We start from the raw sequence: 48,541 nt of genomic DNA, 5'->3' as shown, positions 1-48,541 counted from the left end.
AACGAAGGCAACGTAAGCTTGACCGGTGTTGTGGTCACCGATCCATTCACAGACGGGGTGACTCCGCTGGTATTGGATAGCGGAGACACGGACAACGACGGCGAGTTGGATCTGGATGAGACCTGGGTTTACTATGCGAGCTATGAAGCGGACCAGGATGACGTGGATGCGGGAGATGACATTGTGAACACCGCGTATGTGAACAGCAACGAGACGGAAGAGGAAGAGGCGAGTGCGACCACGACGATCACGCAAATTGGTAAAATTGCCATCACCAAATCTGCTTCAGTAGATTCAGAAGATGATTGCTACGATACCGGTGATGTAGTGACTTATGCATTCACTGTGTACAATACAGGAAATGTAACCTTGACTGATGTAGTGGTATCAGAATATCACTTCACAGGAACTGGAGAGCTATCTGATATTGATTTTGTAGAGAGCAGCGAAGCCAGTCTAGAGGGTACTTTACTACCAGGTGAGAATGCTACTTACACAGCTACTTATACCATAACTTTGGAAGATACTGATGCTAGGTTTATCAATAATCAGGCTCAGGCAACAGCTATCTTCGGTGAAAATGAAGTAGATGATCTATCTGGTGATACAGTAGATTCAGACAATGAAACTCAAGTAGACCTTTGTCAGCAACCGGATTTGGACATCATTAAGACGGTAGTTTCCAATGAGGATATATTGAATGGTAAATTGACCTTCGAGATAAAAGTTACCAACACGGGTAATACAACTCTTTACAATGTATATGTAGAGGATGAAATGACTGAAGATCAATGGACCATTGATGAATTGGCGCCTGAAGAATTTAAGACATTTACAGTTGAGGTGAATATCTCTCAGGAAATGATCGATGGCGAATGTTATGAAAATACAGCCATTGCAGAATCAAGAGAATTCCTAGAAGATGAGCAGTCACCGGGTCAAGGAGAGGGATCTCAAGAATTGCTCTATAGAGTAGTAGCATTTGATGAAGATGATATAAGCGCTTGCTTTACTCAGACTCCTGGCCTGACTATCGTGAAAGAGATCACAGATGGTGACCCATATAGCTTAGTCGGTGATGCAATTGACTATAAGTACACAGTGACTAACTCTGGAAATGTAACTCTTGATGGACCGTTTACAGTGAATGACGATAAAATAGGGGTAATAGCAGATGCTACCCAAACGTCTACCTTGGCTCCTGGAGAGATGATAGAGTTTACGGCTACTTACATTGTGAAGGAAGCAGACCTTAGTGACGGAAAAGTTACCAATATAGCCACTGGCTTGGGCTACTTTGAAGAGGAAGAAGTCGTGTCTGATCCGGATGATGCTACTGCAGAAGCGAGCTTTAATGACATCCTTGCAGTAGATGATTTTGCTGGAACGTTCGACTATGAGACAAATCTGCAAACATCTTCTGTCAATGCTTTGGCCAATGATGAATTGAATGGAGGACAAGCTACTACTGCCAATGTAAGCTTGACTACAGTCATTGCAGATCCTGAAGGTATATTGTCGGTGGATGCGAATGGTGTGATTACTATTGCAGCAAATGCGCCTGCAGGTGATTATCAATTGACCTATAGAATTACTGAAATCGGCAATCCTTCGAATTATGATGAAGCTGTGATTACTGCTACGGTCAATCCGGTCTTGCTGATAGATGAAATCGAATCTTATTGTGAGCTGGACGCACCATATTTAAGATGGTTGCTAGAGCCTGCAAACTTCAACTTGCAAGATTTGGCTCCTGGCGATCCGAATCCATTGACCATGATCTGGTATGATAAAGATGATAATGAAATCATCCGATTTGACAATATTCCGATGGAAGGTTATATGCTGTTCCCTGGAGCAGATACTTTACCAGGAGGATATGGAAGCCAATGGCCAGGCTGGAGATTTGTGAATGAGCAATGGGAATCTGGAGACTTCAATTATGCAGCAGTAAGAGAAGCAGGGTCATACGTCCTCTTCCAACTGAATCCAGAAGTAAGTTCAGAGATTGCCTATCCAGGCGCATCTTCCGAATGTAATCCAAATCCAAATCCTCCAATTGCAATAGATGATGATATGACTTCTATCCCTGTGGTTTCAGAGGATGGATATGCAAACATTGTCAATGTATTGGACAATGATCAATTAGGAGCAATTGTAGGGTTGAATACTACTCTGGTCGACATTAGTATAGTCGCAGAGAGCACACCTGGAGCAATTACGATTGACTTGAATACTGGACTAGCTTCAGTAGCACCTGGTACACCGAGCGGAATTTATACCATAGAATATAGAATCTGTACTAATCCGAATCCTACAAACTGTGATACAGCAATTGTGACTGTACTGGTGGTGACTCCTAGTATTGAATTATTGAAAGACGGTGTCTTCAATGATGAGAACCAAGATGGATTTGGTAATGTAGGAGAGACTGTCAGCTATACCTTTACAGTCATCAATACTGGAGATGTAGAGTTGAATAACATCACAATTGATGATGATAAAGTGACTGTTATGGGAGGTCCATTGAATGGATTGGCAGCTGGAGCTTCCGATTCCAATACTTTCACAGCGACTTATATTTTGACGCAGGATGATATTGACAATGGATTAGTATTGAACAGTGCACTAGCTAAAGGCGAAGGTCCAAGAGGGTATCCAGTAGAAGATGAGTCTTCTGACCCTACGCCGGTAGAAGAACCAAGTACAGAGTGTGAAACTTGTACAGAGACTGAGATTCCTCAGAACCCAGCTATCGAGTTGCTGAAAGACGGCGAGTTCAACGACGAGAACCAAGACGGCTTCGGTAATGTAGGAGAGACTATTTCTTACACCTTCACGGTAAGCAACACTGGCAATGTGACCTTGAGTAACATCATGGTAACCGATCCAATGGTAACTGTGAACGGAGGACCGATCAGCCTGGCGCCTGGAGCAAGTGACAACACGACCTTCACTGCTACCTATGTATTGACTCAGGATGATATCGATGCAGGCTATGTTGTGAATACAGCTTTAGCACAAGGAACTTCACCAAAAGATGAGGTTGTAGAAGATGAGTCTTCCGATCCTACGCCGGTAGAAGAACCAAGTACAGAGTGTGAAACTTGTACAGAGACTGAGATTCCTCAGAACCCAGCTATCGAGTTGCTGAAAGACGGCGAGTTCAACGACGAGAACCAAGACGGCTTCGGTAATGTAGGAGAGACTATTTCTTACACCTTCACGGTGATCAACACTGGAAATGTAACCTTGAGCAACATCATGGTAACTGATCCAATGGTGACCGTAAGCGGAGGGCCGATCAGCTTGGCACCAGGAGCAAGTGACAATACTACGTTCACGGCCACTTATGTCTTGAGTCAGGATGATATCGATGCGGGCTATGTTGTGAATACAGCTTTGGCACAAGGAACTTCACCAAAAGATGAGGTTGTAGAAGATGAGTCTTCTGATCCTACGCCGGTAGAAGAACCAAATACAGAGTGTGAAACTTGTACAGAGACTGAGATTCCTCAGAATCCAGCTATCGAGTTGCTCAAAGACGGCGAGTTCAACGACGAGAACCAAGACGGCTTCGGTAATGTAGGAGAGACTATTTCTTACACCTTCACGGTGACCAACACTGGAAATGTAACCTTGAGCAACATCAACGTAACTGATCCAATGGTGACCGTAAGCGGAGGGCCGATCAGCTTGTCACCGGGAGCAAGTGACAATACTACGTTCACAGCTACCTATATATTGACTCAGGATGATATCGATGCGGGCTATGTTGTGAATACAGCTTTGGCACAAGGAACTTCACCAAAAGATGAGGTTGTAGAAGATGAGTCTTCTGATCCTACGCCGGTAGAAGAACCAAATACAGAGTGTGAAACTTGTACAGAGACTGAGATTCCTCAGAATCCAGCTATCAATGTGGTTAAAACTGACAATGGAGCAGTTGTAGATGCTGCTGGTGATGTGATCACCTATACTTTGACAGTGAGCAATACAGGTAACGTGACATTGAGTAATGTTATGATCAATGATCCATTGACGGGATTGGATGTGAATGTCGGGACTCTAACTCCTGGTCAATCCATCGCTCAGAACACTGATTACGTGGTGACTCAGCAGGATATGGACAATGGAACGGTGCTGAACACTGTAATCACATCTGGTGAAAGTCCTGATGGAGAAGATCCTACTGATGAGGATGAGATAGAGACTCCGGTAGAGAGACTTCCAAATATCTCATTGACTAAAGAAGTAGATCTCGAGTCAGTGAGTAAGGCTGGAATTGTATTGAACTACACTTTGGTTGTGAAAAATACTGGTAATGTGACTTTGTCCAGTGGTGACTTGAAGGATCCAAAAACTGGATTGTCAGTACCGGGAATTACCTTGGCTCCAAATGAGGAGAAGACATTCACTACTACTTACACTGTGACCTTGGAGGATATATTGAGTGGTCAGCCTATTCTGAATATCGCCAATGTTATTGCAGTAGATCCTCAGTCTGAAGAAACTGTGGAAGCAGAAGCTCAGGCTATTGTGAACATTGACCTGCAGCCTGCAGTATCGATCGAAAAGGTTGCTGATAAAGAGGTGGTCACTGAAGCAGGTGAAGTCATTACATACACCATATCAGTTACAAATACAGGTACGGCTCCTTTGCTAGACGTGGCTGTCGTGGATCCGATGACCGGTTTGGACGAAACAATAGAATTGCTATTGCCAGAAGCAACTCAAGTCTTCACTACTACTTACACAGTGACGGTAGAAGATATTGCTCAGCAAGAACCTATCGTGAATGTGGCTATGGTCACTGCTCCAAACCCAGTCGATCCTGAAAGCCCTCTAGAAGAAGAGGATGATGCAACGGTAATTATTGGCTGTGAGGATAGTACTCTGATCACTGGTATTGCATATAATTCAGAGACGGGTGCTCCATTGAGTGGTGTGCCGGTAACCTTGATTCCGCAGGAGTCTACTCCAGGAGAGATCTTGATCGTAGTCACAGGAGAAGATGGAAGATATACATTCCAAGACTTTGTGCCTGGACAGTACCTAGTGCAGGTGCAGGATGCAAACTTGAATGCTGCAAGAGGTCTTTATCCTACAGAAAGCTCCTTGTTCTTCACCTTTATCGAGGCTTGTCAGTATCAGACTCATGACTTTGGATATGAAACCTATGATGGTATCGTCCTCGGAGATTTTGTGTGGTACGATTTGAATGAAGATGGTATTCAAAACGAATGGTTTGATGCCAATGATGACGGTCAGGTAACTCTGAATGATCCAAATGCGGGTCCTATCGATATCAGAGATTGGGAATGGTTTGACTTGAATGGTGACGGCAGATATGACGGCCCAGAAAATGAAGGAGAATTGAACAAAGCTGGATTCGGTAATGCTCAAAGCTCCAACATCAAAGTGACCGGACCGAATGGATACGAATCTGAGGTAATCGTCGGAATCATCGGGTACTGGAGAGACAGACTGGATAATGGAGCCTTTGGTGAGTACACCGCCACGATGATAGAAGATGAGTTCATTTCTGCACAGGCTTCCTTCATGAGAAGTACAGGCAAAGTAAAAGTGCTTCCTGATGCCAGTGCAAGAATGACAGATATCAATGCAAGCCGAATAGAAGAGCAATGCGGTCTGACCACGGTGAGTGAAATCACTCGCGAGATCACAGCTTCTAATAAGGTTGCCTTGGATATGGACTTTGGCTGGAGTTGTAGAGAAGTAGAAATCGACATCATTGCCAATGACGATGACTTCGGTACTCATTTCTTAAGTTTCGGTGGTAGACTGGGTAATATCCTCGACAATGACATTTTCGAAGGTCAAAGACCAGATCCAGCTGATGTAGACTTCGAGTTTGTAGAGTTGGATGGAGTCATAGGTTTACTAATCGATGAAGATGGAGAATTGAACTTGATCCCTGGTGTCAATGAGGCCAGAGAATACAGGTTGAGATACATCTTGAGAGAAGCAGGATATCCTGAAAATAATGACGACGCATATGTGGTCTTCAGATTGGAAAATGACAATGTGAACTTGAGCATTACCAAAGAAGCCTTGTCTGAGGAAGTTTACGAAGGCGATGAGTTTGAATACGAAATTGTCTTGAGCAACATCGGAGGATTTGATGCTAGAAATGTGGTAGTCACAGACAATCTACCTGGAGGTGTCAACTATCTGAGCAATACTGTCACCAATAATTCTGCTAATGTAGAGGTGTCAGCTTCAATAGATGGCAGCAACCTAGTCTGGACGATTCCATTCTTCCCGGCTGATGCGACCATCACCTTCACGGTGAAAGTGAAAGCTGGAGAAGCAGGTACGGTGACCAATACGGTGATTGTAGGTGCGGATGAAGATGATTCGGATGAATCCGATAATCAGGATAGCGCTGTGACCGAGATCTTGCCATTCCATATTCCGAATGTGATCACGCCGAACAATGATGGTGACAATGATACATTTGAAATCAAAGGTTTAGGTAAGTTTGTTAACAGTGAAATTGTTATCTTGAACCGATTTGGCGATCATGTTCTTGAGAAGACTGGATATCAAAATGATTGGGATGCGCCGGGACAAGTAGCAGGTACTTACTTCTACATCCTCAAGTTGACTGATCAGAGTGGTAGAGTACATGAGTTCCAAGGTTGGATTCAGGTTATTAAGGAAGATTAATCAAGAAGCGATATGAAAAGTACTTTTAAAATCATTGGAATGACCCTCATGGTGGCCTTATTGGCCACCGGAGGGACTTTTGGGCAGCAGCTTCCCCAGTTTAGCCAGTATATATTCAATGGATTGCATATTAATCCCGGGTATGCTGGTTACAAAGGTGAGCCATATATTCAATCCACATACAGGACCCAATGGATCCGGTTCCCAGGCTCCCCTGAGACCTTTACTGTCACTGCAGACTTGAGTGCCAATGAAGGGACAATGGGGTTTGGGGTATCCATTTTGAGTGATAACATCGGTCCTGCCAGAACTAACTCCGGGCTTTTGACCTATGCATATAGGATACAGACTGGAGCCAGAGGCTTTTTGGGATTGGGAGTCAGTGCCGGAGTATCAGAGTATATGATCGATGGGAGTCTTCTTGATCCCAATGATTACCCAGACTCTGAAATCCCTATGGGTAGAATTAATCTCTTTACCCCCAATTTGAATTCCGGTTTGTTTTACCATACAGACAAGTTTTACGCAGGATTTAGTGTCTACAATATGATAGGAAAGAAGTCTCTCGAACGAGAAGATGTAGCTCTGGCTTATCATGATTTTCACTATTATCTGACTGCGGGAGCTTTGTTTGACCTAGGAAACATGGTCAAATTTAAGCCCAGTTTCTTGATCAAAGAGGTAAAAGGTGCACCAACCAATTATGATTTGAACGCTATGTTTTTATTTGGCGAGCGGATTTGGTTAGGTGGTTCTTACAGATCCAATATGAAGATCTGGAATGACAATTTGGAAGACAATCTATCCAATCGAAATGCCTTTGCGGCAATTGTAGAGATTTTTGCCACGGATAGATTGCGAATTGGCTACGCATACGACCATAACCTAAACATCCTTCAGGATTATCGGTCCAATTCCCACGAACTTTCGATCGGGTTCTATATGATTCCGAGAAGAGCAGTAATGAAAAACCAAAGATGGTTCTGATTATGAAAAAGACATTGACGATACTAAGCGTTGCGGCAGGCTTATTTTTTGGTACAGCGGAGGGAGTGTTGGCTCAAAAGTCAAAAGTGAGGTATGCTGATGACCAAATGACCCTGATGAACTATCAGCATGCGATAGATGTATACCAGGAAGCTTACGCCAAGAAGCCTAATTACGAAACTGCGAAAAAAACAGCTCAGGCTTACGATACAGTCAGGGACTATGACAAAAGCTACGAGTGGTGGAAAAATACCGTCAGCTACGATGACGCTACTGAAAGTGATTTTCTAAACTATCTTTCTGCTGCCAGAGTTGCAGATCAATTAGATGAAGTGAAAAGTGAATTGGCTGCTAAAGGCGTCAATGTGGATTCGCTTCAGAATAGTTTGGAACAGTACATCGGGGTGAGCTCAAAGAAGAAGGTTAAGCTGGAAAATCAGGAAGACCTGAACTCTGATGGATCAGATTTCGTGATTGCGCAGGATGCCAATGGAAATAAATATTTTGTTTCGGATCGAGGAGGATCATTTCCTTCTACGATGCCATCCATCAGGATAGATGGCCGTAATAAGATTTTCAGCGAGGAGAAAAACGATTACACCGATCGTAATTATTTCTCAATCTATAAGATGTCTGAGGATGGTGAAGTTTCTCAGGTGATTTCAAATGTACCTCAGACTTACAATTTCTCAGATCCCAGCTACGCCAAAGAAGCAGGCGTGTTGTTTTACTCCGTGACGAGAGGAATCAAAAAGGTCAAAAAGACCCGTGACATCACGGTACAAAATGAGATCTATTATAGTGCTGTAGGACCTGATGGAAGCTTAGAAGGATTTATGCCTTTTCCTTTCAATGACTCGATCGGCTATTCTGTGATGAATCCTTTTGTGGATGAAAGTACCAACAGACTATATTTTGCCTCAGATATGCCAGGAGGTATGGGGGGATACGATGTGTATTACTCTGAGTATGATGCTGACATGAACTTCTCTACTCCGGTCAATTTGGGAGCTCCTCTCAATACTGATGGAAACGAAACCCATCCTTATATCAAAGGCAGTCAGATTTACTTTTCCTCAACAGGTCACCCAAGAGTAGGTGGTATGGACGTCTATGTTGCGGATCTAGCAGGGAATGCAGTCAGTAATGTACAGAACATGGGCATCCCGATCAACTCGATTTCTGATGACTTTGGCTATAGAGAATTGGAAAGTGGAGAGATCTATCTTGCCTCCAATAGAAAAGGAGGAATGGGACTCGATGATTTATACTTAATAGAGGAGGTTTACAAGCAGTTTTTGGCCCGAGTGATTGATTGTGAGGGCTTGGTCATCACTGATAGCTATATGGCTACGTTGCGGGACAATACTCAGAATGGAAATGTCCAAACTCAGAGAAATGGTACCGGGGTATTGCTCGCGGAACTGGAGCCGGAGAGTGATTTTTCACTGACCATTTCCAAGCCTGGTTATTTCTCCATTACAGATGAGAGTATTACGACCAAAGGTTTCGAAGGAGATACCGTTAAGCGAGAATATACGCTTTCCCCAATTCCTTATCAGTTGCCTGTATTTGTGGATATTGTGTATTATGATCTGGATAAGTTTGTGATTCGTGAAGATGCCAAACCAGCATTGGACAAGATTGCAGAGATCATGAAGAAGTACACATTCCTTGATTTGCTAGTGGCTTCGCACACAGATTCCAGAGCTTCGGATGAGTATAACATTACCCTATCCAACAATAGGGCTACGGCGGTGACAGAATATCTTGCCCAGTATAGCATTGCTGCTGATAGAGTTAGATTGGAATGGTTTGGAGAGCAAAATTTGGTGAATGATTGCGGAAATGGGGTACCTTGCTCTGAAGCAGATCACCAGTTAAATAGACGCTCGGAATTGGTATTGGAAGCATTCCCAGACCCTACTCAGCAATATGATATTCCTGAAGAATTGAAGGACATGGATTTCTGTAACCCTGAAGATATTTTTGAAATGCTTCAAGATGAGATCAATGATATTCCTACCATTTACTTTGACTTTGACAAGTCAATGCTGAGATCCGTACACAAGCAAGAGTTGGAAAGAACAGCCATCATGCTTCAGCGGATGCCAAACTTGATGCTATTTATAGAGGGCCATACAGATCAGCGAGGAAGTGATGACTATAATCAGTCCTTATCTGAGCGCAGAGCTGAGGTGGTGAAGGATTATCTTTTGAAAAGAGGAGTGACAGGTGACAGAATGGAACATCAATGGTTTGGTGAAAGCCGTCCTATCAATAACTGTAATGATGTCACCTGTACAGAGGCGATGCATCAGCTGAATAGAAGAACTGAACTGAGAGTAGGAAAATCATCCTATTCCTACACGGGTAGACAAAAGAAAGTAAATACTATGTAATGTAGTATGTTGTTTGATTGAAAGTGAAACAGAAAAGGAGACTCCAGTTGGGGTCTCCTTTTTTGCTAGGCCGTTTTGGAGCTGTCTGCGATCAATCTGTTGATTTCCTGGAGTTCTTTGTCCGTTAGATCCCTCCATTTGCCAGTTGGCAAGTCCAAATGGACATTCATGATTCTTACACGGATCAATTGGGTCACAGAATAGCCTAGGTATTCGCACATTCTTCGGATCTGTCTATTGAGTCCTTGAGTCAAAATAATTCTGAATTTCCGTTTGCTTACTCTCGTGACGATGCATTTTTTGGTGACTGTACCCAAAATAGGAATACCGGATGCCATTCTCTGAATAAATCTATCATCAATAGGTTTGTCTACGGTGACGATGTATTCTTTTTCGTGATTGTTGCTGGCACGCAAGATCTTGTTGACAATATCGCCTTCACTAGTCAGGAAAATCAATCCTTCACTGTCCTTGTCCAGTCTTCCGATCGGAAAAATCCTATTGGGGTGCTTGATATAATCTATGATGTTGTGCTTTTCACCCTTGGTATCTGTGGTTGAAACGATACCGACGGGTTTGTTAAAAGCAATGTAAGTGTGGTCTTGAATAGGTTTGCCGACGGGTTTTCCATCCACCTCTACTTGATCCTGTGGGCCTACTTTGGTGCCTAGCTCAGGAGTCTTGCCATTGATGGTAATTCTGCCTTTTTCCAAAAGCTTATCGGCCTCTCTTCTGGAGCAAAACCCGACTTCACTGAGGTATTTATTGATTCGTATGTACTGATCCTGACTCATAAAAAAAGTGGATTAGAGCGGCAAGTTAAACCTTCTAATCCACCTGTGGAAATGATCTGTCAAACAAAGTCTATTCTCCAGATACCCCAGAGCTGCTCGCTGTCTTGGCAAGCAGTTTGGCTTTGTCTACTGTCTGAATAGAGGCCAATGTCTGCAACACGGCTGCTTTTTGAGACTCAAATGCGATTCTGTTTTCTTGGGAAATCGGCTCTGATGGTGGAAGTTTTTCTTTCAACCAATCTTCCTGCTTGCCGTGTTTCCAAAATCTAAAGCATAAATGGGGTCCCGTAGCCAGACCAGTACTGCCTACATAGCCAATGACTTGTCCTTGCTTGACTCTGGTGCCGGCTTTGACTCCTTTGCCAATTTTAGACATGTGTAGATATTGAGTGGTATAGGTGCCGTTGTGCTTGATTTTGACATAATTGCCATTGGCGGAGGTGTATTTGGCATCTGTGACAGTACCGTCACCCACAGCTCTGATTTCTGTCCCAGTAGGAGCGGCATAGTCTGTCCCAAGGTGGGCTTTGTATCTTTTTTGTACAGGGTGAAATCTTCTCAAGCTATACCTTGAACTGATTCTGGAGTACTTCAGCGGATCTCTCAGAAATGCCTTTTTAAGACTGTTTCCTTCTTGATCAAAGAAGTTGACTTCACCGTTTTGTTCAAATGGAATCGCGTGATATTCCTCTCCTTTATGCTGGAAATAAGCAGATTTGATATCCGTGATTCCGACTACCTTTCCATCGATCAATTTCTCTTCAAATTGAACTTTGAATTCATCTCCTTTTTGAAGGCTCTGGAAATCCACCGACCAACCATATAGATCAGCAAACATGTCGATTAAGTCCGGACCGATTCCTTTTTTGGTCATATCGACATAGAGATTGGATTCGATAGTACCTCCTGCTTCTGTGAGTCTATATTCAGCTGGCTTTTCAGCTTTGTAGATATCCATACTGTCGAGGTCAAAGACGACATATTCAGATGGATTGGGTTCGTAGATGAAAAATCTCGCCTGCACACTATCAGCCGGCGTGATGACTGTAAATTTTCGATTAGTAGCAATGCCCCTGACATCAAAGACCTCCTTCGACTTCTTGGCTATTTCATCAATGATCTGGTAAGGGACATTGAATGGACTGAGTATAGTCGCCAGAGTTTGGTTTCTAGAGACTGTTCCTTCTACAATATTTAGTCCAGTGACATTGATACCATAGAGGTACACATCATTGGAAATATCGATAGAGGTGCTGTCAGATTGGATATCATCTTCTGCAATAGTAGCAGGAGAGGTGGATGAAAACTGGAACCAGGCAGCTGTGGCAAGGGTGGCGCAAAGAGCAGCTAAGCCTATCCTTTTTGTTGTCATAATGGGGCAATAAGTGTTACAGGATTCGAATTAACCTTCAAGCAAGCTAAAAAGGCCCTTAATTGCAAATTTCAGAAGGATTTCGACCCTTGTCTCGCTGCAATAACTGTTCCCTTTCTCTTTCTATACGGCCTGTTTTATTTCAAAAGATTTTTGAATATACATACTTAACGCAACAAAGAGGATTTACTTGCCCGATTTCCAGGTTTTTATTCCAATCAAACAAAAGAATGATGGCTAACTCTCGGGCATTTATTTATCTTTGACGCTCTAAAAAATTATTACTCAATTATGCTCAGATCGCATTCCTGTGGTGAATTACGCCTAGAAAACGTCAATCAAGAAGTCAAATTAGCTGGATGGGTTCAGCGTGTCCGCAATAAAGGTGGTTTGATTTGGGTTGATTTGAGAGATAGGTACGGTGTCACCCAATTAATTTTTGAGGAAGGGAGTACTGACAAAGCTCTTTTGGAAAAAGCTGCTCAGCTTGGGCGCGAATTTGTAGTACAGGCTGCTGGCACGGTCATCGAGCGTACTTCCAAAAATGATAAGATTCCGACAGGTAGTATTGAGGTGAAAGTAACCGAACTCACGGTACTCAATGCAGCGAAAGTTCCTCCGTTTATCATCGAAGATGAGACGGATGGAGGAGATGACCTTCGGATGAAATACCGCTACCTTGATTTGAGAAGAGGGGTCGTTCGTGAAAAGCTCCAGCTCAGACATCGGATGATGCAAGAGACGCGCAAGTATATGGATGCGGAGAATTTCATCGAGGTGGAAACACCCGTTTTGATCAAGTCCACTCCAGAAGGGGCGCGGGATTTTGTGGTGCCTAGCCGAACTAATCCTGGTGAATTCTATGCGCTCCCTCAGTCGCCTCAGACATTTAAGCAGCTATTGATGGTTTCCGGCTTTGATAGATATTTTCAGATTGTCAAGTGTTTTAGAGACGAAGATCTGAGAGCCGATCGTCAGCCTGAGTTTACGCAGATAGACTGTGAAATGTCTTTTGTAGATCAGGAGGATATTTTGAGCACTTTCGAAGGCCTTACAAAGCATCTCTTCAGAGAAGTCAAAGGTGTGGAGCTGGAAGAAGTCAAGCGTATGACTTTTGCAGATGCCATGAAATATTATGGAAATGACAAGCCCGATCTTCGTTTTGACATGAAATTCGTCGAATTGAATGAGGTGGCTCAAGGTAAAGGGTTTGGGATTTTTGACAGCGCTGAACTGGTCGTGGGTATCTGTGCCAAAGGTGCTGCTGAATATACCAGAAAACAGCTGGATGCGCTGACTGAATGGGTCAAAAGACCTCAAATCGGTGCTAAGGGGATGGTCTATGCCAAATACAATGCAGATGGATCTATCAAATCTACAGTGGATAAGTTTTATACTGCGGAGGATCTACAGGCCTGGGCTACTGCATTTGATGCTGAGCCGGGTGATTTGATGCTTATTCTGAGTGGCGATGCCAAAACGGTCAGAAAGCAACTTTCTGAGCTACGTTTGAAAATGGGAGAGGATTTGGGACTTCGGGACCGAACTGTTTTCAAACCACTTTGGGTGGTGGATTTTCCACTATTTGAGTGGGATGATGAGACCCAGAGATATCATGCGATGCACCATCCATTTACATCTCCCAAAAAGGAGGATATTGACTTGCTAGAGACAGATCCAGGTTCAGTGAGAGCCAATGCTTATGATTTGGTGATCAATGGAGTGGAGATAGGTGGTGGATCTATCCGAATCCATGACAAGGCTACTCAAAAATTAATGTTCAAGCATCTAGGGTTCAGCGATGAAGAAGCTCAGAAGCAATTTGGATTCTTGATGGAAGCATTTGAATATGGAGCTCCTCCACACGGAGGGATTGCATTTGGGTTTGATCGTTTGTGTGCGATTTTTGGAGGTTCGGACTCGATTCGAGATTATATTGCTTTCCCTAAAAACAATTCGGGAAGAGATGTGATGATAGATTCTCCTAGCTCCATCGCAGCAGATCAGCTCGAAGAACTGTCTATCCAGCTAGCATTGAAAAAATAACCAAAAGCCGCTCTAAAGCGGCTTTTTTATGGATTGATCAGATGTGACCGGATGCCCATGACGATCAATAGCTGGGCGATACAGTAGGTGCCCATGACGATCACGCCTGCTTCTTCGAAATGCTGGTAGAATTTGTTCACAGCAAGGACGCTGTCTGAGATCAGGAAAAAGACTGCCCCGATGAATACTTGCCAAAAAGACGCAGGATTGCACTTTCCATATCGCTCTGTAGCTGTAGTGGCCATACTCGCGATGACGATGATATAGATGATGACAGGGATTTTGAGAGGGCCGAGGCTGGGATTGATCAGATAAAACGTAAGTGCAGCCAGGATGTAGATGGGGAGATTTCTGAAGAAAGTCTTGATAAAGTTGACGTCTGAGATCTTTCCTGGATTTCTTTGGCCGATCTTGAAGGCGATGATGTAGCAGATGTGCGCCATCATAAATGCCCCTAATCCAAAAACAAAAAACCGATCCCATAGCAGGAGTATATCTCCAATCCAGGAGAAAATCAGCGCCCCTAGAGTTGCTTTGGAAAGTAATGTCCAAGCGATGGGCTTGCTAATCTGATAGAAGTAAATGATCAGACTGAGCAGGATGATAGGCTTACTGTAGAAGAGGTAGCTATGCAGTCCTTCCATCAAAAAGGAAAGATGCAGGATGGAAGCCATTAAAAAGACATAGAGCCAAATGATATTTTTATTCTTCAATGCAAACGGGAATGTAGGGTTTGCCCAAATATAAGTCGAAACATCAGTTTATGCTGGAAATCCTGTGCTTTGGCAAAAAGTCAGGGGGTCGATTGCTTATTTCGCTTGTGTTAAATAAACTTATTTTTTATTAGTCAAAACAGCACAATTTCAAAATGGATCTCATTTTATTTTTGGATTTATTGAAATAATGCCCGTAAAAATCGGCTTTCAATATTAATTTTCTGTTAAAAAATGTGAAATTAGGGGATCGAAACTTAACGAAAAGTACCCCAATAACCTGCCGATCAAATTTACCTTTGCATCGAAATTATTTTCAAAACCAACTCTTACAAAAACAAAAAATTATGAGGCAAATTTTACCAAGCATTATTCTAGGTATGTTGTTCCTATTCGTAGGGATTGGCATAGCTGAAGCTCAGGTTACTACCAGTTCCTTGCAAGGGCAGGTAGTGGACGCTCAAGGAGAGGCTTTGCCAGGGGCAAATGTAGTCGCTACTCACGAACCTTCAGGTACCAGATATGGTGCGGTTTCCAATTTGGAGGGACGTTTTAATCTTCCTAATCTTCGTATCGGTGGTCCTTATACCGTACAGGTTAGTTTTATTGGGTTCCAAACTCAATCTTATTCAGGAATCGTCCTTAGACTAGGCGAGCCTTATGGTCTTTCTGTGACACTTTCTGATGACAGCACTGAGCTTTCTGAAGTAGTGATCACTGGATCCAAATCTTCTGAATTTGACTCAAACAGAACAGGTACTTCTACCAACGTCAGCAATGAGCAGTTGGCAAACCTTCCTCAGGTCAATAGAAGTGTGACGGAATTTACCCGTCTTACACCGCAGGCAAGTGGAAACTCTTTTGCCGGTAGAGATGCTCGATATAATAACTTCCAAGTGGATGGTGCTAACTTCAACAATGGATTTGGCTTGAGTAGCAATCCTCTTCCAGGTGGAAATTCCCAGCCGATCTCCTTGGATGCGATTGAAGAAATCTCCGTCAACATCGCTCCTTTTGATGTGACTCAGTCAGGCTTCACCGGTGCTGGTATCAATGCTGTGACTAGATCAGGTACCAATACTTTCCAAGGATCTGCTTACTACTTCATGAAAAATCAAGGTCTCCAAGGAAAGAAAATCGGAGACAATGAGCTGGAAGCTGTAGATGCTGCCACCAATAACTTTGGATTCAGATTGGGCGGACCGATCATTAAAAACAAATTGTTCTTCTTCGCCAACTTCGAAAGAGAAGAAAATACAGGCGGAAATGCTTCTGGAGTGAACCTTTGGAGACCTTCTACTGACGGTGTCGCTGATCCAGAAAACAACATCGCCAGAACTACTGTGTCTGACCTTGAGGCCGTGAGAAATCACTTGATCAACGTATGGGGATATGATCCTGGTAGATACGAAGGGTATGCTAGCGAAGCAAAAGATTACAGCAACAAGATTTTGGCTAGAATTGACTGGAACATCAGCAACAAGCACAAACTAGCTGTGAGATACAATCAAGTGGTGGGTACTTCCAACCAAGTGGCAAATGGAAGCTCTGGCCCTAGACCTAGATCAGGAACAAACCGTGTGTCTCAAAACTCCATTACTTTTGAAAATGGTAACTACGGATTTGAAAACTCTGTAAGATCTATCACTGCTGAATTGAACAGTTACTTTTCGAGCTCTGTTTCCAACCAGTTTTTGGCAACCTACTCCAAAATCCAAGATAGAAGAACTACTCCTAGCAGTCAGCTTTTCCCATTTGTGGATATTTGGGATGGAGATCCTAACGGAAACAACTACATGAGTTTTGGTACTGAATTGTTCTCTTATAACAATGACGTAGTCAATGACAACTTCTCCTTCATCAACAACTTGACCTATGTGCAAGGGAAACACACCTTCACTGCTGGTGCAGCATTCGAAGTGCAGAAGTTTGGTAACTCTTATGTGAGAATGGGTACCTCCTACTACAGATATCTGACTGTAGAAGACTTCTTGACCACAGGTACTCCTGAAGAAGTAGCACCGATTATGTTCGGCTTGACTTATCCTTACGAAGGTCAGGAAACTTATGCGAGAGTGAACTTTGGTTTGGCTTCTTTGTATTTCCAAGATAGATATCAGGCATCTGATAAATTGGCTTTGACCCTAGGTGTGAGAGCTGAGCTGCCAATCTACATGAATGATTTGACTCCAAATCCTTCTATCAATGCGTTGACGTTCCAAGATGTGGATGGAAATCCGAAAAACTATGACTCTGGAGCTTGGCCAAAATCAAGATTGATGGTTTCTCCGAGATTCGGATTCAACTATGACGTAAACGGTGACAGAAGCTTCGTCCTTAGAGGTGGTACCGGTGTGTTCTCAGGTCGTGTTCCATTTGTTTGGTTGACCAACATGCCAACTGGAGCTGGTGTTCTTCAAAACAACGTAGAGCCAGGAAATTACGAGCAAATTGCTGATTGGATCGGAAATGTAACGTTCCAGCCAGAGCAATATTACTATGTAGAAAATCCTCCTGCTGGTGCAGAAGATGTGTTTATCAAAAACCCTGAAGAAGGAGCTCCTGGTTCTTTTGCCTTGGTAGATGATGAGTTCAAAATGCCAATGGTATGGAGAAGTAGTTTGGGCGCTGAATTGGCAATTCCAAATACTCCATTGTTGTTGACTACTGATCTCCTTTATACAAAAGATATCAACGGAGTATTCCAGTTTGGAGCAAACAGAGCGACATCACCAAATACTATGAACGCTGCAGGTGATGATAGAGAAGTGGTTTTGGATTCTGATGACATCACTTACAACCCAGCTTTGGGCGCAAACAATGCTACAGTTTTGACCAATACTAGCTTGAAAGGTAACGCTTTCAGTGCGACCGTAGGACTTTCTGTTTTGGACGTCAAAGGCTTGACAGGTTCAGTTTATTATACTTATTCCACTGCGAAAGAAGTATCTGCCAATGCAGGGTCTAATGCAAGTTCAGCGTGGGGAGCTTCTCCAAATATCAATAATCCAAATGATCAGAGATTGTGGCTTTCCAATTATGCAATCCCTCACAGAGTGATGGCGAACTTGAGCTACAAAATCGAATATGGTAAATTGGCCACAACAGTAGGTGTATATTACAATGGATCTCATCAGGGTAGATTCTCCTATACTTTCAGCAATGATTACAATGGAGATGGTGTCAATGCTGACTTGATCTACTTGCCGGAAAATTCTGCGGAATTGAATTTTGTAGATATCGTATCTGATGGCAATGTCGTATTCACTGCTGAAGAGCAAAGACAAGCGTTTGATACTTTTGTTTCTGAAAATGGACTGGACGAATACAGAGGTGACTACTTGCCTAGAAATGGATTCTTGGAACCATGGTTGAACAGATTCGATGTCAGAGTTCTTCAAGATGTCTTTACTAACATCGGTGAAAACAAAAACACGCTTCAGCTTTCCTTGGATATTGTCAACTTTGGCAACTTGTTGAACAGTGATTGGGGTATCCAAAACAGCATGAACAATGCTCAGAATCTATTGACAAGATCTGGTTCTGTGACTACAGCTCCAAATGTGATCATGAACAGAGTGTCTAATCAATTGCCAACTACTCCATTCCAAAATGCCTCTGGCTTTGGAACTACCTGGAGCATGCAATTTGGTATTCGATACATTTTCAATTGATAATCGATAAAAAACATAGAAAAGCACCTCTTTTAGGGGTGCTTTTTTTATTTTAGCCATATTCCTTTTAAACCGATTTGTTTTATGAAAAAACTCTTACTCTTTTTTATTCTGATAGTGGGGATGGTCACTTTGGCAAAAGCACAGACTGATTCTTTGATTTTTAAAAATAAAGATATCATCGTCGGTGAGATCAAAAGCATGGACAAAGGAGTGATCACTATCGAGACAGACTATTCGGATAGTGATTTCAAAGCCAAGTGGGATGAGCTGGTCTCCATCAAATCCAAAACAAATTATCTGATTACACTCGCCAATAGTCACCGCTATAATGGGAAGATCAAAAGTGTGTCAGATAGCACCATTCAGATCACTTACTATGACCCTGAATCCTTGATTCGACTAAAGAAAAAGGAAATTTCAGAAGATACAGAAGGCTCAGAATCTATCATCGTTCCTTTGAACGAGGTAGTTTATCTCAATGCTTTGGATGAAGGGTTTTGGAGCCGCTTATCAGCCAGTATAGATCTGGGTTGGAGTCTTACCAAGGCGAATAACCTGACTACATTTAATGTGCGAAGTAGCCTAGGATATCTGGCAGACCGCTGGAAATTGAGTTCTTCTTTCAATAGCTTGAGATCGACTCAGGATGAAGTAGAGCCCACCAAAAGAACAGATGCCAACTTGTCCTTTACGTATTTCCTCCCAAGGGACTTTTTCTTGATGTATAACCTCACTTACCTATCTAATACCGAGCAGCTGATCAAAGCGAGGGTTGGTAATCAGGTCGGTGTTGGTAAATACGTCGTCCATACCAATAAGTCTTATTTTGGATTTCAGGTCGGAGCCAACTTAAACAGCGAACAATATTTTGATGATACTCCTTCCAGTCAATCCGGGGAAGCATTTGTCGGGACGGAACTGAGTTTATATGATATTGGAGATCTGACACTTTTGACAAATGTGATGGCTTATCCCAGCTTGACTGACAATGGACGATTCAGAACAGATTTTAAGCTGGACGTGAAGTATGAATTTTTGGATGATTTCTATGTCAACTTGGGTACTACGTTGAACTATGACAATCAGCCAGTAGCAGGGGCGACTACACTCGATTATATCTTCCAGACTACAGTAGGGTGGAGTCTTTAATTGCGTTGCGAGGTGAGTTTGTTTTCCAAAGCGATCTTCCTCACTGCCTTTCTACTTTTGGATGCAGGCCATAGACTAGTTGCTCAATCATCTCCCGATTCCTTGGTATTGGAAGATGGAACAATCTTAGTCGGGAAAATCAACTCTCTGGAAAGAGGAGAGTTGACGATGGATGTATCTTTTTCAAAATCTTCCATTCAGGTGGATTGGAATATGCTGAAATACCTGTCTTCACAGGGTTTGTTTTTGGTGACACTGGAAGATGGGGAGCATTATGAGGCTAGGATCCTGGGTTTTTCAGAAAGTGGCATTGACTTTTTGATTCAAAATCCCAGCAACCGAATAAGCAGAAAAACCCAACTCCAAGCGGGTGATACCCTGAAAGCACAAAAGAGCGATGTTTTATTGTTTTATGATGTCAATCAGACTTTTGTCAGTCGTCTCAGTGGAGGCTTGAGTATGGGGTTTAATTTGGCAAAGTCGAATAGACTTCGTCAGTTTTCGATCAAAGGGAATGCGACTTACAATGCCAATACTTGGTTATTGAATAGTTCATTTAATATGATCCGGTCTGAGCAGAGTGGCACGAGTTTAATTCGGAGATACGATGCTGGTGTCACTGGGCTGGTTTACCTGCCCAAGGAATGGTTTCTATTGGGATGGATCAATTTTTTGAGCAATACGCAGCAGTTGATTCGGCTTCGGGTGGACTCCAAAATTGGGTTTGGGAAATATTTGGTTTTAAAGCCCAAGACGACTTGGATGGTCCATACGGGTCTCAATTTCAATCATGAGGATTTCTCCAATGAGCTGGAGGCCAATCGCTCGGAAGAGTTTGTATTAAGTACCAATTTTTCACTGTATCGTCTCAATGGGTTTGAAGTGGTGGCCTTGATGGTATTGTATCAAAGTCTGTCGCAGTCTGAGCGAACCCGCTCTGATGTCAAAGTGGATGTCAAGTATGATATTTTCAAGGATTTCTTCATTCAAGTGGGGACTGCGATGAACTATGACAGTCAGCCTACAGCGGGCGCTACTAATTTTGACTATGTCATTCAAAGTACCTTAGGTTGGAAGTTTTGATAGATATCATTGTATTTTTCCATTGGTTGAATCCATTTGCCTTCAGTATCTTTTCCTTATATTTTACTTGATTTGCTTGTGTAAATTCGTTAATTGACAGTGCGGTGTGAAGACTTTCAATTCCTCTTTATTTGAATTCTTCTATCTGTAATTGTTTGATTTTCATAAGTATTTATCATCTATCTCCTGCTTTACCTAAAGCCCATTTCTAAACCTAACCAGTACTTTTCTTCATGAAAAAACAGACTAAGGTCCTATTGATCGTCGCTATTATCCTGATCGTTGTAGTCGGGTTTCTCTATCCGAGATTGAGTACCAGAAATGTCAATGAAAATGCCGTGACATCCACCGGCGCTGGTCCAGGTACCCCTCAGGATCTGCCAGTCAATGTGGTCAAACTGCAAAAGGAGACTCTGAGAAATCAGCTGCAGGTGACAGGGACTATTCTTCCAAACGAGTCAGTCAATATTCGCCCAGAGGTATCAGGTTTGGTGACTAGAATAGCTTTTCAGGAAGGACAATATGTGAATAAGGGCACTCCCTTGTTGTATTTGGACGATGATGAGCTACAGGCTCAATATCAGCGGCTCGAATACACTCAGAAATTGTTTGAAACACAGGAGAACAGGCAAAAGCAACTATTGGCCAGAGAGGCGATCAGCCAGGAGGAATATGATATAGTATTGAATCAGTACAATACGACCTTGTCAGATTTAAAATTGGTAGAAGCTCAATTGGAAAAGCGGGTTATTCGTGCTCCGTTCAACGGCAAGTTGGGTTTGAGAATGGTGTCTGAGGGATCAGTCATTGGGACAACAGATGTGATCGCGAGTATTGTCAATATTGATCCGATCAAAATCGAGTTTTCTATCCCGGAGCGCTATGCCAATCAAGTGAAGATCGGAGCTCCGATTTATTTTTCCAATGAATCCTCTCCTGGCGAAGTGAAAGGGGAAGTCTATGCTTTTGAGCCTCAGATAGACGCTGCTACCAGAACATTAAAGCTTCGGGCCCAAAGTCCGAATAAAGAAGGAAGATTTCTTCCAGGAATGTATGTCCGAATCCGATTTGTATTGGAAGTGACTGAAGATGCGCTGATGGTACCTGCCGAGTCCATTATCCCTGAACTACAGGGATACAAGGTCTATGTGGTAGGACCTGACAACAAAGCTCTTGCAAAAGAGGTTGAAATAGGTACCAGAACTGATACGGAAGTTCAAATCCTTGGAGGACTTGAAGAAGGGGAGTTGGTTTTGGCTACTGGAGTACTACAAGTAAGGCCGGGTACGGCATTGAATCCAACCCAAATCAACTAACATGGCGAGTCTTTCTAGTTTAAGCATCAACAGGCCGGTCTTGGCCATCGTGATGTCCCTAGTCATCCTTCTATTTGGAGCTATAGGGATCTCACTGTTGGGTATCCGGGAGTTTCCTAGTGTGGATCCTCCGATTATCAACGTTCGGACGACCTATGTGGGAGCCAATGCGGATGTGATTGAAGCCCAGATTACAGAGCCACTTGAGGAGGCTATCAATGGGATCCAGGGTATCAAGTCTTTGACATCCACCTCCAATGATGGAGCTAGTAGCATCACGGTAGAATTTGATGTAGGAGCTGATTTGGAGGCTGCTGCCAATGATGTAAGAGATAAAGTGTCGGGAGCACAGCGAAATCTCCCCCCTGATGCTGAGCCTCCTGTCGTATCCAAGGCAGATGCAGACTCTCAGCCTATCGTGTTTTTGAATGTAAAAAGTGACGAACGTAGCTTATTGGATCTTTCTGATATTGCTATGAATATCTTCAAGGAAAGACTGCAGACCATTCCTGGAGTGAGCCGGGTTCAGATTTGGGGTGAAAAAGAATATGCCATCAGGCTGAGAATGGACCCACTGAAGATGGCTTCTTATGGGGTCACTCCTCTCGATGTCCTGAGCAAGGTGCAGTCGGAGAATGTGGAATTGCCATCTGGGCGCATCGAAGGAGAGACGATCGAACTGTCTGTGAGAACTAAAAGTAGACTGTCTTCTCCTCAAGAATTCAACCAGCTGATCATCAAAGAAGATCAGAACAATATCGTCAGATTTCAGGATGTGGGTCGAGCAGAGCTTGCAGCATTGAATGAGCGTACGGTTTTGAAAAGAGATGGCGTTCCCATGGTAGGCGTGGTGCTAGTGCCTTTGCCAGGATCCAATAATATCGAAATTGTCGACGAGTTTTACAGACGTTTGGAGTTTATCAAAAAAGATCTGCCAGCAGATGTAGGATTGGAGATCGGTTTTGATTCGACTACCTATATCCGGAGCTCTATCGCGGAGGTGCAAGAGACGATCATCACTGCTTTTATACTGGTAGTTGCTATTATCTTCCTTTTCTTGAGAGATTGGAGAACGACTTTTATTCCAGTGCTGACGATCCCAATATCTTTGATTGGGGTATTCTTTGTGATGTATTTGATGGATTTTTCCATCAATGTATTGACTCTGTTGGGGATCGTGCTGTCCATTGGATTGGTGGTGGATGATGCCATCGTAGTCTTGGAAAATATCTATGCCCGAATCGAAAAAGGAGAGCAGCCACTCGAGGCGGCCAAGCAGGGAGCTGAGGAGATTTTCTTTGCGGTCATAGCGACTACTGTTGCCTTGGCAGCGGTATTCCTTCCTGTGATTTTCTTGACCGGGACCACAGGTCGTCTGTTCCGCGAATTTGGGATCGTCGTAGCGGGAGCTGTAATTATTTCCTCGTTTGTGGCATTGACGATGACGCCTATGCTCAGCTCCAAGCTTCTCAAGAGAAGAGAAAAGCATAACTGGTTTTACAATTTTACAGAACCGGGATTTGTATGGATCAATGATCAATATGATCGGGCGCTTAGCTGGTTTATGAATTTCAGATGGGTAGCTTTTCCACTGATATTGGTGATGGCAGTCGGGATTTACTATTTGTTTTCAAATATTCCTTCCGAACTAGCACCTACAGAAGATAGAGGTGAAATCAGAATTCAGCTTTCTGGCCCGGAAGGTGCCACATTTAGCTATATGGATCGTGTGATCGATCAGATGGTTGCGGATTTTATACAGACCTTCCCTGAGGATGAAGTGACGGGGTTGATTTCGGTGACTTCTCCCGGTTTTGGGACTTCCAGTACCAATTCAGGATTTGTTCGATTTATCCTTTCGGATGCGGAAAACAGGTCCATGACTCAGCATGAGTATTTCAATCAGATCAATCAAAAGCTTAGAAACTATACTTCTGTTAGAGCCTTTGCTTCGGAGCCACAGTCTATTGGTGACAGAAGAGGAGGGCTTCCGGTTCAGTATGTTTTGCAAGCACCTACTTTGGAAAAACTGAAAGAGAAAATCCCTCCATTTATGGAAGCGGTGAATCAGAGTGACGCATTTATTTTTGCGGATATCAATTTGAAGTTTACCAAGCCAGAACTCGAAATCGAGATCGACCGAGAAAAAGCCCGAAATATTGGGGTTTCTGTGCAGGAAATAGCCAGAACCCTTCAACTGTCATATTCTGGACAGCGATTTGCCTATTTCATCATGAATGGCAAGCAATATCAAGTGGTCGGTGAGATGCAGCTGGAAGACAGAAATGAGCCTGTGAACCTTCGAATGCTCTACGTGAGGGCAGAAAATGGACAGCTGGTTCAGTTGGATAACCTCGTCAAAGTAGTGGAGAAGAGTACTCCGCCTCAGCTGTACCGATTCAATAGATTTGTGTCTGCTACGGTTTCCGCTAACTTGGCCGAAGGCTATACCATCGGGGACGGGCTCAATGAAATGGACCGAATAGCCGCTGATGTGCTGGATGATTCGTTTGCAACTGATGTAGCTGGACCATCCAAGGAATTCCGTGAAAGTTCCAATAGTTTGATCTTTGCATTCCTCTTTGCTTTGGTCTTGATTTACCTGGTACTTTCTGCACAGTTTGAAAGTTTCTTGGATCCATTGACTATCATGTTTACCGTGCCATTGGCGATTTTTGGAGCATTATTAACTTTGTGGGCTTTTGATTTTACACTGAATATTTTCAGTCAGATCGGGATCATTATGCTCATTGGTTTGGTGACCAAAAACGGGATTTTGATCGTGGAATTTGCCAATCAGCGAAAAGCCACGGGTATGGATGTCAAAGAGGCCATCTATGGTGCCGCTGTAGCTAGATTTAGACCGATTTTGATGACGTCCCTATCCACTATTCTGGGGATTTTGCCGATCGCTTTGGCCTTGGGAGCTGGAGCAGAGAGCCGTGTGCCAATGGGTGCAGCGGTGATTGGAGGATTGACATTTGCGACGATTTTGACCCTATTTATCATCCCGGCCATTTATACTTATTTGACTTCGAAAGAAGGAAGACTAGCAAGAATTTAATGAAGAAGCTTTGCCTGGGGCTCATCTTGAGCCTAATGACACACTATACTTTTGCCCAAAATGAATCCCTGAATCTGGAATCGGCCATTGAAAAGGGACTTGAAAACAATCTTGACATCAAGATTGCGGTCGAAAATATTAATTTGAGCCAAGGAGATATCAGAATAGGTTGGGGAGCTTTCCTTCCGATTATCGATGCGACCTATGCCAGAAATTATTCTCAGGAGGACGTGACTCAGACATTGGTCAGTGATCCCGAGCCGCGGATCATCGACAATGCAAAGTCGAGAACGGAGAATTTCACAGTTGCGGGGATTTACGGGTTTAGACCTGAGGCGATTGTGGTCTTGAAGAGACTTGGTTTGCTGGAGGAGATTTCCCAGTTGCAGGCAAAAGTGACCGTGGAGAATACGATAGCTGGCATCTCTACAGCTTACTATAGATTAGTGTTGGAGCTGCAGCGATATAAGGTACTTGAACGGACCCTGGAACTGAGCCAGGCTCGCTTGGACATAGCTCAAGCACAATATGAATTGGGAGGAGCTGGAAAACGTGATTTTCTGACGGCAGAAGTGGATTACAATTCTGATTTGAGCCTTCTCAAGACACAAAATCAAATCATCAAAGCAGCCCGAATCAATCTCAATGAATTGATGGCTCTGAATCCCAATGCCGAGTTTGCAATCAATGATACGATTACGGTAGGTGATGAGCTCCGCCTGCTGGACTTGGAGGAAAGTGCCTTTATGGACAACAAGCAATGGCTGGTGATCCAGAGGCAGGAAAATGAAGCCTTTCTTCAGATGAAAGAACTGCAGGTGTCCCGGCTTCCGGCGATCAACCTCAATGCGAATTATGTCAATAATACCTCCAATTCCGATGCGGGGTTTTTGCTGCAAAACCAACGAGAAGGATTCAATTATGGTGGAAATGTGACGATGAATTTATTCTCCGGATTTACCCTCAATCGTAGGATCCAAAATGCGAAGGTGCAGCAGAAGATTCAAGGATTTGCGGTGGACCAGTTTGAGATTCAGCTGAAATCTGATTTGTATAGAGCGTACAATACCTATTTGAATAACCGTGAGTTGTTGGTCATTGAGCAGAGAAACTATGCGGTGGCCAAAGAGAGTTCTGAAATAGCTTTGGAGAGGTTCCGGTTGGGGATCGCTTCTTACTTGGAGTTTCGGGATGCGCAGGAAAACTTGCTAACTGCCGAAAACCGATTGATTACGTCAATTTATAACATTAAAGAGCAAGAAATAGAACTAAAGAGACTGTCTGGAGGGATCTTTTTTGAAAACAGTTTTGAACCACTGGATTTACCTACTGAAGATTAAGTGAAAGGGGAGCTCAGCTCCCCTTTTTCATTTATTAAGATTCTTCAATTATTTTTTGGCATATACTTTGACTATCAGACCTTTCGAAACATCCGGGGCCTAGTCCCAGTGTATGAAAAGAGGAGTCATAATTCTATTTGCTGGTCTGATTATCTTGCTTTTTGGTGTGCAATGCACCTTTTTGGAAAAGCAGTTTCCAAAGACATTCAAAAAGCAAACGTATATCCTGGATCTGGAAGGGATCAAAAATCGAGGCTTTATCCGAGCTGCGGTGGATAATAATTCTACTGGATTTTACATCTATCGAGGTCGAAGAATGGGATACGAGTACGAACTGCTGAGAGATCTAGCCAAGCGCCTGAACGTCCAGCTAAATCTGGTTTTGGTATCTGATATCGACAAGGCTTTTGAGTATCTCAAAGATGGGCGGGTAGACATCATAGCCATGAATCTGGAGATGCATCCTGATCGGGAGATAAGCACTGCATTTACGCTGCCTTTAGGGAAAATATCGACAGTATTAGTGAGTCGAGATGGACCGCATTCGATTAAGGCATGGGATGAGCTGGAAGCTGACACAATCCACGTCCGACAGGGGGCGATATATAAGTCACAGCTTTGCAAGATCAAGGATTCATTACAAGTCAATTTTACCGTATTAGAATCACCCTTGCATGAGGAGACACTAATAGACCAGGTAGCCGAAGGCTCTATTCGCTATACGCTAGCCGATCAAAATATTGCTTTGGCAAATGCTACCTATTATGAAGGGTTGGATATTTCGTGGAAAGTGACTCAGTCTGAGGATGTGGCCTGGGTGGTCAGGGATAATTCACCGAAGTTGCTAAGCACTGTGAACCAATGGATTGAAGATAAACAGCGAGAATTTATCCCGATGTTGTATGCCAAGTATTTTCTCAATACCAAAAACAGTTATTTCCGCTCTACCAGTCCTTTTTCTTCGTTGGCCGGAAATCGCATTTCCGTCTACGATGAGTTGATTCAGGAGGGAGCTGGAGAGCTAGGTTGGGACTGGAGGCTATTGGCTTCATTGGTTTATAAAGAGTCTAGATTTGATACCACGGCGACTTCTTATGCCGGAGCCAAAGGATTGTTGCAACTGATGCCGGTCACGCTGGAGCGGTTTGGGGTAGAAAACCCAAATGATCCCAATCAGTCTTTGATGGGTGGGATTCGATACTTGAGGTATTTGGATAAATTCTGGCTGGAACGCGTACCAGAAACCAATGAACGAATCAAATTCGTACTTGCTTCCTACAATATCGGACACGGCCATGTGGAGGATGCTTGGAGATTGGCTCTGAAGTACGGAGCGAATACTCGATCTTGGAAGGATGTTTCCACTTACTTGGAGTTGAAAAGTGATCCCGACTATTATCGGGACCCCATTGTCAAAAGTGGCTTTGCCAAAGGTCATCTGGCTGTGAACTATGTCAAAGATGTCATGAATATCTTTGAATCGTATAAAGCTCTGGTGACTCCTTGATCCTATTCCTGTAACTCAAACATGGCTTCGATTTCTACTGGAATATTGTCCGGTAAGGTTCCCATACCTACTGCAGATCGAACTCCGATGCCGTGTTCCTCTCCCCATACTTGAGCAAAAAGTTCACTGGCACCATTGATGACATAAGGGTGTCTTTCAAAGCTAGAGACACAGTTGACCATCCCTAGGACTTTGATCACCCGCTTGACGCGGTTGAGAGAGCCCAGATTGGCCTTGATAGTACTCAGCATCGCTAGCCCAACTTGCCTGGCTGCTAGTTTGCCAGCTTCGATGTCCATGTCATCTCCGATGCGCCCTATGATTAAAGAGCCATCGTCTTGGACCGTGCCATGTCCGGATAGATAGAGGTACTTGCCGTCGATCAGGCAGGGTTTGTATACGCCTAGAGGCTTAGGAGCTGGGGGTAGGCTCAATCCTAATTTTTCAAAATTACTTTCTGCTGTTTCCATTTTTATATAAATAAATCCAAAATCAATACACCAATAAGGCCAAATACTGCCACTAAAGTTTCCATGACCGACCAGGTTTTGATCGTGTCTTTGATGCTCACGTTGAAAAACTCCTTGTACATCCAGAATCCGGCATCATTAAAATGCGAAAACATCAAGCTACCTGCACCAATGGAAAGGACAAGGAGGTTTGGGTCTACGTTCATGCTGGCTACCAAAGGAGCGATGATCCCCGCCGTCGTCAACCCGGCGACGGTGGCGGATCCCACACAGACACGTATAATAGCAGTGATGACCCAAGCTAAAATCAGGGGGTGAATGTCCCAAGACTGGAGTCCTTCAGCGATAGTTTGGCTGACTCCTGAGTCGGAAAATATTTGTTTCAATGCACCAGCTCCTGCGACTATCAGTAGAATCATGGCGATATCTTTAGTCGCGTGAGTATATAGGTCCATCAGGGTTTTCATGTCAAACCCTCTTTTTAAGCCCAACGTATAAGTAGCGATCAGTACTGAGATCAGCATTACCATGCCTGGATCAGCTATAAAACTGATAATGGGGGCCAGTGTGCTCTGTGGGGAAATATTGAGGTTTAAAATGGTGGTAGTGACCAATAAAAATACAGGAAGGAGAGCGGTGAAAAAGCTGTTTCCGATTCCGGGAAGATCTTTTTCTTCTTTGACTTCCGCCTGGAAAGTTTTGAGCGGCTCAGCTTTGATGTTTTTTAATTTTGAGGCAAAAAGAGGGCCTGCTATGGCTACCGTAGGAATGGTGATGATCATCCCATATAGCAGGGTCAATCCCATATTGGCATCAAATTGTGCAACTAGGGCGGCTGGAGATGGATGAGGAGGTAAAAATCCATGAGTGACAGATAGCGCCGCCAATAATGGAATCCCGACATAGACTGCTGAGATCCTGTACTGGTACGCTACAGTGAAGGCCAGTGGCACCAAGAGTACAAAGCCTACATTGTAGAATAGCGGAATTCCTACCACCAAACCGGTCAGTGACATGGCCCAAGTGATGTGCTTTTGCCCAAAAAGCTTCATCAAAAAGCCGGCTATTCGCTGAGCAGCGCCACTTTCTGCCACCAATTTGCCCAGCATTGCTCCCATGACAATGACGATGACCAAATCTCCCAGGAGATTGCCCATTCCTTTTTGGATGGAACCGGCTATTTGTTCAGGAGGGATACCCAATAAAAATCCAGCGACTATGGAACTGATTAAAAAAGACAAAAAAGGATTGAGTTTGGCCCAGACAATCAGTAGTACTAAAACAGCAATACTGAGTAAAAGGAATAGAATGGTCATGGCTTGGGTTTAGATGAATTTTCAAGATAGAAAAATCATCTTAAACCATGATTTACTTCTTTAAAAATAGGCTAATGGCGAACCCACTTAATCGTTTGTGTTCCTTCCTTCCATGAAACCAAAATAAAATACAAGCCCGGTTTGAGTGCCGAAAGTTGTTGGTGGAGGCTTTCTGTATTTAGATTGATTGGTTGCCCAGTGTTTCCATTGGGATGGATAATCTGGAAAGTGACTTGGTCAAATTCTTGACTCGTTGGGTATTTAATTTGAATTTTTCCCGAATGGTAGGGGTTGGGATAGAGTTGGAAATGCATGCTGTCCTCCGGCCTGCCATCCAATCTGATCACCCTACTTGAATCAGTTTTTCCATCTGCAGTAGTGAGCTTAAGTTGGTAGTATGTAGGTGCTCCGGGCTGAATAGATTCATCGATAAAGTGGCTTTTTCTGATGTTGTCAATTGTCATTTGAGCTATGGTTTGCCATGATTCTAAGTTTCCCGAGGAGCGAAGTAGCTCTAGTTGGCCGGAGGTCTCAGCCGCAAACTCAAATGATATCAAAGCGTTTTGTTTTTGCCAGTGTGCTCTGAAGTCCAACAATAGTAGGGGTAAGATAGAGAGTGTGCGGTAGCTTCCCACTGTAAATAAGTTACCTGATAGATCATTGAAAGTTAGCTCACGGATTGCCCAGAGGTCGTCGCCGTCTTCCATTCCTGGAATGTGAGTTCCTGGAGCTGCATAGCCTGGTCCTACGATTCTGAGATCGTCTACGTCATCTACGATCAATTGGTGGGCTGAAATGCGGAGTTGGAGAGAATTCGAGCTTGGATTAAAGCCTGAAAATTCAAAGTAGGAAAAGAGACGATACAAGATAGGAGTAGCATCGTTGTCCGAAAAATTGGCATTGAAATCAGCTCCTTGATACTCTGTATAGTTTATTGTTAGATTTCCTCCTGCATGCGTTCCTAGCAATTGCACTTTTCGTATACCGCCTTGATATCTATCTCCAAAGGGAAATGTCCCGTTTACAGGAGTAAAAGTGTTTGGTGAATTATAATAAGTAACGCTTTTGAGATCTTCCCAAGACCCGTTTTGATAGACTAAGCTTCCTGAATTTGAAGAATTAATAGCAAGAGAATTGTCATCGAAATTCAATTTCCCAGTTTGCATAGTCAAGTTTCTCAACACATTCAGGCTTTGCCCCAAAATAACTTCTCCATTACTTTTGTCGACCGTCAGATCCAGTGGAGTAAGGGCAAAGCCAGTGATGCGTTGGTCTTCATTCCCTAAAAAAGTGATATGTGTATTGTTAGTCAAAAATTGTCCTGTACCTGTTTGTGCTAGGCCACCTGTGATGGCGACCGAGCTTGGAAGTTGAAGATTTCTATTTCCTTGGAGTTCTAGGTCATGAAAAGTTAGAATAGAGCCAGCATCCGTAAAAGTAGAGGCAGGTAGAGATTTGGTGGCAGATCCAGCTCTGAAAATCACTTTTCCTTTGATCTGGAAATTTGCGGCTTCAATCCTGGGGTTTGTTCCTTCTAATATCAAAGTACCACCTGTCTGTAAATCAAAAAGGTTGGCACTCTTAGGGCTTGATGAGGTTCCTGATCTGAATAGAATGTTATCATTGCAATGGCTGATAAGTATTCCTCCATTTTCTATAATGAAATCTCCAAAAATTCCTGTTCCGTGCGAGTTATTGGTATTGAATGAAAAAGTGGAGCAGGTATTTACATTCGTAATTTTTTGAATAACAGCTCCAGATCTAATAGTGAATTGCAATGCTTTAAATGGTTCTTCTATTTCTAATTCAATTCCAGGTCCTGCGTCAAAAATGACCGAGTAATTACTGTTTTGGCTATTGCCTGACCAAGCGCCATCTTGGATTATCGTCCTTGTACCTCCCTTAAAGGTTAGGGTGCTTGTCATGGAATTTCCAATCCAATCGGTGCTATTATGACTTCCCGCTGGTGTTCCGGGAGCACTGCCTTCATACCCTTGAAGTGTCCCATAGATGTCCAGATTGTAGCCATTCAAGTTTAACTTTTGTCCTGCTCCTGTGTCACTATTGATAAAAATACTTTTGACTTCTTCATTTTGAGTGAGTGTGACCCGATGTGGCTGTTCTATGTAAATATCATTTCCTATCCCTGGCTTAGCACTTACTGGACCCCAGGTCATCCCGTCATAGATTTCCCAAATGGAGAGGTTGGTGAAGCTGCCAGAAGCGATCGTCCGGTAGGAGTTTGCCTCTTGGGCCAAGAGGCAGAAATGGAATAGACACAGAAACATGATTGCCGACAATAACCTGTATATTCGGCCATATAAAAGTGCCAATAGGGCCATCTTTTTGTCCCTGGTGTCCATAAAAGTAGTTTGAAAAGTAGTTGAAGTTAACGAAATGTCTTTTAAAAAGAAACTGTTTTCCTTGTTAATTGTCTGTGCAATAGCGTGTTGTGGCGTGGCACAGGCTCAGCTGTATCGAGTCAGTCTTTTGACATGTGACCCCGGGGATGAGCTCTACATGGCCTTTGGACATAGCGCGATTCGGGTTTTGGATCCGATTGGAGGTACGGATTATGTTTTCAACTATGGCACGTTCAATTTCAACACGCCTAATTTCTATGGGAAGTTTGCAGCGGGAAAACTGGATTATATGCTTAGCGTCAGTTCCTATGCGGATTTTATTGCTACTTACAATGCGGAAAAGAGATCTGTAAGGGAGCAGGTACTGGATCTTTCAATCGAGCAGCAAAAGTACATGACGGAATTTTTACAGGTGAATTATATGCCGGAGCGCAGGTATTACCGCTACGATTTCTTTTTTGACAACTGTGCCACCCGAATACGGGATGCTATGGACTTGGTGCTTGGAGATAAGCTAGTCTGGCATGATGAGCAAAGGGAGGAGGAAGAAAAGACATTTAGGAACCTGATCGATGAATATGTGCTGCAGATGCCTTGGGCAGATTTGGGAATAGATGTGGCGCTGGGTGCTGTGATCGATCGGGATGCCAATCCCCAAGAAGAGCAGTTTTTGCCTGATTACATGGAGCAGGCTTTTGCCAGAGCTGAAATTCAGGGGGATGGTCCTACCAGGCCTTTGGTCAAGGAGTCTTCTGTAATTTTGGATTTTCCCAGAGCCAATATGTCCATGAACCCATTGAATCCTTATTGGATGTTTTGGCTCATAGCGGTAGTATTTACAGTAATTACATTTTTCGGATTCAAAAAGAAAAAGCTCTTCATAGGCTTTGATATCGCTCTTTTTGGGATTTTGGGCATTTTAGGTATCGTCGTGATGCTGTTGTGGTTTGCGACTGTGCATAGTGCTACTCAGTGGAACTGGAATATTCTTTGGGCTTTCCCAGGGCATTTAGTTTTGGCCATTGCTCTCATGAAAAAGAGCCTGAAACCCTGGGTGAAAAAATACTTGTTGGCTGCTTTGATTTTGGCGGATGCAGCGGTGGTCTTCTGGATTTTGGGATGGCAGTCATTTCATCCGAGTTTGATTCCCATTTTGTTAGTCTTGATTCTCCGAACCAATTATCTCTATTACAATATTGAAAAATACAAGCCCGTAGTGGCTTAATCTCACACTTGCGAAACTTATCGGCCGGGCCTTGACGTTTCCTCTACTGGACTATACTTATGGATTTCAAACTAACATCAGATTTTCAGCCTACAGGGGATCAGCCAGCAGCCATCAAACAACTGGCGGAGGGGGTCAATGCAGGTGAAAAAGCGCAGGTACTACTGGGTGTGACAGGTTCTGGTAAGACTTTCACCGTTGCAAATTTGATTCAGGAGGTACAAAAGCCAACCTTGATACTGAGTCATAATAAGACTCTGGCGGCTCAGCTTTATGGTGAATTCAAGCAGTTTTTTCCTGAAAATGCCGTCGAATATTTCATCTCGTATTACGATTATTATCAGCCTGAGGCATTTATTCCCAGTTCGGGTACCTATATAGAAAAAGATCTTTCGATCAATGAGGAGATAGAAAAACTGAGGTTGAGTGCCACCTCGGCCTTATTGACAGGGAGAAGGGATGTAGTGGTAGTAGCCTCTGTGAGCTGTATTTATGGGATTGGAAATCCAGAGGAATTTGGTAAGAATGTGATCCGTCTTCAGGAAGGAGATCGAATTCCCCGAAACCAGTTGCTTTTCAAACTGGTGGATATCCTTTATTCGAGGACGCAGCAAGAGCTGACCCATGGGACTTTTCGGGTCAAAGGAGATACAGTAGATATTTTTGTGGCTTATGCAGACTGGGGATATAGGATTTTCTTTTGGGGAGATGAGATTGAAGCGATCCAGCGAATCGATCCCAGGAGTGGCAAAAAGCTCAATGATGAGAAAATCATATCTATTTTTCCAGCCAATCTATTCGTCACTGGCAAGGATACCCTTCAGGTAGCTATCAAGGAGATCCAGGATGACATGGTGGCTCAGGTGAATTTCTTCGAAAAAGAAGGGAAATTCATGGAAGCCAAGCGCTTACAGGAGCGGACGGAATTTGATCTAGAGATGATTCGTGAGCTGGGGTACTGCTCTGGTGTGGAAAATTACTCCAGGTATTTCGACAGAAGGCAACCTGGGATGAGACCCTTCTGCTTATTGGATTACTTTCCGGATGACTTCTTGTTGGTGATAGATGAGAGTCACGTCACAGTACCTCAAGTGAGGGCGATGTGGGGAGGCGATAGGTCGAGAAAGGTCAATCTGGTGGATTTTGGGTTTAGACTTCCTTCTGCATTGGACAATAGGCCATTGAAGTTTGATGAATTTGAAGATCTGACTAATCAGGTGGTTTATGTTTCTGCGACGCCAGCTGATTACGAATTGGCTTTGACAGAAGGTGTAGTCGTGGAGCAGATTATCAGGCCAACAGGCTTGCTGGATCCGACCATCGAAGTGAGACCTAGTCAAAATCAAATTGATGATTTGCTGGAAGAAATCGATCAAACTATCAAATCAGAGGCGAGAGTTTTGGTGACTACTTTGACCAAAAGGATGGCTGAGGAGTTGCAGAAATACTTGGAAAGAGCCGGAGTGAAGTCCCGGTATATACACTCGGAAGTGAAGACATTGGACCGGGTTGAGATTCTTAGAGAATTGAGATTGGGAGTTTTTGACGTCTTGGTAGGAGTCAATTTGCTACGGGAAGGATTGGATCTGCCTGAGGTATCTTTGGTTGCGATTTTGGATGCGGATAAAGAAGGTTTTCTTCGGAATGAGCGAAGTCTCGTTCAGACGATTGGTCGGGCTGCCCGAAACTCTGAAGGGCGTGTGATCATGTATGCGGATAAAATCACAGATTCCATGCAGATGGCAATCGATGAGACCAAACGAAGAAGAGCCCTGCAGATGGCCTACAATGAGGAGCATGGTATCACGCCGACTACTGTCATCAAATCCAGAGACAAGATCATGGGGCAGACCAGCGTGGCAGATTCCAAGAAGAATCCAAAAGTCTATGCGGAGCCGATGCCAGGCGAGGCAGTACTTGCTGCAGATCCTGTAGTGCAGTATTTAAGCAAAGACAAATTGGAAAAGCTCATCGTGCAAACCCAAAAGCAAATGGAAAAAGCTGCCAAAGAACTCAACTTCATGGAAGCAGCACGACTTCGCGATGAGTGGCAAGCTCAAAAATCTCGTTTGGAAGAAATGAATAGGGGACTGGGAAACTGATGGCAGATCATGACATTGCGAGAATTGAAGATTTTGGCTTCTCAGGGGGAAGGGCTCCGGCTGGAGTTTAAAAAGAAAGCCGCCTTTCCAGAAAAAATAGTGCGGGAGCTGATAGCTCTGGCCAACACTGCTGGAGGATATTTGTTGATCGGAGTAGATGATGATGGGACTGTCAGCGGGCAGCGTTATATAGAGGAGGAGATTTACGTCATGGAAAAAGCTATCAGCGCGTTGATTTTTCCCCCGCTGGAGTATGATCTTGAAACACTTCAGCTCAATGAGAAAAAGGGAGTTGCCATTTTTCAGATCTCTCGCAGTGATACAGGACCTCATTTTTTATGGGAAGAAAACCGGAAGAAATCCTATGTCAGAGTGGCGGATAGGACAGTCCAAGCCAGCAAGGAGATTTGGGAGATTCTGAAAAAGTCCAGAAATCAAGCTGATGTGGTATTCACTTATGGTCAAAAGGAAGAGGTTTTGATGAAGCTTTTGGCTGAGTGGGGAAAGATCACTGTGAAAAGTTATGCGAAGCAGGCTAAATTACCGCGATTTTTGGCTAGTCGGACATTGATCAGGCTGACGCTTGCTAATGTCTTAGAAATCCATCCGCAGGAATCAGAGGATTTTTTCACCTTGAAAGAGACGAGAGTTTGATTTGGGTTTAGGCTATTCGGGATTACAAGTCCTGAGGAGCCGTAGCAATAACAGGTTACTTACCTGGAAGGAAGTGGGAGACTGATTTGAGTTCTTTCAAAAAAACCTTTGTTTCCTTGAATACCTCCTGTGTGGACAGCAAGGACTTTTGAACCGGGAGGAAAGTAGTCCTGTTGGATCAGTTCCCATAGACCATACATCATTTTTCCGGTATAGATAGGGTCCAATACGATGCCGAATGATCGGTGAAAATCCCAAATAAAATCAATCAAAGCCTGTGTGTATTTGGCATAGCCGCCAAAGTGGTAGTTTGTGAATACGGTCCAGGTAGTGTTTGGGAATTCGCCTGTTTCTTGAAGAATCTGCCGTACCTCATCTATGATGAAATTTCCCTTGAGCGAAGAGATACCAATTGCTTTCTGCTCAGGAGACAAGCTTTGAACCAAGCCAGCAAATGTGCCTCCCGTGCCGATAGGAGCTATAATGTGCGAAAATTTGCTGTCTTCGGCTCCCAAAATTTCAGCAGTCCCTTGGATAGCCCATTCATTTGTGCCTCCTTCTGGGATGATGAAGGTGTTTGGAAATTGGTTCTGAAGATCAGCCAGAAACTGGCTTTCTTTCTTTTTTCGATAATCGCCTCTGCTGAGATAAGCGAGTTTCATTCCATGATTTTGAGCAAAAGCCAAAGTGGGATTGAGTGGAAGAGTTTCCTCACCTCTAATAAGCCCGATAGAATCAAGTCCTAGTAGCCGACAGGCAGCAGCTGTGGCCTGAATGTGGTTGGAATAGGCGCCGCCAAAAGTCAGAACGGTTTTAGAGTCTTGAGCTTTGGCTTGGAGGAGATTGTATTTGAGTTTGTAAAATTTATTACCAGAGACAAGAGGATGGATCAGATCCAGTCTTTTGACTGCGAATTCTATCCCTTTTTGTTCCAAAAGAGGATGGTCCAGCACTTGATTGATGATGGGGGCGGCCTGAATCATGGTGGAAATTTAAGCTTTTGCAAAAACTAATCGCTATCCTCTTATTTTTGTGGCATGAACAGTCAGCCAGAAGAGGAATTCGATGAGGAGGAATTGGAGCTTTATGAGCACCACAAGATCCACGTGGACAAAGGTCAAACTCTGATGCGAATCGATAAGTTTTTGACTGAAAAAGTAGCCAATGCCACTCGCAATAAAGTGCAGCAGGCAATAGACTCCGGCGGAGTGCTAGTCAATGGAAAGGCTACCAAGTCCAACTATAAGATCAAGCCATTTGACGAGATCAAGGTGATGCTGACCAAGCCACCTCGAGAGACAGAGGTACTAGCAGAGGATATTCCTTTAGATATCGTCTACGAAGATTCAGAATTGCTGGTGGTCAACAAGCCTGCGGGTATGGTGGTGCATCCGGCTCATGGTAATTGGTCAGGCACTCTGGTCAATGGCTTGGTGTATCATTTTCAACATCTTCCCGAAATGGCGGGCAATGAAGGAAGGCCTGGTTTGGTCCATCGGATAGACAAGGATACTTCAGGTTTATTAGTAATCGCCAAATCAGAAGATGCAATGACCAAACTTGCGGCCCAGTTTTACCATCACACTATCGAGCGCACCTATTATGCGCTGGTGTGGGGAGAGCCTGAGGAGGATGAGGGTACGATCACTGGACATGTGGGTAGAAGTGCAAAGGATAGAAAAGTGATGGATGTCTATCCGGATGGTTCCTATGGAAAACATGCTGTGACACATTGGAAGGTTTTAAAGAGGCTTCGCTATGTCAGTTTGATTCAGTGCAATCTGGAGACAGGGCGTACTCATCAGATTCGGGCGCATATGAGATTTTTAGGGCATCCACTATTCAATGACTCCATGTATGGAGGGGATAAAATCAGGAAAGGCACCCAGTTTTCGAAGTATAAAACTTTCGTTCAGAATTGTTTTGATTTAATGCCGCGGCAAGGGCTTCATGCCAAATCTTTGGGCTTTATTCATCCCAAAACACAGAATAATCTCTTTTTTGAATCCGAATTGCCCAAGGATTTCCAGTCTGTTTTGGATAAATGGGAAGGATATGTTCAGATAGATTGATTTCTTTTTGTCTAAAAAAACGCGTCAAAATGTGTGGATTTAGTAATTAAACGATTGAATTATTGATAAAAACAAATATTCAATCGGCTTTATTAGCAAATTCGTAAAATCAAGGCTATTTATTTTAATAATTTTGACGATATGTTAGTTCTCAATCGATTTCATTAATTTATCTGTAAAAAAATAATATTTTTTTTGAATTATTTGTAAAAAAGGGAAAAGTGAGCGTATATTTGAAATATCAATTGAAGCTCACAGACGGTTTGCTTCTCAAAATTGAAAACAGTGATACTGTAGGATGTTGAAATTGGCAGACAAGCCCTCCTGTCTCGGGGGTGGGGAATCTGGGATAAAGCATTTTAGCGAGCTCGTAAATTTGCCTAACTACTCCGTGGAGGTTCGAATCCTTCTCCTACAGCAGGTTATTTTGGGTTTATTGTTAATTGACTAAAACCATGAAATTTTGTTTCATGGTTTTTTTTATGCCCAAAATTTACTTGGGCACATGTTCAGGTATTCCAAATTTGATTTTTGGTGATTGCAAAATCCGCAATCATAGGCTTAATTTAGGAAGTTTTGTTTTCTATTTTTTAATCAATTGCCTCATTTTATAAAAAAAATGAAAAAATAGTAGATTTATGTTGTCATAATTTTAATAAATAGCTCGTATTGTTAATTTTGAACCATCGAATTCACAAATGCAGTCGGAAGATGTGATGTGAACTCTCAAACCTATTAAATCCAAGCAGAAGGCTTGGGAAGAATTGAGGCGATGAATTAAGCAATGGAGACATGCGTAGATTTTTGCATGTAAGTTAATTTGTCGCTTTTCTTTTGATTTTAAAAAAGCCCTTTGGCTTTACAGCATATACTGTAGGATGTTGAAATTGGCAGACAAGCCCTCCTGTCTCGGGGGTGGGGTCCCCGATCACGGTCGGGAATTGGGATAAAGCATGGTACAACCGGACTATTGCCTAACTTCTCCGTGGAGGTTCGAATCCTTCTCCTACAGCAATCAAAGCAGTCTTTCTAAGACTGCTTTTTTATTTTTTGCTCACTAATTGATTATTTTAGGGTAAATTCCAACTATGATCAAGCGCTTTCGAGGCAAAATCTCTAAACATCCTTTCAGGAGAAAAATCGTAAGGGTGCTGACGATCCTATTTTTAGCTCTTACATTTTTGGAGTTTTTGATCTATTTCGGTTCCAATTTCTTTTTGCTCAACTGGACTCGTTCCAAAATCAACGATGCCACTGGCGGTGTATACCAAGTAGATTTTAACCGGCTCAATTTTTCGTTGATTCGACGGGGGATATTCCTTAACGGTGTGGTCATGAAGCCTGTAGAAGTGGATTCTACGAATTCAGATCAAGTGTTATTTGATTTTACACTGGATGAGCTTGCAGTCAGCAATCTTTGGTATGACTGGTCAGATCATATCTTCACGATTGGTAAGATTAGCTTGGACAATCCCAATTTGGGAGTGCAGCTCAGCGAAAAGGATATTAATGGCCTTGGGAATGGGCAGCAAGTTTCTGCTGTCAAAAGACTGGAAGAAGAAATCCAAAAATCCATACGCAGAATACCGATAGGAGGAGTGTATATCGAAGAGATCGAGATCAACCATGCTGATTTACTTTTCTTGAATTTCCTCAGTCAGAATTCCATCAATGCGGAAAATTCAAGTCTTAAAATTCGAGGTGTCGATTGGACCAGTGCGGATGATTGGTCTAGCCCTTTCAATGCCAAAGGCTTTGAATTTGACTTGGAATCGGTGCAGTTTGAGCTACCTGATCAGGTACATACTTTATATGCTGATCAAGTTTGGGTTAGCTCACTCGAAAAGCAGATATCGATAGAGGAATTCAGTCTGGTGTCAAACAGGGCGATTCCAAGCAGTACTTATTATGATGTCAATCTTGCCCAGTTGCGAGTGGGCAATGTGGACCTCAATAGGGCTTTCATGGAATCGGAGTTGGAGATAGATGAGATTGTCTTGGACAAGCCTAGATTACAGGTGTTGAAATCCTTAAATCAAACTTCTGAAAGAGGAAAAACGGGGGATTTGAATGAGTTGATTCAGGGGATCTTGAAGTCTTTCCATGTGCAGGAGCTTTCTGTCAATCATGGCAAATTCCTCACGGCTTCCATAGAGGATAGTCTCAAAAACAGGATAGAAGTAGAAGATCTCGGGTTTAAGATGATTGAATTCTATCTTGGCGAGGAAGAAGAGAAGAAAGCCAATCAGTTTTTTTATGGACAAGATGCCTCTATGGAATTGGGAGATGTGTCGCTTTATCTTTCAGATGGTGTACATCTTTTGAAAGGAGAGCGTGTGATGGCTTCGTCATTTCTGGATGAGATCAAAGTTGTCGGTTTTGAGATGTTGCCACGGGATACAGCCATCATATCCCAATCCCCGGATCAGTTGATTCGGATCAAATTGCATGAGCTTGAGTTTACAGAGGCAAATCTCAAAAAGCTTTATAATGAAGGTGAATTGGATGTGCACCGCTTGGCGATCGAGTCTCCCCATGTACAGGTGGTGGAGCTGACAAAGTCTGCAGGAGAAAAAGAAGTTAAAAATGTCACCACTACCTATCTTTTGGGTTATCTCAATGAGGTCACCATTGATGAATTTGAGCTGCAAAATGGGCAGGTCCAATTTACAAATGAAGCAGGGGTGAGATCTGATGACATTGGATTTGAAAGTTTTGGTTTGCTCTTAGAGAATCTTCGGTTTTCTCCAGATTCTACGATGAAAATCAGGGATATTTTATTGGCAGATGAGATGATTCTGAGTTTGGAAAAATATAAACTCAAACTCCGTGACAATCTCCACGTGTTTTCGGCAGATAATATTCTGATAGATTCCAAAAGGTCTTTGATTGCAATTAATCATTTCTCACTGAAACCCGAGGAGGAAAACATTCAGACCGTTTTAGATAGGTATGATAAAACTGTGGCCGTTGATCTTTCGGTCCCAAGTTTTAGAGTAGAAGGGATAGATATCAAGGAGGCTTTGTTGGAAGGAAATTTATGGATTCATTCTATTCTGGTTCCAGAGCCTGAGTTTTCCTATACTCGCTATCGCCCAAAAGTAGGAGCTGTAGGAAGTGCTCAGATAGAATCTACAGAGGGGATCAAATCCATCCTCCAATCTTATTTTCATCAGGTGACTATAGATTCGGTCAATTTTGACCAGGGGAAATTCAATTTTACGGATTATTCGGGAAGGCAGGAAATCAGTTTTTCGGAAGAAAATTTGAGCTTGATTTTAAAGGGGTTTTCTCTCGATGAGTCAGATTCTGCTCAAAGACGAACTTTTTTTTCCGATGAAATCATCCTGAATCTTGCGGACTATTCTTTTTCTCTCGCTAAGGGAGATTATGATGTGACGACCAGTAATCTCCAGTTTAATACCAAAGCAAGGTCCTTGGAAATCGATACACTTCGCCTGAAAGCCGGAGAGAATCTGGATAGCAAGCTGGCTTTAGGTCTGGTCCTACCAAAGGTCAAAATTGAAGGGATTGACTTAGAGGATTTTCTATTTGAAAATATCATAGATCTGGAAAAACTAAGCGTGGAAGGAAGTGATATACGCTTGGACATCAATCCGAAAATGGAAAGGAAGCTACTCCAGAAGAGAAGCGGAAAAAGCAGGTTGAGGACGTTGGACTTTGTGAAGGTAGATGAGATTCATGCGTTGAATTCCGATTTTCAGATGAACTACATACAGGGTGAAAAGGATGTCCAGTCTTTGCAGACATCTTTTGATGTTTCTATCTCTGACTTTTTCATGAACGAACAGGAAGAGGGCGATGTGGAGCTTGCCGGTTTGTTTAGTAAGGTGGCAATTGACATCAATGATTTCACATTTATCTTACCCGATAGCCTCCATTCGGTAAAACTATCGAGTCTGGTCTATGATAATTCTGTGGAAGAAACGATTCTTTCTGATCTGGAAATTAGGCCTTTAAATAGCTTGGAAACTAGCCCGGGAATACTTTTGGAGGGTAAGATTGCGGAGATAGGAATTCGAAATAACAGTCTCGATGAAATAGAATCGACCGGGATATTTGATCTCAATCTGCTGAGAATTAAAAATCCAGAATTAAAAATATATCTGGACAGTGCTGCTCGGCCCAAGCGAAAATTGGCAAAGAATGAAAAGGACTTAAAAGATCCTTTTATTTCGAGTTTGCTTTTGCATAGGGTCCAATTGACGGAGGGGCGTGTGGAGGTGCTTGAAAAGAATAATACTCCGAGGAACGGATTGAATTTTTTGGATTTCGATTTTGCTATTTCAGATTTAGAAATGGATTTGTTGGCTGAAGAGCTGGAGTTGAATACTTCCGAACTTCTGTCTTATCCATTTAATTTCTCACTGAGAGACTATGAGTTTTTTACCAAGGATAGCCTGGAACTAGTAGAAATAGGGGAGGTATCACTAGAAAACTCGAGTGTGGAAATCCGAGACTTGAGTTTTCGCCCCGCTATGGGAAGGTATGCTTATCTGAGGCACAAAGGATATCAGACAGATGCCATAGATATGCGGCTTGGAAGGCTAAAGATTCAAGGTATAGATCTTCAAAAGTATTTTTCAGATCAGCTATTTCAGGCAGAAAAAGTGGAGTTGGAGCAAGTGCACCTGGATGTTTTCCGGGATAAGAGACTTCCTTTGCAGGAAGGAGTATATAAGCCGATGCCGCAGGTCATGATGACGAATTCGAAGTATCAGGTTCGTGTAGATTGTGTGTATGTATCTGATAGTCGGGTGAGGTATCAGGAGTTTGTACCAGGTGCTCAAATGCCAGGAAGAGTTCTCTTTGATGAGATGAATGTGTCAATCACTCCTTTCGAATTGTCGGGGGATGCTGCCGGACATTCAAAAGATACATTAAAAATGGTAGCTGAAACCCGCTTGATGGGAAAGGGGGATGTGAAAGTAGAGGCAGAAATGTATTTTGAGCCGGGTAGCCCTATGAATGTAAAGATGGAACTGGGGCCGATGGAAATGAAAGATGCCAATGATATTTTGAGCAAGGGGGCTTTTGTGAAGGCTACTTCCGGAAAAATAGATACAGCTAGATGGAGTTTTCGATTGGATAATGAGGAGGCAATCGGTGGGATGGAGTTTCTCTATGAAGGTTTGAAAGTAGAACTGCTGGATTCCCTTACATTGGATAAGGGAAAGGGAAAGCTTTCTATAGAGACTTTTTTGGCTAATACCTTAATTAAGAATAACAATCCCCGAAAGCTTCTGGGGAATAAAGTGAGAGCTGATATTTATGTCAAAAGAGATCAGTCCAAATTTATTTTTAATACTTGGTGGAAGGCTACGTTTAGCGGTTTGAAGGCGAGCTTTGGGCTAGGTCAGCCCCAGATGCCTAAACGAAAAGAGGAGGAATAGAAATTCCTCCTCTTTTATTTTCTGATGATTTTGATTTGCTGCTGATGATCACCCCAAAGTAGCTGAACTATAAATAATCCATGGTCTGTGTTTCGTAGATGGAAATTAACTTGCTCGCTAACCTCTTCAGGGCTATGGGCGGTATAAGTTTCCGAAATACCCTTGGCGTCTGAAATTCGAATGTGAATGATTTCATCCTGATAGGCAGATAGATTCAGTAGGCTGAAATTCACATATTCAGTTCTTCCGCTTGGGTTTGGATAAACCAGCCAGTATCCAGAGCCGTCTTTTGGTTCTACTTGAATGGATCTGGTAACGCTGTATTGATAATCTCCATCGAAATCCACTTGTTTCAATCGGTAATATACCAAACCGCCAGAAACAGGGAGATTTTCGTCCAAGAATTCATAGTCCACTGGTTCGTCAGAGTATCCAGCCCCTTCAACTCGTCCGATTTTTTGCCAGGAGGAGACATTGTTGATTGATCTTTCGATTTCAAAATGTGCATTTTCCCATTCTTGAGAAGTGGCCCATTTGAGTTTGGTAGATCGATCTGTGGAAGAATAGGAAGCCTCGAAATAGAGGTATTCGACGGAGAGGATGGACAGATTTTCATACACAATATAAACGACTCCGTCTCCACCTTTACCTCCGCCTGCATAGCCAGCTCCACCGCCAGACCCTGTCTGATTAACCCCTGGATAACCTATGCCACTTGTGTTTTCGGTATCTAAATTTCCATCTCCTCCCAACTTTATTCCACCCGCATATCCTCCTTGACCGTCTTTCTCCGCACCATTGAAGTATTCTCCAATTCCTCCCCCTCCGGCGCCAAAATATTTGATAGAATCACCTAAGTTCAGGGCAATTCCGTTTCCTCCATCCCCACCTTCACCTTGGCCATTACCAGCGGCTTTACCATCTTTTTTGTCACTGGCAGTCCATCCCACGAGTCCACCACCTCCACCGCCGGCAATTGCATCTTGAGAATCATGATAATCTCCTAGTCCGCCAGAGTTACCATTATATACAATTATACCTGATCCTGAATAGGTAATAGATTGGGAGTTTCCACCAGCTCCCCTGACTTTAGATGGTAATAAAGTTGCTCCTCCTCCTCCTCCAGATGCACCAGATCCTCCTGGGGTACTTATCTGAGATCCGCCGCCTCCCCCTCCTGGAACTATTATAGATATTGGCATTCCATCAATTGTGCCAGTGAATGAAGATGGGGCGCCAGGGTCACCAGGTCTATCACCAAAAAATGCGCCCGGTCCACCTTCTCCTACTTCTATTTCGAAATTGGTAGCTGGTGGAAGACCATATGGGTTGGTCGTAGTGAAGTTTTGAACAATTAATGCACCAGAACCTCCCCCTCCAGATCCTTCCCCAGAACCGCCACCCCCTCCAGCGCTTCCTACAAATACAGTGAAATCAATAAGTCCTTCTGGAGCTGTCCAGGTATCATCACAAGAATATTCAATGATTGTATATCCAGATTTAGAACCATCATCAATGATCGTCATACAGTCGGTATCGTCTGGATCGGGGCAGGAGTAGGAAATTATTATAATACCGTCTTGCCCAGTTGCATTTGCATTTCCTCCTTTTCCAAAAACATTTCCTTGAGGTCCTCCGGAATTTCCGCCAAGGCCACTTGCTCCTGAAGCTCCTGAAGCTCCTCCAGAATATCTAGGGTCTGAACTGCCCCCGCTTCCCCCAGACGATCCACTACCAACAGCTCCGCCATGTGCATATAGAATACTTGTATTATAAATATCCCCTAAGCTTGAGTCAAACGTTGCGTATGAATTTCCTCCATTACTTGTTTTTGAACCACTTTTCCCAATGTATACTCCAATAGGCTGGCCTGGAGTTACGGAAACTGTTCTAATAGAATATCCGCCGCCGCCGCCACCTTTACTCCCGGCTCCATTTCCGCCACCACCCCCTGCTCCGTAAATTTCTATTGTTATTTGATAAACATTGCCGGGGACATAAAAAGTGCTATTAGCACTGAAAACAGCAGAACAAACTCCAAAGTAAGTGGTAGGGGGTGTGGGTAATGTTATTGTGCAAACATCACTTGATTTCTTTATACTTAGTATTTGGACGATATAGGTGTCATCAGTGCTATTTATTGGAATAGTATTGAAGGTGCCTTTTCCATTTGTCACAGATACATTTACTGGTCCGACCTGAGTAAAAGATCCATTCCCTTGGGCGATTTGATAAAAAATCTCATAGATTCCATTGACTAAAATTGTTGGATCTCCATATATAGAAATTGAGGCTAATCCTCCAAGGGACGTTGCAGATACTGAAGAAATTGATGTGATTTCATAATTCGGAGTCACATCGATGGTTCCTGTTGCCGTGAGACCATTTGTGCAACTACCTAATAGAGGAATACTATAGGAATAAAGTCCGGTTGTGGCTCCAGTAACATCACCTGAAAATTCGATTTCTCCAGTTGAATTGTTGAAAATTGCTGTTACTCCAGTTGGAAGTCCAGACGGTGTTCCAATCCCGGTAACTCCTGTTGTAGCTTGCGTAAAAGGGGTGAGAGTTGGAGAACTTATACAGACACTTGGGTAAGTAGTTGAGGTTGGTCCTACAGTTGCTAATGCTTGGACTTCGGTGGTTGAAGTTGCGGCGCTTGAGGCTATACAACCTGTAATTCCATCGGTATAGCTTACTTCTACTGTTTTTGATCCAGCACTGAGCCAGATTATGCTTACTGAGGAGTCTGTGTTCCCTGTTCCTCCTGCGGTTATTGTATAGTCTGTATCCTCGACTCCAGGGATATTCCACACATAATTTGCCTGTCCTGACTGGGTAGTATAAGTAATTTCATCTATTTCAGCGCAAACACCTGCTCCAGGGGAACTAGTAAATGTTGGAGAGGGAAGCGGATCTATTGTGATTGTATTGGTAGTAGGAGTAGTAGGCGAGCAACCGTTAAGATCAGTATAGGATACAGAAACGTCTTTTGGACCATCACTTAACCAGGTCACTTCGATGCTATTACTTTCTTCAAGAGTACTACCTGAATAAGTGATATTATAATCATCGCCCTCAGTTCCAGAAATAGTCCAAACATAATCGTATTGCGAAGCGTCGGTAGTGTAAGTCACAGAGCTACCTTCACAAGCCACTGGATCGGCATCAATATTTGAGGTTAATGAAGCTACAGGTAAAGGATTAACAGTGATGGTAACAGCTTCTGGGCTGGCAGCTGTACAACCATTAGGGTCTGTGTAGGATACTGTCACATTCTTGGCACCCTCAGTCAACCATGTAACGACAAAAGTGTCAGAAGTGGCAGTTCCTCCTGATGCTACAGTATAGTCTAAATTCAGGGTCTGACCGGGAATATCCCAAACGTAATTGGATTGTCCAGACTCTGTGGTATAGGTCACCGAATTCCCCTCACATACGAAGGGGTTCCCATCTACATTTGAAGTCAAAGTAGGAACAGGAAGTGGGTTTACAATAAATGCTCCGGAAATAGAGGAAAGGTCATTTGGTCCACAATTACTGGAAATTTTGACGAAATAATAAAGAGGAGGGCCAAGTGTAGTAGGGGGTGTGAAGCTTGCTCCGTTTTCGCCAGATAGCTCGACTACATTCGCTCCAAGTGTATCTGCTACGGCTGTTGTATTGCTATACCATTGGTAAGCAATGGTTCCGGTACCATCAGCAACAATGGAGATTGGGGCAAAACTTTGATCCTCACAAATCTCCTGGGAAGCTAAAGACTCATTTGTTACCACTGTAGGTTGAGTGACTGTGAATGCTCCTGAGATATCAGTTGGAACAGTTCCGCAATTACTCGATGCAACTGCATAATAATAAAATGTGCCTACCTCGTCTGTAAGAGGTGTGTAAGAGTCAGATGTTGCTCCAGAAATTATTGTTCCGCCAGAATTTGAATTTGTAGTGTTTTTATACCATTGGTAAGTTACTGTACCTTCACCACTAGCTAAAACTGATAATGGAGTACCAATGAAAGATCCAAATTCATCAAAACATTGTGGTTGTGGTGATGTAGTGTCAGGGTGAATGTCTATAACTGTTTTTGAAGGATTTACTCTAAATTCTCCTGACATTCCCGAGGTTTCTACACCACAGTTTCCTGTAACAACAACATAATAGTATAGGATCCCTTCAGTTGATGATGGTGGAGTAAATGTTGCTGATGTAGCACCAGACACTATTGTCCCTGGGTTTGAAATAGGATCAGAATTATCTGGTTTTGAATACCATTGAAATTTTAAATCTCCTCCAATTGCTGTTACAGAAATTGGATCAAAACCATCTCCAGCACATTCAACTTGATCAATTGTATTATCTGGTTGAATTTTAATTTCAGTGATTAGATAAACCTCTGTTGAGGATATTCCGGGTGATCCAGTACATCCATTGGTATTGGTATAGTTGACAGAGACGGATTTGGCTCCTGTGGATTTCCATACCAATGTCACAGAATTGTCCGTAGATCCACCACCAGAGGAGATGACATAATCTGTTCCAGCAGTTCCGGGAAAAGACCATGAATAAGCACTCATACCGGATTGAGTGGTATAGGTTATAGACTCATCGATACAGCTTGATGCATTTGCCTGAGCGGTAAAGGTTGGGGTAGGAAGGGCGTTGACGGTAGTTGAGTTGGAAGAAACTGCAGCGGCAGCCGTACACCCGTTGGTATTTGTATAGTTTACAGAGACAGATTTGGCCCCTGTTGATTTCCAGACCAATGTCACAGAATTGTCCGTAGAT

At 43.1% G+C, this 48,541-nt stretch carries 24 protein-coding genes; 16 read left to right on the top strand and 8 right to left on the bottom strand.

The window, feature by feature from the left end; translation table 11 throughout:
• The 3 genes from G460_RS22515 to G460_RS23455 form a co-directional block, all read left to right on the top strand.
• Nucleotides 1–6,693 (top strand): DUF7507 domain-containing protein (locus G460_RS22515; protein ID WP_157366837.1); only part of this gene is annotated, 6,693 nt, incomplete at its 5' end.
• A gap of 12 nt (nt 6,694–6,705) precedes the next feature.
• Complete coding sequence (locus tag G460_RS0101010; RefSeq protein ID WP_026953633.1) at nt 6,706–7,680, top strand: PorP/SprF family type IX secretion system membrane protein; 975 nt, start codon at nt 6,706–6,708, stop codon at nt 7,678–7,680.
• A gap of 2 nt (nt 7,681–7,682) precedes the next feature.
• Entirely contained in the window at nt 7,683–10,082 is a 2,400-nt protein-coding gene (locus tag G460_RS23455; protein WP_281171637.1) for an OmpA family protein, read from the top strand.
• 65 nt (nt 10,083–10,147) lie between these two features.
• Here G460_RS23455 and rluF read toward each other — a convergent pair whose 3' ends face one another.
• Together rluF and G460_RS21145 are read right to left on the bottom strand one after the other, a co-directional pair.
• Nucleotides 10,148–10,876 carry a 23S rRNA pseudouridine(2604) synthase RluF gene (rluF, locus tag G460_RS0101000; protein ID WP_026953631.1) on the bottom strand — a complete coding sequence of 243 codons (729 nt, stop codon included), beginning with the start codon at nt 10,874–10,876 and terminating at the stop codon, nt 10,148–10,150.
• 70 nt (nt 10,877–10,946) lie between these two features.
• Nucleotides 10,947–12,248, bottom strand: coding sequence for a peptidoglycan DD-metalloendopeptidase family protein (locus tag G460_RS21145; protein ID WP_035463715.1), 1,302 nt, complete (start codon nt 12,246–12,248; stop codon nt 10,947–10,949).
• 291 nt (nt 12,249–12,539) lie between these two features.
• Here G460_RS21145 and aspS point away from each other — a divergent pair, with 291 nt between their 5' ends.
• On the top strand, nt 12,540–14,294 hold the full coding sequence (aspS, locus tag G460_RS0100990; protein WP_026953630.1) for an aspartate--tRNA ligase: 1,755 nt from the start codon (nt 12,540–12,542) through the stop codon (nt 14,292–14,294).
• A 26-nt stretch (nt 14,295–14,320) separates the two neighbouring features.
• On the opposite strand, the gene G460_RS0100985 is transcribed toward aspS, so the two are convergent.
• A complete protein-coding gene (locus G460_RS0100985) occupies nt 14,321–15,007 on the bottom strand; it encodes a lysoplasmalogenase (RefSeq protein WP_026953629.1) in 687 nt (228 codons plus the stop codon).
• Nucleotides 15,008–15,354: 347 nt separating this feature from the next.
• Between G460_RS0100985 and G460_RS0100980 the strand changes: the two genes are divergently transcribed.
• The 7 genes from G460_RS0100980 (at nt 15,355) to G460_RS0100950 (ending at nt 28,143) form a co-directional block, all read left to right on the top strand.
• A complete protein-coding gene (locus G460_RS0100980) occupies nt 15,355–18,681 on the top strand; it encodes a TonB-dependent receptor (protein ID WP_026953628.1) in 3,327 nt (1,108 codons plus the stop codon).
• 84 nt (nt 18,682–18,765) lie between these two features.
• Nucleotides 18,766–19,833, top strand: coding sequence for a DUF481 domain-containing protein (locus tag G460_RS0100975; protein WP_026953627.1), 1,068 nt, complete (start codon nt 18,766–18,768; stop codon nt 19,831–19,833).
• 12 nt (nt 19,834–19,845) lie between these two features.
• Nucleotides 19,846–20,916, top strand: a complete 1,071-nt coding sequence (locus G460_RS0100970) for a DUF481 domain-containing protein (RefSeq protein ID WP_157366836.1) — start codon at nt 19,846–19,848, stop codon at nt 20,914–20,916.
• A 233-nt stretch (nt 20,917–21,149) separates the two neighbouring features.
• Complete coding sequence (locus G460_RS0100965; RefSeq protein WP_026953625.1) at nt 21,150–22,232, top strand: efflux RND transporter periplasmic adaptor subunit; 1,083 nt, start codon at nt 21,150–21,152, stop codon at nt 22,230–22,232.
• Between the two features lies 1 nt (nt 22,233).
• A complete protein-coding gene (locus G460_RS0100960) occupies nt 22,234–25,296 on the top strand; it encodes an efflux RND transporter permease subunit (RefSeq protein ID WP_026953624.1) in 3,063 nt (1,020 codons plus the stop codon).
• The gene (locus tag G460_RS0100955) at nt 25,296–26,636 is read left to right on the top strand and encodes a TolC family protein (protein ID WP_026953623.1); all 1,341 of its coding nucleotides are present in this window, start codon (nt 25,296–25,298) and stop codon (nt 26,634–26,636) included. The genes G460_RS0100960 and G460_RS0100955 overlap by 1 nt, the downstream gene beginning before the upstream one ends.
• Before the next feature lie 112 nt (nt 26,637–26,748).
• Complete coding sequence (locus tag G460_RS0100950; protein WP_026953622.1) at nt 26,749–28,143, top strand: MltF family protein; 1,395 nt, start codon at nt 26,749–26,751, stop codon at nt 28,141–28,143.
• A 2-nt stretch (nt 28,144–28,145) separates the two neighbouring features.
• Here G460_RS0100950 and G460_RS0100945 read toward each other — a convergent pair whose 3' ends face one another.
• The 3 genes from G460_RS0100945 to G460_RS0100935 form a co-directional block, all read right to left on the bottom strand.
• Nucleotides 28,146–28,613: a RidA family protein gene (locus tag G460_RS0100945; protein ID WP_026953621.1), complete on the bottom strand. Its 468-nt coding sequence runs from the start codon at nt 28,611–28,613 to the stop codon at nt 28,146–28,148.
• Nucleotides 28,614–28,615: 2 nt separating this feature from the next.
• Nucleotides 28,616–29,929 (bottom strand): GntT/GntP/DsdX family permease, encoded by a 1,314-nt coding sequence (locus G460_RS0100940; protein WP_026953620.1) that lies wholly within the window; start codon nt 29,927–29,929, stop codon nt 28,616–28,618.
• 71 nt (nt 29,930–30,000) lie between these two features.
• Nucleotides 30,001–32,217: a T9SS type A sorting domain-containing protein gene (locus G460_RS0100935; protein WP_026953619.1), complete on the bottom strand. Its 2,217-nt coding sequence runs from the start codon at nt 32,215–32,217 to the stop codon at nt 30,001–30,003.
• A gap of 109 nt (nt 32,218–32,326) precedes the next feature.
• Between G460_RS0100935 and G460_RS0100930 the strand changes: the two genes are divergently transcribed.
• The 3 genes from G460_RS0100930 to G460_RS0100920 are packed head-to-tail and all read left to right on the top strand — an operon-like array spanning nt 32,327 to nt 36,273.
• Nucleotides 32,327–33,517 carry an Lnb N-terminal periplasmic domain-containing protein gene (locus G460_RS0100930; protein WP_051315852.1) on the top strand — a complete coding sequence of 397 codons (1,191 nt, stop codon included), beginning with the start codon at nt 32,327–32,329 and terminating at the stop codon, nt 33,515–33,517.
• A gap of 59 nt (nt 33,518–33,576) precedes the next feature.
• Nucleotides 33,577–35,619, top strand: coding sequence for an excinuclease ABC subunit UvrB (uvrB, locus tag G460_RS0100925; protein WP_026953617.1), 2,043 nt, complete (start codon nt 33,577–33,579; stop codon nt 35,617–35,619).
• 9 nt (nt 35,620–35,628) lie between these two features.
• Entirely contained in the window at nt 35,629–36,273 is a 645-nt protein-coding gene (locus G460_RS0100920; protein ID WP_026953616.1) for an AlbA family DNA-binding domain-containing protein, read from the top strand.
• 59 nt (nt 36,274–36,332) lie between these two features.
• Here the strand turns inward: G460_RS0100920 and G460_RS0100915 are convergent, their stop codons facing one another.
• The gene (locus G460_RS0100915) at nt 36,333–37,256 is read right to left on the bottom strand and encodes a 1-aminocyclopropane-1-carboxylate deaminase/D-cysteine desulfhydrase (protein WP_035463714.1); all 924 of its coding nucleotides are present in this window, start codon (nt 37,254–37,256) and stop codon (nt 36,333–36,335) included.
• A gap of 54 nt (nt 37,257–37,310) precedes the next feature.
• Between G460_RS0100915 and G460_RS0100910 the strand changes: the two genes are divergently transcribed.
• Nucleotides 37,311–38,345 (top strand): RluA family pseudouridine synthase, encoded by a 1,035-nt coding sequence (locus tag G460_RS0100910; protein ID WP_026953614.1) that lies wholly within the window; start codon nt 37,311–37,313, stop codon nt 38,343–38,345.
• Nucleotides 38,346–39,433: 1,088 nt separating this feature from the next.
• Nucleotides 39,434–43,759, top strand: a complete 4,326-nt coding sequence (locus tag G460_RS0100905; protein WP_026953613.1) for an AsmA family protein — start codon at nt 39,434–39,436, stop codon at nt 43,757–43,759.
• A gap of 14 nt (nt 43,760–43,773) precedes the next feature.
• Here the strand turns inward: G460_RS0100905 and G460_RS23450 are convergent.
• Nucleotides 43,774–48,541, bottom strand: a 4,768-nt coding sequence (locus tag G460_RS23450; protein WP_342667599.1) for a glycine-rich domain-containing protein, incomplete at its 5' end; no start/stop codon positions are given.

It is taken from the genome of Algoriphagus vanfongensis DSM 17529, from assembly GCF_000429465.1.
In the GTDB taxonomy this organism is placed as follows: Bacteria; Bacteroidota; Bacteroidia; order Cytophagales; family Cyclobacteriaceae; genus Algoriphagus; species Algoriphagus vanfongensis.
Note: the sequence above shows the minus strand (reverse complement) of the source record. Positions and strands in the feature narration are given on the sequence as shown.

Coding starts and splice junctions, on each gene's coding strand:
- G460_RS0100930 (WP_051315852.1), top strand. CDS start 32,327: ATGTCTTTTAAAAAGAAACTGTTTTCCTTGTTAATTGTCTGTGCAATA.
- G460_RS23455 (WP_281171637.1), top strand. CDS start 7,683: ATGAAAAAGACATTGACGATACTAAGCGTTGCGGCAGGCTTATTTTTT.
- G460_RS0100955 (WP_026953623.1), top strand. CDS start 25,296: ATGAAGAAGCTTTGCCTGGGGCTCATCTTGAGCCTAATGACACACTAT.
- G460_RS0100965 (WP_026953625.1), top strand. CDS start 21,150: ATGAAAAAACAGACTAAGGTCCTATTGATCGTCGCTATTATCCTGATC.
- G460_RS0100915 (WP_035463714.1), bottom strand. CDS start 37,256: ATGATTCAGGCCGCCCCCATCATCAATCAAGTGCTGGACCATCCTCTT.
- G460_RS0100935 (WP_026953619.1), bottom strand. CDS start 32,217: ATGTTTCTGTGTCTATTCCATTTCTGCCTCTTGGCCCAAGAGGCAAAC.
- rluF (WP_026953631.1), bottom strand. CDS start 10,876: ATGAGTCAGGATCAGTACATACGAATCAATAAATACCTCAGTGAAGTC.
- G460_RS0100975 (WP_026953627.1), top strand. CDS start 18,766: ATGAAAAAACTCTTACTCTTTTTTATTCTGATAGTGGGGATGGTCACT.
- G460_RS0100905 (WP_026953613.1), top strand. CDS start 39,434: ATGATCAAGCGCTTTCGAGGCAAAATCTCTAAACATCCTTTCAGGAGA.
- G460_RS0100945 (WP_026953621.1), bottom strand. CDS start 28,613: ATGGAAACAGCAGAAAGTAATTTTGAAAAATTAGGATTGAGCCTACCC.
- G460_RS0100960 (WP_026953624.1), top strand. CDS start 22,234: ATGGCGAGTCTTTCTAGTTTAAGCATCAACAGGCCGGTCTTGGCCATC.
- G460_RS0100910 (WP_026953614.1), top strand. CDS start 37,311: ATGAACAGTCAGCCAGAAGAGGAATTCGATGAGGAGGAATTGGAGCTT.
- uvrB (WP_026953617.1), top strand. CDS start 33,577: ATGGATTTCAAACTAACATCAGATTTTCAGCCTACAGGGGATCAGCCA.
- G460_RS0100940 (WP_026953620.1), bottom strand. CDS start 29,929: ATGACCATTCTATTCCTTTTACTCAGTATTGCTGTTTTAGTACTACTG.
- G460_RS0101010 (WP_026953633.1), top strand. CDS start 6,706: ATGAAAAGTACTTTTAAAATCATTGGAATGACCCTCATGGTGGCCTTA.
- aspS (WP_026953630.1), top strand. CDS start 12,540: ATGCTCAGATCGCATTCCTGTGGTGAATTACGCCTAGAAAACGTCAAT.
- G460_RS0100980 (WP_026953628.1), top strand. CDS start 15,355: ATGAGGCAAATTTTACCAAGCATTATTCTAGGTATGTTGTTCCTATTC.
- G460_RS0100920 (WP_026953616.1), top strand. CDS start 35,629: ATGACATTGCGAGAATTGAAGATTTTGGCTTCTCAGGGGGAAGGGCTC.
- G460_RS0100950 (WP_026953622.1), top strand. CDS start 26,749: ATGAAAAGAGGAGTCATAATTCTATTTGCTGGTCTGATTATCTTGCTT.
- G460_RS21145 (WP_035463715.1), bottom strand. CDS start 12,248: ATGACAACAAAAAGGATAGGCTTAGCTGCTCTTTGCGCCACCCTTGCC.